The following is a 56,601-nucleotide window of genomic DNA, read 5'->3' on the forward strand; positions in this document are numbered from 1 at the left end:
TTTGCCAATGACACGGATGGTGCCGTGACGGTCGACTGGGTCGTCCTGACCGCAGCCGTCGTCGCCTTGGCCATTCTGGTTTTCGGTGCCGTCAGCCTCGCCGTCAAGGGCCGCGTCGGCGATGTGGCCACGCAGATAGCCCGCACGGAATAAGCAAGGACCGCGGCAGACCCGCCGCGCAATGCAACCGGTCCCGGCCACCTCCGGTGGCGACCGAAACGAAAGGATGAAATCATGCGTGCCGTATTTGGACTCGTGCTGGTTCTGGGCATGGCGCTGGCAGGCGCCGCCGTCTACATGGTCAAAGGCTATGTCGCCGACACGGAATCCGCGCTGATCGCGGAACGCCAACGCGCCGCCCAGTCGGTGGAAACGGTGGACGTCCTGGCTGTCGTCGGTGCCAAGGCCTTTGGCGACACCATCACGGCTGCCGACCTGCAAGTGGTGAAGTATGCCAAGGACTTTCTACCCGAAGGCACATTTGCCACGACTCAGGACTTCTTTCCCGAGGGAGAGGACATCAGCCGGTCCGTCTTGCGGGCGATGGACGTGAACGAGATCGTCACCGCCTCCAAGGTGACCGTACAAGGTGAAATCGCCAGCATCACGCAGGCCCTCCGCCCCCAGATGCGGGCCTTCACCATCAACGTGGACGCCGCGACCGGCGTGTCGGGCTTTCTGCGCCCGGGCAACCGCGTGGACATCTACTGGACCGGGTCGGTCGATCCGTCCAGCAACCAGGCCGAGACTCATCTGATCGGGTCCTCCATCGAACTGGTCGCTGTCGATCAAAGCACCGATCGCAACAGCCTCAAGACCTCGATCCCCAGCACGGACACCGTCCAGGTCAACCCTGCCGACGTTGCGCGGCTGGCGCAGGCGCAGGCCGAGGGCAAGTTGAGCCTGTCGCTGGTTGGGTCGGATTCGGCACAGAACATGGTGCCGGACGGCGAGCAGGCGATTACCTTACCGGAAGCACCCGAGGCACCTGTGGTCGTGGCGGAAGTGCCGGTCGAACAGGCCCCTGCCCCGCAGGCCTGCTATACGACCGTGCGGCGCGGCACCGAGAAGATGCAGATGGAAATCGCCTGCACGAACTGATCCGAACCGTCGCATGGCACGCGGGGCGCAAGTCCCGCGTGCCATTTTACGTCCGAAGGACCACACCTGCACAACTTGAAAATTTCCATCTGTTGCGATTTACCCACAGCAATTCTCCCTCCCAAACCATTGATTCTTGCAATAATCCGGCGGCCCGGTCATGGTGGCCGCAATGACGGAAAATAATTTCCGCTGACGCGTGATCGGAGAGGCAGGTCACAATGAGCTATGACAGATTCATGAGGGCCGCCGTTGCGAGCCTGGCGATTGCTTGCGCCAGTGTGCCGCTGACTGCGTCGGCCGAAACCTTGCGTGTCGTGCGAGGGTCGGCGACCGCCCCACTGGCCGTGCCAATGAACCGGGCCATCGTCGTCGAAAGCGACGAACCCTTCGCGGAAATCTCCATCGCCAACCCCGGCATTGCGGACATCTCGTCCCTGTCGGATCGCACCATCTACTTGCTGGGCAAGGAGCCGGGGCGGACAACAATGACGATTCTCGGGGCCGATGGGCGCCTGATCAGCAACGTTGAGGTGCAGGTCACCCCCGACATCGCGGAATTCAAGGAACGGCTGGAACAGATCCTGCCGGGCGAGCCGATCGAGGTGCGCACCGCGAACAACGGTATCGTCCTGTCAGGAACCGTCAGCAGCACCGCCCGTCTGGACCGCGCGCTGGAGCTGGCTGAACGCTATGCCCCTGAACGCGTCTCCAATCTGATGAGCGTCGGCGGCACCCAGCAGGTCATGCTGAAGGTCCGCTTTGCCGAGATGCAGCGCAGCGTCAGCAAATCGCTTGCCTCATCGATTGGCGCGCAGGGCACGGCGCTGAACGGCAATCTGGGCACCTCGGGCGGGACCGGCGCGCTGGTCACCTCGGGTGCGATCAGCAATACCTTCAACGGGTCCGTTCCGGACACCAACGCCAACAACGGCGCATTCCTGTTCGGCTTCAACGCCGGCGGGCTCGAGGTCGGCATCCTGTTGGAAGCGCTGGAATCCCGCGGCGTCGTGCGCACGCTGGCCGAACCGAACCTGACCGCCCTGTCGGGGCAAGAGGCAAAGTTTCTGGCCGGCGGCGAATATCCCGTGCCGGTCGCCCAGGAGGGCGGCCAGATCTCTGTCGATTTCAAGCCGTTCGGCGTCGAACTGACATTTGTGCCCCGCGTCGTGGACGGCGACATCATCAATCTTGAACTGATGGCGGCCGTGTCGTCCATCGACCCGGCAAACGGGTTCACCGCGAACGGCTTTACGGTCAACGCCTTCCGCCGCCGCGAGACGTCGACCACGGTCGAAATGCGTGACGGTGAAAGCTTTGCGATCGCCGGCCTGCTGTCCGACGACTTTACCGACCTGAAAGGCCAGGTCCCCTGGCTGGGCGACGTGCCGGTGCTGGGTGCCTTGTTCCGCAGCGTCGAATACAGCCGGCGGCAAACAGAGCTTGTCATCATCGTCACACCGCACCTTGTCACACCGACCCGCGGTCAGGCCTTGGCCCTGCCCACCGATCGCGTGCAGCCGCCCACCGAAAAGGACCTGTTCCTGTTCGGCAGGGTCGCCGCATCGGACGCACCCAAGGCCGGTGGAGCGGGCGAAGTTGCCCGGCAGGACTTCAGCGGGTCCTACGGCTACGTGATGGAATGAGGGGGGGTCGCATGATGAAGACGCTTTTGACAGCGACCGCTGCCGCCCTGGCCTTGTCGGGTTGCGCGCAAGAGGCAGGGATATCGCAGTCCGGGGCCGGATCGGCTGCCCTAGCGACCGGTTTCGGCGACGCGACGGCGATCAACACCCAGGCGATGATCGACGCCGACGGCGCGACGGCCATGTTGGGCACCCGGTTTGCGGCCGAGGTCGACAGCACCGTGACCTTTGCCTTCAATTCCAGCCAGTTGGACGCGACGGCAATGGCCGTTCTGACCACGCAGGCCAATTGGATCAGGCAGTTCCCCGAAGTCCGCTTTCGCGTCTACGGCCATACCGATCTGGTCGGCAGTGCGGCTTACAACAAGCGTCTCGGTCTGGCGCGAGCCAATGCGGTCGTGAATTTCCTGTCGACGCAGGGCATCAGCCGGTCTCGGCTCGAGGCGCTGGTGTCCTTCGGCGAAACGCGACCCGTGATCGCGACGCAATCCCCCGAACAGCAGAACCGCCGCACGGTCACCGAAGTCTCTGGCTTCGTGAAAGGCGCGCCGATGTTGCTGAACGGCAAATATGCCGCCGTGATCTTCCGCGAATATGTGATCAGCGCCGTGCCGATCAGCGGTCTGTCAGTGTCCGCAACCGGAACACTTGCCGGTCAGGAGTAGCGCCACCCTGACGCGCATCGTTGGATGCGCGTCAACAGTGGCTCCTCTGGGCCCCGATCGTGCGCCACCATCGCACAATCAAACGGATTTGGTCCCAATCTCGCCAAGATTGAAGGCCATGTAGGGTCCAACGGGCACGTCTTGTCCTGCACGATGCAGAACAGACATCAGCACTGGGTGGATCGTGACGGAACGTTAAACTTCCCGTCCCATACCTGTGTGACGCCCGCTTGAATGAGGACGTCCGACATGAGCAGTAACGCAGTTCTGAAATCCGAAAGCGCCGCCTTGATCGCCTGCACCGTCAGTCGCGACGTGCAGATCTTCGATCTTCTGATCGAGGATATGGAAACCGCCCTTGGCGAAAGCTGGGGGGACCTGGGGTTTGACGACGCCCTGACCTTCCTGCGCCAGCCCGAGGCGGCAGAGCTGCAATTCATTGCCGTCGCGATGGATGCCTCGGACGAGGACAACATCGACCGGATCGCTGCCATCATCGGTGCTGCCAAGAAGCGCGAGATCAAGGTGATCCTGATCACCGAGGATGTCAGCCCGGCCGCCCTGCACCAATTGCTGCGCGAGGGTGGCGATGAATTCGTCCCCTATCCCCTGCCAGAGGGTGAACTGGCAAATGCCATCGAACGCGTGTTGACGCCGGTCGCGGAAATTCCGGTGGCCCCCGAATTGCAGAACAATCTCAAGGCGACAGGGACCCATGACGGCGTGATAGTTGCAGTGCACGGCATGGCCGGCGGCACCGGCGCCACTACTTTGGCGGTCAACCTTGCCTGGGAGCTCGCCTGTCTCGACAAGGACAATCCGCCCCGCGTCTGCCTGCTTGACCTCGATCTGCAATGCGGGTCCGCATCGACATACCTCGACCTGCCTCGCCGCGAGGCGGTGCTGGAGCTTTTGTCGGATACCGAGGCGATGGACAGCACGTCCTTCATGCAAGCCCTGCTGTCCTTCGACCAGAAGCTGCACGTCCTGACCGCGCCCACCGACATGATCCCGATGGACCTGATCAGCAGCGCCGACGTCAACCGCGTTCTGGAACTGGCCCGCACCAATTTCGATTACGTCGTCATCGACATGCCGTCGACGATGGTGGAATGGTCCCAGACCGTGCTGGAGGCAGCGCACGTCTACTTTGCGACACTGGAACTTGACATGCGGTCCGCGCAGAACACCCTGCGACTGAAACGCGCCCTGCAATCCGAGGATCTGCCCTTCGACAAGCTGCGCTTCGTGCTGAATCGCGCGCCCGGCTTCACCGACCTGTCCGGCAAGGCGCGAGTCAAGCGTCTGGGCGAAAGCCTCGGCATCTCGATCGAGGTGCAGTTGCCCGATGGCGGCAAGCAGGTCGCCCAGACCAACGACCACGGAACGCCCCTGGCCGTGAATGCGCCCAAGAATGCCATGCGCAGGGAAATCGCGAAACTCGCGGCCTCGGTGCACGCGGTCAACAAGGCCGACCACGCCGAAGCACGCGGGTAGCGGAAGGGTTTCATCATGTTCTCCAAGTACAAAAAGCCGACACCGGGCGAGCCCGCCGCCGGCCGCGCCGTTCAGCCCCATGCGAAACCCGCGATGTCCGCCGTCGCCGCTGCCGTGGCGAATGAGTCGCCCCGCAAATCCCTGATGAAGGCCATGCCGACCCGTCCGGCCGAAGTCGCCGCCGGCGACCGTGACAAGAAGCGCAAGGAACGCCTGGGCGAGATCAAGCTGGAACTGCACAAGGCGCTTCTGGACAACCTGAACCTGTCCGCACTGGAAAACGCGAGCGAAAGCGATCTGCGCACCGAGATCAACGCGATCACGAACGAGTCGCTGGAAGAAATGGGCATCGTCCTGAACCGGGACGAACGCAGCCAACTGACGCAGGATCTGTTCTTCGAGGTGACGGGCCTTGGCCCGCTGGAAACCCTGCTGAAGGACGATTCCGTCAACGACATTCTGGTCAACGGTCCGCGACAGATCTTCGTCGAACGCGCGGGCAAACTGGAACTGACCGACATCACCTTCAAGGACGAAAAGCATCTGCTGCGCATCATCGACAAGATCGTGTCCGCTGTGGGTCGCCGCGTCGATGAAAGCAATCCCTACGTCGACGCCCGCCTGGCGGACGGATCGCGATTCAACGCGATGGTCGGACCGATTGCGGTCGACGGCAGCCTGGTGTCGATCCGAAAGTTCAAGAAGGACAAGTTGGGCATCGACGATCTGGTGAAATTCGGCGCCTTCTCCGAGGAAATGGCCGCCTATCTGCAAGCCGCCGTGGCGACGCGCCTGAACATCATCGTGTCTGGCGGTACGGGTTCGGGCAAGACCACGACCCTGAACGCGTTGTCATCCTTTATCGCCAACGACGAACGTATCCTGACGATCGAGGATACGGCCGAACTTCAGCTGCAGCAGGTTCACGTCGGCCGCATGGAAAGCCGCCCCGCCAACGTCGAAGGCAAAGGTGCCGTCAGCCAGCGCGACTGCCTCAAGAACGCGCTGCGGATGCGGCCTGACCGGATCATCGTCGGGGAAACCCGCGGTGAAGAGGTCATCGACATGCTACAGGCGATGAATACCGGCCACGACGGATCGATGACGACCATCCACGCCAACTCTGCCCGTGACGGCGTGTCGCGTCTGGAGAACATGATCGCGATGGCCGGGATCGAGATGCCGATCAAGGCGATGCGGTCGCAGATCGCCTCGGCCGTGAACCTGATCGTGCAAGCCTCGCGCCTGCAGGACGGTTCGCGCCGCATGACCTCCATCACCGAGATTACGGGGATGGAAGGCGACGTCATCTCGATGCAGGAAATCTTCAAGTTCCAGCGTGTCGGCCTGACGCCCGAGAACAAGATCATCGGGCATTTCACGGCGACCGGCGTGCGCAGCCATTTTTCGGACCGTTTCAAACTGTGGGGCTACGACCTGCCGCCGCAGATTTTCGAACCACTCGTTGCGGAGTAAGCGAACATGATTTCCTCCCAGCCCCTAATTTACATCGCGATCTTCGCCTCTGTCATCTTCGTGGTGCAGGGAATCTATCTGGTGCTGTTCGGCAAGTCGATCAGCCAGAACGGCAAGGTCAATCGCCGTCTGGAACTGCTGGAAAAGGGCGGCAACCGCGAACAGGTGCTGGAACAACTCCGCAAGGAGATGACCCAGCACATGAAATCCCAGAGCATTCCGCTCTATTCCATACTGGCCGCCAAGGCGCAGCGCGCCAACATCGCATTCACGCCGCCGCAGATCATCATGCTGATGGGCGTCGTCAGCGTCATGGCCTTCGTCGGCCTGACCGTGATGACCGAAGTGGCCCCCATGACCCGCAGCGTCATCGCCGCGGGGATGGGCGTGGGCGGCGTGTTCATGTGGATCAGCGGCAAGGCGAACAAGCGCATGGCCCTGTTCGAGGAACAGCTGCCCGAAGCGGTGGAACTGATGGTCCGGTCTCTGCGCGTCGGTCACCCGTTCAACTCCGCCGTCCAGATCGTCGCCAAGGAGATCGCAGATCCCCTCGGCACCGAAATGGGTGTCATCGCGGACGAAGCTGCCTATGGCCGCGACATGGGCGAGACACTGAAGGCGATGGCAGAACGGCTCGACATGCAGGATCTGCGGTTTCTTGCGGTTGCAGTGACGATCCAGCAGACATCGGGCGGCAACCTGGCCGAAATTCTGGATGGTCTGGCCAAGGTGATCCGGTCGCGGTTCCGCCTGTTCCGCCGCGTCAAGGCCATCACCTCCGAGGCGAAATGGTCCGGCAAGCTGCTGTCCGGCTTTCCGATCGGGGCGCTGATCGTCATCAACATGATCCAGCCCACCTATTTCGACGAGGTCATGGACAAGCCGATCTTCATCCCGGCCTGTCTGGTCGTCGCAGCGTTCCTGATCATGAACCTGATCGTCATGCGCGCCCTCGTGAACATCAAGGTTTAAGGTCAGATCATGAACATCTTGAACGATATCAACGCCGCAATCACCGACATCCTTGGCCCGTTCGGCGGGGTCATGGCACTGGGGCTTGTCGGCGTGGCCATGATCCTGACGACCCTGCCCGTCCTTCTGAAACGCAAGGCCGATCCGCTGGACAAGCTCAAGGCGACCGCACGCGCGCACGATGCGCGTGCCGACGGAAAGGTCGAACGCCTGCGCACGGCGTCGGGCAAGGACAAGCTGGAAAAATACGCCAACTTCCTCGAACCGCAGGATGCCGTCGCCTATACCGCCGCCAAGCTGAAACTGCTGCAAGCGGGCTACAAGTCCAAGAATTCCGTCCGCATCTTTCACTTCGCGCAGTTCGCCCTGGGAATCCTCGGCCTGATCCTCGGCGGTCTCTACGCCCTGCTGAAGACTCAGGCCGGCGAAGTGTCGTCGCAATCCATGATGATGATGGTGCTTGGCCCCGGCGTCGTCGGATACCTCTTGCCGAAATATTGGGTCACGCGCCGGGTCGCATCCCGCAAGGAGGCGATCACCAACGGCTTTCCTGACAGCCTCGACATGATGCTCGTGTGCGTAGAGGCGGGTCAGTCGCTGGATCAGTCGATCCTGCGGGTCGCCCGCGAACTGAAATCGGGCTTTCCCGATCTGGCCTCCGAATTCGAGATCGTCAGCCAGGAGATGAAGGCCGGCAAGGGCAAGGAGGCCGTGCTGCGCGACATGTCCGAACGCTGCGGCGTCCAGGACATCTCGTCGTTCACGACGGTCCTGATCCAGAGCCAGCAGTTCGGCACCTCGATCGCTGAAGCCCTGCGCGTCTACGCCTCTGAAATGCGTGACAAGCGCGTCATGCGGGCCGAGGAGGCGGCGAACAAGTTGCCGACCAAGATGACGTTGGCCACGATGATGTTGACCGTGCCGCCGCTTTTGCTCATCCTGATCGGACCCTCGATCTATGGCATCACGCAAACCATGGCGGCCGGAAACTGACCTTATGATCCGCATCCGCAACGGCACAGCCGTCGCTCTGATCCTTGCTCTGGCCGCCTGTTCATCGGGCGGCCCGCTTGCATCTGGGGACGGCGTCTTTGCGCCGGGCGTGTCGGGCAAGGCAGAGGTCGACAATCTGGTGGTCGGTCACCGGCTGATGGCGGCGGGCGAATACGAACTGGCGCTGGACGCCTATACGCGCGCCGCCGCTGTCGAGGGCCTGAACGTCGACACCCTGTCTGCCTTGGGCTCTGCGAACCTGCGCCTCGGGCGATTGGGACAGGCCGAGGACCTGTTGCGCCGCGCCGCGCAGGACGCACCCGAATTCGCGCCAGCATGGAACAATCTGGGCGTGCTCCTCATGGAAAAGGGCGAATTTGCGGAAGCGGCAGAGGTTTTCCGTCGCGCATATGCCACGGATAACGGGAATTCCGACGCGATCCGCGAGAACCTGCGCTTGGCACTCGCCAAACGCGATGCCGATATCTACGCTCCAGATCAAGAGAACCAGGAATATGAACTGGTCCGGCGCGCCGATGGGGACACCATCGAACCGCTCTGAGGCAGTAGCAGGAAAGGACGCACGCAAGATGCGCCATACCGTCATTCTTTGTCTGGCCGGCACGCTGGTCCTCTCGGCCTGCGGGTCGCGCAACGGCGACGCCGAAGTGCAGCGCGCGATGCAGGACCTCAATTCCATCGAAAGCACGAACCTCAACGACGTGATGCTGACGGTCGGCGACCCCGAGGAATCCGTGAAGTACTTTACTGGTGCGCTGGCCAGTGATCCCGGCCGGATCGACCTGCAACGGGGCCTCGCGAAATCGCTGGTCCGCGCCGGCCGCGCAAACGAAGCCGTGACCGCATGGGAACTGGTCGTCGCGACCGCCGGAGCCAACCTCGACGACCGCGTCGATCTGGCCGATGCCCAGATCAGGGCCAACCAGTGGGACGATGCGGCCGCGACCCTCAACGCCATTCCACCGACCCACGAGACCTTCAACCGCTACAAGCTCGAGGCGATGATCGCCGACAGCAAGCAGCAGTGGTCCAAGGCCGACAGCTTTTACCAGACCGCCGTGGGCCTGACGACGACACCGGCCAACACCATGAACAACTGGGGCTATTCCAAGTTGACGCGCGGCGATTATCCTGGGGCCGAACGCCTTTTCACCGACGCGCTGCGGCAGGACAGCACCCTGTTCACCGCCAAGAACAATCTGATCATGGCCCGTGGTGCGCAACGCAAATACGACCTGCCGGTCGTTCCGATGACCCAGGTGGAGCGCGCGCAACTGCTGTATACGCTGGCGCTGACGGCGATCAAGCAAAGCGACGTCGCAACCGGCAAGGGTCTGCTGCGCGAAGCGATCGACACCCACCCCCAGCATTTCGAGGAAGCGACACGTTCGCTTCGCGCACTGGAAGAGGTGTAATTCATGCCTCTGCCGGCGTCGGCCGCATGGCTCTTTCTGATCGTCGCCGTGCCGGTGGGGCTTTGGGTCGCCTACACAGACCTGTCGCGCATGAAGATCACGAACGCCGCCGTTGTCACCCTCTTCGCGGGCTACGTCGTGCTCGGCTATTTCGCCCTCCCGTGGGCGGGGTATCTCTGGGGCTACGTCCATCTGATCGTGGTGCTGGTGATCGCCATAGCGCTCAATGCGGTCGGTGCGGTCGGGGCAGGCGATGCCAAGTTCGCCGCCGCCGCGGCTCCGATGATCGCGACCGGCGACATCGCGCCCCTGCTCTACCTCTTCTGCCTGTGTCTGCTCGGCGGCTGGGCGATCCATCGCATCGCCCGCATGACGCCCTTGCGCCGCATGGCTCCTGATTGGGCCAGCTGGACCTCTGGCCGCCGCTTTCCGATGGGATTGCCGCTGGCGATGACCCTGATCGCCTACCTTGGACTGGTGGCAAACCGGGGTCTGTGACGCCCCGCCCACAGCGATTCCCCGGCGGCGAAGCCGTTTGTCCATGATTTGGCCATAAAGTCCTTTCACAACGGGACCACGCGGGGGACGGGCCCCCGCCCGTCGCGAGGGCCTTTTTCTTGAACATGCAAAGCACCGGGGTCATGGCCCCGCCCAGCCCCCGCACCCTTGACGGCATGGCCCTTCCGGTGCCGATGATGCGCGACATTCTCGTCAAGACGATGTTCCGCATGAACCTGACGCAGGTGACGGCCCTTGCCCGAAACGTCTGCCTGCCCGTGAACGTGACGCAGGAACTGGTCGATCTGGCCCGCAGCCAACTGCTGCTCGAGGCGACGGGCAGCCTGTCGTCTTCGGGCACGACGGAAATGGGCTACCAGTTGACCGATGCCGGTCGCGCCCGTGCGCATGATGCGCTCAAGCAGTCCGAATATTACGGTGCCACGCCTGTCCCGCTCGAGGTCTACCGCGAGCAGATCAAGCGCCAGTCGATCCGCAACATCCAGATCACCCGCGACCAGTTGACGACGGCGATGGGCCATCTGATCCTGCCGCCGGCCCTGATTTCCAACCTTGGCCCTGCCGTGTCATCCGGCCGGTCGATCCTGATGTATGGTCCGCCGGGCAACGGCAAATCCTCGATCTCCAACGGCATCCGCGACGCGTTGGGCGACAAGATCTACGTGCCGCGCGCCGTCGAATATTCCGGTCAGGTCATCACCGTCTACGATCCCATCGTTCATTCCAGCGCCGAGGATGACGAACAGGACCCCAATTCCCTGCGCCGGACCACCGGGCGGTTCGACACCCGCTATGTCCGCTGCGAACGACCCACGGTCATCACCGGGGGCGAGCTGTCGCTGTCGATGCTCGACCTCGTCTACAATCCTGTCGCCCGCACCTACCAGGCCCCGCTGCAACTGAAATCCACCGGCGGCATCTTCATCGTCGACGACCTTGGCCGTCAGGCGGAACCGCCGCAGGCGCTCGTGAACCGCTGGATCGTCCCGCTGGAGGAATCGAAGGACATCCTCGCGCTCCAATCGGGTGAAAAGTTCGAGGTGCCCTTTGACACGTTGGTCATCTTCTCGACCAACTTTCACCCCAACGCGATCTTCGACCAGGCCGCCCTGCGCCGCATCTTCTACAAGATCAAGATCGACGGCCCCAATCAGGCCGACTACCTCAAGATCTTCGCCCTCGTCGCCCGCAAGAAGAAGATGCCGCTGGACGAGGCGACGCTGGTCTACCTGCTCAACACGCTCTACCCCACGATCGACAATATCTATGCGAACTATCAACCGGTGTTCCTGATCGACCAGATGATCTCCATCTGCGAATTCGAAGGGATTCCCTACCAGATGAATCCGGACATGATGGATCGCGCCTGGGCCAACATGTTCGTCAAGGAAGAGGACATCGTCCGCTGACTTGACCCCGGGCCTGTTCCGCCACACATCGAGGGTATGGATCTGCCCCCCGTCATCGCTGAATGGTTTGCCGCGCGGGGCTGGTCCGTGCATCCCCACCAGCAGGCGATGCTGGATCGCAGCGTCTCCCCCGCCCTTTTGCTGATCGCGCCGACCGGCGGCGGCAAGACGCTGGCCGGGTTCCTGCCAACCCTCGCCGAACTGTCCGGCGGCACGCATCACGGTCTGCACACGCTTTACGTCTCACCGCTCAAGGCGCTGGCCGCCGACATCAAGCGTAATCTGACGACCCCGGTGACCGACATGGGCCTGCCGATCCGGATCGAGGATCGCACCGGCGACACGACCGCCACGCAGAAAAAACGCCAGCGCGCCGACCCGCCGCATATCCTGCTGACCACCCCCGAAAGCCTGGCCCTGCTGACGTCCTATGAAGACGCGCCGCGCATGTTCGCAGGCCTTCAACGCGTCATCGTCGACGAGATTCACGCGCTGGCCGAAAGCAAGCGCGGCGACCAGCTCATGCTGGCCCTCTCGCGTCTGCAATCGATTGCCCCCGACCTGCGTCGCGTCGGTCTCTCGGCCACCGTCGAAAACCCCGCCCGCATTGCATCCGGTCTCGCCTGCCACCCAGACCCCTGCGAGATCCTCTACGCCGACCCCGGCCCCAACCCGGACATCGCCATGCTCGTGACCGATGAACGCCCGCCCTGGGCCGGTGGCGGTGCGAAATACGCGATCCCTGCCGTTCTGGAACAGGTGAAGCAGCACAAGACGACCCTGATCTTTCACAACACGCGCGCACAGGCCGAGATCTTTTTCCACAACCTCTGGCTTGCCAATGACACCGACCTGCCGATCGGCATCCATCACGGCAGCCTCGACCGCGAACAGCGCCAGCGGGTCGAATCCGCGATGGTCGCAGGAAGCCTGCGCGCCATCGTCTGCACCGGCTCGCTCGACCTTGGTATCGACTGGGGCGACGTCGATCTGGTGATCCAGGTCGGCGCGCCGAAGAACGTGAAACGTTTGATCCAGCGCATCGGTCGCGCCAACCACCGCTACAACGCGCCGAGCAAGGCGCTGCTTGTCCCCGCCAACCGGTTCGAGGTCGTCGAATGTGTCGCCGCGCTGCAGGCCGCCCGCGATCACGACCTCGACGGCGACCCGCCCGGCCCCGGCCCGCGCGACGTGCTGTGCCAGCACATCCTGATCCGCGCCTGCGCCGGTCCCTTCACCGCCGACGACCTCTTCGCCGAAGTCCGCACCGTCGGAGCCTACGCCACCCTGACGCGGGCCGCCTTCGATGCCTGCCTCGATTTCTGCGCGACCGGTGGCTACGCCCTTGCCGCCTACGACCGCTGGAAGCGGTTGCAGCTGCGCGACGGCCTCTGGCATCTGCGCGACCCGCGTGCCACCCGCGATCTGCGCATGAACATCGGCACCATTCAGGACACCGACACGCTGAAGGTCCGCCTCAAGGGCGGCTTCAAGCCGCTGGGCGAGATCGAGGAGGCCTTTGCCGCGACCCTCACCCCCGGCGATACCTTCCTGATCGGCGGCCAAATCGTGCGATACGAAACGCTGCGCGAGATGTCGGTCGAGGTGACGCGCCGTGCCGACAAGGCTCCCAAGATCGCAACCTTCATGGGCACGAAGTTCGCCACCTCCACGCAGTTGTCGCAACGCATCCTGCGCATGTTCCAGCAGGACGACTGGCCCGACCTGCCGATGCACACCGCCGAATGGCTGCACCTGCAACGCGAATGGTCCAAGCTGCCGGAAGCCGACCGTATCCTCGTGGAATCCTTCCCCCACGATGGCCGCGCGCATACTTGCTTTTACGGCTTCGCCGGCCGCAACGCCCAGCAGACCCTTGGTCTGCTGCTGACCAAACGGATGGAAAGCCTCAGCCTCAACCCCCTCGGCTTCGTGTCGACCGACTATGCGACGCTAATCTGGGGCCTGACCCCGGTCGAGGACCCTGCACCGCTGTTTGACTCGGGTGCCCTGCACGACGGCTTTGCCGACTGGCTGGCTGGCAATGCCGTGATGAAACGCACTTTCCGCGCCTCGGCCACCATCGCCGGTCTGATCCAGCGCAACCTGCCGCAGGCCCGCAAATCCGGTCGTCAGGCGACCTTCTCGTCGGACATTCTCTATGACACCCTCGCCAAATACGATCCCGACCACCTGATCATGCAGGTCACGCGCGAAGAGGCCCTGCGCGGCCTCGTCGATTTCGGCCGGGTCGAGGAAATGCTGGCCCGCACCGCCGGCCGCGTCGATCATGTCATCCTGCCCCGCGTCAGCCCCCTCGCCGCCCCCCTGCTGCTGGAGGCCGGGCGCGTCCCCATCGCCGGTGCCGGCCGCGAACGTCTGATGGAGGACGCCGCCGCCCGCCTGATGGAGGAGGCCGGCCTCGCCGCACTGTGACCCTTGAATCCTCCTGCAAACCGGTTCAGGAACGGATCATGAACGGCCATGCTTTTACATTCGGTGAACATCGTCTGATCGCTCTGCCCTCCGGGGCGCTCTGGTGGGAAGATCGGCGGCTGCTCTGCGTGGCGGACCTGCATCTGTGCAAGTCCGACCGCGTTGCGCGCCGCTCCGGCCAGATGCTCCCGCCCTATGAAACCCAAGAGACGCTGGCCAAACTTGGTACCGACATCGCCCTGACCGACCCCGCAACGGTGCTGTGTCTTGGTGACAGCTTCGACGACCTCATGGCCGCCGAAACCCTCGCCCCCGCCGATACCGCGACGCTGACCAGCCTGCAGGCCGGTCGCACCTGGCTCTGGCTGGAAGGCAACCATGACCCGGGGCCGCTGAACCTTGGCGGCACGCACCTTGCGCTTCACGCCGACGGTGGCCTGACCTTTCGCCACATCGCCAGCGCGGGGCCGCTGGAAATATCGGGCCACTACCACCCGAAACACGCCATTCCGGGTGCCGGGGCCGCGCGCCCGTGTTTCCTGAGCGACGGCAACCGTCTGATCCTGCCGGCATATGGGGCCTACACCGGCGGCCTGCGCGCGACAGAGCACCCGCTGACCAGCCTCTTTACCGGCCAGATCATCGCGATCCTGACCGGTCACCGGGCGATCTGCGTGCCGCTTACGCGGTCAGCCCGTCAGGCTCTGCCCATCCGTTGGCGCGGCAGCAGGCCGTAACCGTATTCGCCAGCAGGCAGGCGATGGTCATTGGACCCACGCCGCCCGGTACCGGCGTGATCGCCCCCGCGACCTGCGATGCGGACGCGAAGTCGACATCGCCCACAAGTCCCGTGTCCGTGCGGTTGATCCCGACGTCGACGACCGTCGCACCCGGCTTGATCCAGTCGCCCGGCACCATCTGCGGACGCCCCACGGCGGCCACGACGATATCCGCCCGCCGCACCACCTCAGCCAGATTTCGCGTCCGGGAATGGGCGATCGTCACCGTGCAGCTTTCCCCCAGCAAAAGCTGTGCCATCGGCTTGCCGACAATGTTGCTGCGCCCGATCACGACCGCATCCATCCCCGTCAGATCGCCGTGATGATCGCGCAGCATCATCAGGCACCCCAGCGGCGTGCAGGGCACCATGGCTCTCTGCCCCGTCGCCAGCAGCCCGACGTTCGAGATATGGAACCCGTCAACATCCTTCGCGGGGTCGATGGTCGCCAGGACCTTCGCCTCGTCCATCCCCTTCGGCAGCGGCAGTTGCACGAGGATGCCGTGCACCTTCGGATCGGCGTTCAGATCCGCGACAAGGCGCAACACCTCCGCTTCTGCCACATCCGCCGACAGGCGATATTCCAGCGACAGCATGCCGACCGCCTTGGTCATCTTGCCCTTGGACCGGACATAGATGTCAGAGGCCGGGTCATCGCCCACCAGTACGACAGCCAAACCCGGTGTGACGCCATGCTCTTCCTTCAGCCGCGCCACATGGGCCGCCACCTTTTCCCGCATACGGCCCGCAAAGGCCTTTCCGTCGATGATCTTCGCCGTCATTCGTCACTCCTTCCAGGCACGGACCGCCTGCGCGATCGGCCACGGTTCCTTCGGTGCCCCATACACCCCGTCGGTGGGCAAAGGAATACAAGCGCTGCCGCACCTGCCGTCCGCGCGACAGATGCGCTTTGCAGCAACCTCAGGCTTCGCCGGCAGCGGCATTGGATCGGGATAAAGCGGCGTCGCGTCGACGCATGCGGATCAGCCGTGCGCGCACGGGACGGCGGGCGGGGTGCCTTCGGGCGTCGGCCCGAACAGCGCCGGACGGCGTCACCCGCGCCAGCCGCGCTGACCCGGCACATGCAGCACAAGATCGTCACCCAGCCGCAACGTCCCCGGCCGTTCGACCCAGGCCGTCACCCCGCGCAGACCCGCCGCAGCCGCCTTGAAGGCCTTGCCGTGGCCGGGCGCTGCGTCTTCGATGGTCTTGGCGACCAGATTGCAAGGCTGGTTCAGCATGTCCACGGTCAGCGTCATACCGTCAGGCCCCTGCAACCGGCTGGATGGGGGCACATGCGTGAAATCCGGCAGTCCGCCGATCACGACACTCGCCCCCAGCCAAGCCGGATCGACTCGCTCCAGATCCAGCTTCTCCGCGATGATCGCCAGTTCTGCGGCGCTCACGATGCTGATCTGCCGGACGTTCCGGATTTCGGTGCCCTTGGGATGCTGCGTCGTCACCCGACTGCACGACGACCGCGTCAGCCCGGCGTGAAACTCACCCGTGAACCCGTCGAACCCCAGCACCATCTCGTCCAACGGCTCGCCCACGATTTCCTGCGCGTCCCGGTGCGGCACGCGGCCCAACCACGTCACCCGCCCGACATGCTCTGTCCTGATCAGTGCCGGCATCACGTCCTCCACATGCAAAAGGCCCCGTGCCTTGCAGCACGGGGCCTTTGATCAATCAAGCCAAATCAGGCTGTCGGTTCCGGCTCCATCCCGCCATCGACCTGCGGCTTCTTGCGGGTCTTCGGGACCGACGGGATCGCGTTTCCGCCAGAAGGAGGCGTGTCGTCCAGATCCTCGCCCCGGTTCAACGCCTCGCCCGCGATAACGCGCGTGATCTCGTTCCCGGTCAGCGTCTCGTATTCCAGCAGACCCTGCGCCAGCCGTTCCAGATCGTCGCGCTTCTCGGTCAGGATGCGCTTGGCCGTGTCGTAGCCTTCCTGCACCAGCGCCTTGACCTTGTCGTCGATGATCTTCTGCGTGTCTGCCGAATGGTTCGTGCCGCCGCCGTAGTTGCCAAGGTAGGAGTTCTGCTCGTTGGCGTAATCGACAAACCCGAGTTCCTCGGCATAGCCAAACTGCGTCACCATCGCCCGCGCGATCTTGCTGACCTGCTGGATGTCCGACGATGCGCCGGACGTCACCTGATCCTTGCCGAACACCAGTTCCTCGGCCACGCGTCCACCCATCGCCATCGCGATCTTGGAAGTATACTTCGTGTAGCTCACGCTCAACTGGTCCCGCTCCGGAAGGGACAGCACCAGACCCAGCGCACGGCCGCGCGGGATGATCGTCGCCTTGTGGATCGGGTCGTGCTGCGGCACGTTCAGGCCGACGACGGCATGACCCGCCTCATGGTAGGCGGTCAGCTTCTTCTCGTCCTCGGTCATCACCATGCTGCGACGCTCGGCGCCCATCATGACCTTGTCCTTCGCGGACTCGAAGTCGATCATCGTCACGAACCGCCGTCCCACACGAGCCGCCATCAGCGCGCTTTCGTTAACGAGGTTCGCAAGGTCGGCACCCGAAAATCCGGGCGTGCCACGCGCGATGATGCGCAGGTCCACATCGGGGCCCAGCGGCACCTTGCGGGCGTGAACCGACAGGATCTTTTCGCGGCCCTTGATATCGGGGTTCGGCACCGTGACCTGACGGTCGAAACGACCAGGACGCAGCAGCGCGGGGTCCAGCACGTCGGGCCGGTTGGTGGCCGCAATGATGATGATCCCTTCGTTCGCCTCGAAGCCGTCCATCTCGACCAGAAGCTGGTTCAGCGTCTGTTCGCGTTCGTCGTTACCGCCACCGTAGCCTGCGCCACGCGACCGGCCCACGGCGTCGATCTCGTCGATGAAAACGATGCAGGGCGCGTTCTTCTTCGCCTGCTCGAACATGTCGCGCACGCGGCTTGCACCGACACCCACGAACATCTCGACGAAATCGGAGCCGGAGATCGTGAAGAACGGCACGCCCGCCTCGCCCGCGATGGCGCGGGCCAGCAGCGTCTTGCCGGTGCCCGGAGGTCCGACCAGCAGCGCGCCCTTGGGAATCTTGCCCCCCAGCCGAGAGAACTTCTGCGGATTGCGCAGGAATTCCACGATCTCTTCCAGCTCGTCCTTCGCCTCGTCGATGCCCGCAACCTCGTCAAAGGTCACGCGACCATGCTTCTCGGTCAACAGCTTCGCCTTGGACTTGCCAAAGCCCATTGCCCCGCCTTTGCCGCCGCCCTGCATCCGGTTCATGAAGTAGACCCAGACACCGATCAGCAGCACGAAGGGCAGCAGACCGATCAGGAACGACTGCAGGCCGGACTGTTCCTGGCTTTGCGCCGTGACTGGAATGTCCTGCGCGATCAGAAGGTTTGTGACCTCCGCATCGGCGGGCTTGATCGTGACATAGTCGCGACCGTCCGTCCCGCGATAACGCACCTGCTCACCGTCGAGCGTGACGCTTTGCACGGCGTCGCTTTCCACGGCAGTGACGAATTCGGAATAGCTCTTGGCGTTGCTCATCCCCGCGCCAGAGCCGCCACTGAACAGATTGAACAGCGTCAGAACCAACAGGAACAGGACGACCCAGAAGACGATGTTACGCGCGTTGCCCAATGTAAGGCTCCTTTGACATCGGAAAATGACGAGCGGACTCCTATCCGGCTCGCGTTGTCATGCAAAATAGACATTCTGGCGCGATCTTCAATGCGCAAGCAGCCGTTTGGGAAACTCTCCGCCGGGAGGGCAATGCTCCACGACGTGCGAGGGGCCGAAGTTCAGCGGCCCACACGCGACAAGCCGGTCATTGGCCCAGACGGCGGGCAGGCTCGCCAGGACGGCCCGGGGTGCGCGCGGTCGTGGCAGGTCAGCAGTCTGCGCAAGACCGTCCTCGCCCAGGGCGCGCACCTCCAGACCCTTGATTTCAGGACCGTAAATCGTCCAGCGTCGGTCCCACTTGTCCTTTGCGCCGGCGATGGCGGTCTGCTCCGAGACCCTCGCAGCCTCTCGCGCGATCCAGATCGCATCGCCGCGCGGCACGACGATACCACCGTGCAGCGTGGTCGTGCCGCCCCCCAGCGCCCGGTCCAGCGCATCTTCCAAAGCCGCCAGACGAGGGCGATAGGTCGCAGTGGCAACCATCTGCAAGGCCGCCGACAGGATGCGCAACTGCGTCTCGGGTTCGATATCTGCGAAACCATCCCGGTCAAGGATCACGCAGCCGGGGGCCGTCGGATCGTTGCGCAGAATCGCTGCCGCCGCATCGTGGGCGCGCCGCCCCAGCGCCACGCGGGCGCGCGCCATCTGGCGCGCCGTCTGCGACAGCGTGTCCCGGTCCAGCCCCTCCGACCCGATCAGACGGCGCATGCGGACCCGTGCAAAATCGGTGTCCTCATTGCTCGGATCGTCGACATAGGGAATGTGCAAAGTCTTGAGGTAATGTCGCAGATCGGCCCGTCCGACGTCCAGCAAGGGTCTGACGATGAACCAGTGCGGCAGCAGGACCGCGGGCCATGGCGGTCCGTCGGGCTGTTGGATCGGCTGCGTTGCCTCGACCGGCAACTGCGTCACGTCGCGCATCGCGGCCAGCCCGTCCACGCCGGACCCACGGGCCAGCCGCATCAACAGCGTTTCGGCCTGATCGTCCTGCGTATGGGCCATCAGCACATGGCGACACACCCCGCGCCAGCGCGCGATCAGATCACGCCGCGCTGTGCGGGCGGCGTCCTGCAAATTGCCGGAGCCGTCCCAGCCCTCCCACCGCAGCGTGCTGTGTGGCAGGCCAAGCGCCCGTGCCTCGGTCGCGACCATGACGGCCTCCGCGGCGCTTTCGGCCCGCAATCCGTGATCGACCGTGACGACCCAAAGGCGGACGCCATAGACCCGCGCCCAGTCTGCCGCGAGATGCAGCATCGCCATGCTGTCACCCCCGCCCGACACGGCAAGGGCGATATCCGTGGGAAAATCAGGCCCCAGAAGCTGCCCCATCCGGTCCGCGAACCGCTGGGGCAGACCTGTCCCTAGGGACATGCGAGCGTCAGCCGCGCGTTCGCCGCATCGGCGACATAGGGCGAGTCGGGAAACCGGACGCCAACCTCGTTCAACGTGACGCAGGCGTCCTGCGACTGCCCCACGCCGCCCAGCGCCGTGCCCAGACGGAACAGCGCTTCGGCCGCCATCGGGCCTTCGGGGTTGCCGGAAAACGCCTCCAGATAGGCACGCGCGGCATCCGCCGTTTCGCCCAGCCCGTCCAGCGCGCGGCCCCGCATCAGGGCCGCTTCCTCGATCAGGGACGATCCCGGGTAGGTCGTGCCGAAGGTCGCAAGGATATCCGCGGCGCTGCGAAAGTCACCGGATGCGAGCGCCTCCTGCGCCCGCTGGTAGTCCTGCTGTTCGCCAACGGCGAGTTGGGGGGCATCCGGCGTGGCCGGGGCCGGTGTCGGCACGTTCGCGGCGGAATCGACCCCGCCCAGTGACGGCGTGTCGCCCAGCGCACCGATGTCGCAGCCTTCCTCGATCTCGCACAGACGGAATTCCAGATCGCCGATCCGGTTGGTGCCGTCCGTCGTGATCCGGTTGATGCGGAATTCCAGCTCTTCGGTCTTGCCGGTCAGGCGGGTCAGCTCGCTCTCGATCGCGTTCAGGCGGTCCAGCGGCGTATTGCCTACCGCACCCGTCGTCAGCGCGCCGGTCGTCGACAATTCCGACCGCAGGCCCTGCACGTCGTTGTAAAGCGTGCCAAGCTGCTGACGGATATCCGCCAGCGTGCCCGCGTCCTGTGCTTGGGCCATTGTCGCACCGATCATCAATGCGCCAAGGCCCGCGATGTGTCGTGCGACGCCCCGCATCAGCTTAGCGACCCGACCGAGATGACCGTGACCGCGCGGCGATTCTTGGCGTAGCATTCCTCGTTCGAGCAGACCTCGATCGGGCGTTCCTTGCCGTAGCTGATCGTGCGCAGACGGCTGGACGCGATCCCCTGCGACGTCAGGTATTCCCGCACCGCATTCGCGCGTCGCGCGCCCAGCGCGAGGTTGTATTCGCGCGTGCCCTGCTCGTCCGCGTGGCCTTCGATGATGGCGAGGTAGTCGTTGTTGGTCTGCAACCAGTTGGCCTGACCGTCCAGCGTCGCCTGCCCCTGCGGCGTCAGGCTGCTGCTGTCCACGACGAAAAGCACACGGTCGCCCACGGTCTGCTGGAAATATTCCGCACTGCGCGGATCGGATGCCCCACCCTGGGCCATACCAGCACCCAGAGGCGCGCCACCCGCACCTGCACCGGCTGCATCGGCACCGCCGAAACGGTCGGGCCGGGTGCAGGCCGCGGTGGACAGCGCCAGCAGGACCAGCATCGCCTTCGTCGTCATATTCATGTCAAATCGTCCCTATGAACTGCTCTTGTCGGTATCCTAGCACGCCGCGACGTCCAGGGGAATCATGGCTGCAATGGTCCCCACGAGGGGTCGGATGCACCGCCCTGCAGGGGAACCGCCTTCAGGTTCCGGCCGGAAATGTCGACCGAATACAGCGCCGATGTGCCGCCGGCACCCTGCGTCTCGCGCGTGAACATCAGCACGCGGCCATTGGGCGACCAGGTCGGCCCCTCGTCAAGAAACGAAGTCGTCAGCAGACGTTCTTCGCTTCCATCCGTGCGCATCACGCCGATGTGGAACTGTCCGCCGTTCTGGTTCGTGAAGGCGATCAGGTCGCCGCGCGGCGACCAGACCGGCGTGCCATAGCGCCCCTCGCCGAAAGAGACCCGGCGCGGCTCGCCGCCGCTTGCAGGCATGATGTAAATCTGGCTGCCGCCGGACCGGTCGGACTCAAAGACAATCTGGCTGCCGTCCGGGGAAAAGCTGGGGGCCGTCTCGATGCTGGGCGCATTGGTCAGCCGGGTCGAACCGCCGCTGTTCAGGTCGGACATGTAAAGGTCAGTGTTGCCGCCGTTGGCGATGGAATAGACCACGCGCTGCCCGTCCTGAGAGAACCGCGGGCTGAACGCCATCTCGCCTTCGGCCGTCTCGACCTGCCGGTTGGTGACAGAACCGACGTCCAGCAGGTTGATGCGCGGGAAGCCCGATTCATAGGACGTGTAAAGCACCCGGTCGCCCGAGGGGGAAAAGCGCGGCGCCAGCACGATGGTGCTGCTGTCGGTCAGGAACTGCACGTTCGCGCCGTCGAAATCCATGATCGCCAGACGCTTCTGTCGGTTATCCTTCGGCCCCTCTTCGGCGACATAGACGACGCGGCTGTCGAAATAGCCGCCTTCACCGGTGATTCGGGAATAGGCGGCGTCGGCCACCTTGTGCGCCATCCGGCGCCAGCCGCCGACCGTGCCCGCGAATTGCAGCCCCTCACCCAGCTCTGCGCCGGTAAAGACGTCGTACAGGCGGAACTTCACCGTCAACTGGTCGCCATTAACCGCCACGGCCCCGCCGATCAGTGCCTGCGCGTTGATCGCGCGCCAGTCGGGATAGGCCACGGGCGCACCAAAGGCCCCCATCTGACTGATGTAGGCGCTTTGCGGAATTTCGCGGAACAGCCCGGTGCCGCTCAGGTCCTGCGCGACAAGCTGGCTGATGTCGCTCGCCACCTGCTCTGCACCCGCGGTTTCGGCCTGAAACGTCGGCACGGCAAAAGGCAGCGGCTCGATCACGCCGTCGGTGATCGTCAGGCGCAGTGGCCCGCCCTGTGCCAGCACGGGCGCTGCGGTGCCCAGCGCCAGAAGGGCCGCAATGGCTACGATCATAAACCGGTTCTTCATCACTCTCGTCCTCACTCGCGGGGCTTTGCGCCCCTTTGCCTGTTGATGCCACACTATCAAGTGTGGATGTCGCTTGCTACGGCCGACAGGCGATCTTTCGCCGTCACCGCAACCGCATCCCCGAGGGATCGAACGTGATCTCCACGTTCTGCCATTCACTGTATTTCTCGGCCGGCAGGTCATAGCCGTCGGTGCCCTGACACCGCAGGATCGCACGCCGAGCCGCATCATAGGCGATCTTGACCGACGCATCGTCGCCGCCGCTGGCCGCGACCTGCCGCACGTCGCTGTTCACCTTGCCGTCCTGACCGAGCGAAAACGCAACGGTCATCGTCACCCGCGCGGCCTGACTGCCGGGGTCGACGTTCCAGCACGCGTTCACCGCAACGCGGAATCCCTCGCGCTCCGACCCGGTCATCGGCGGGCCCTGCGGCACGTTCGCCGCATGCGCGGGTTCCGCCGTCGCAGCAGCCGCCGCCTCGAGAGCCGCTTCGACCGCCGATTGATCGACCTCCGGGACCGGGGCCTCAGCCGTTTCCGTCTCGACCTCCTGGGCCGGCGCAGGCGTCGGAATGTTCGGACGGGTCCGGGGTCGCGGAATTTCGGTCAGCCTGCCCTGCGGCGACTCTGCCTCGGTCACGATCTCGGTTGCTGCCTCCTCGGGTGCCGTCCGCTCCTGCGCCTCTTCCACGACGGGCGCATCGGGGGCCGCATCGGGGCTGGCCTGATCCTGCGCCACATCGGCCGGGGCCGCATCCTCTGGCGGAGGTGCAACCGGATCGGGTGTAATCCGCTGCGACGGGCGTGGCACGGGGCGCAGGCTGTCCTCCAGATCAGGGGCGGCCACGACCTCATCGGCCGGCGCGCCGGGAGCCGCGGGGGCATCGCTGATGACCGGGACGGGTTCGGGCGGCTCGGGGGCCGGTGGCGGCGGCAACTCCTGTGCGGGCGGCGGCGTCACGTCCGGCGGCGGCGGCGTCGCCGTCGCTTCGTCCTGCACCGGCACATCGGGGGCCGCTTCGGTTGCGGGCGTCTCGGGCGCTTCGGGCGGTGCATCGGTCGGATCGGGCGTCGTCGCCGCCACGATGGCGGCGTACTCGTCCGAACTCACGACCGACACTTCGCTGACCTCGAAGGGCAGCGGCTCTGCATTGAACCCCCAGCCGGCAATCAGCCAGACCAGCAGCGCCAGATGCCCTGCGGCCGAGACATATGTGCCCGTCGTCCGCTCCATCGTCTAGTTGCCAGCCTCCGGCACGGCACCAAGGCCCGTGCCCCCGATGTCGGTGACAAGGCCGATGTTGCCGAACCCTGCTGCATTCAGCGCCCCCATGACCTCGGCCACACGGTTCCACTGATTCACTCCGTCAGCGCGCAGAAAGATGCGGTCGCTGGTCCGTTCGGCGGCGATCGCCTGCAGCCGCGTCACGAGGTCCGCGTCCGGCGTATCCGTGTTCTGTATCGCAAGGCCGCCATCGCCCTTGATCGTGACCGTCAGCGGTTCTTCCTCGTCACTGGGCAGCGCATTCGCCGCCGTCTTGGGCAATTCCACCGGCACGCCGACGGTCATCAGCGGGGCCGCGACCATGAAGATGATCAGCAGCACCAGCATGACGTCCACGAAGGGCGTGATGTTGATTTCGGCCATCGGCTGCGCCCGCCCGCGCCGCCGCCCCCGCCGGTTGCCTGCCTCGGCCCCCACGGCTCAGGAATCCAGCTGGCGCGACAGGATGGTACTGAACTCGTCGGCAAAGGCTTCCCAGCCCGCGACGATCCGGTCCGCATCCGCGCTCAGCTTGTTGTAGAAGATGACCGCCGGAATCGCCGCCATCAGGCCAAGACCCGTTGCCAGCAGCGCCTCGGCGATGCCGGGGGCCACGACGGCCAGGTTCGTGTTCTGTGCCTGCGCGATCTCGATGAAGGCATTCATGATCCCGAAGACCGTGCCGAACAGACCGACGTAGGGGGCCACCGACCCGGTCGTCGCCAGCACCGACAGACCCTTCTGCAAGGTACCCGCCTCCTTCGCGATGGCGACATCCATGCTGCGGTCGATGCGCGCCTGCGCCCCCGCGATCAGGTCGCCGTCCTGCCGGTGCGACCTGCGCCATTCGGTCATGCCGGCGACAAAGATCACCTCGGCCGACCCATGCGGCGTCCCCGCGATCTGGTCAAACAGCTGGTCCAGCGGCTCCCCGCTCCAGAAAGCGTGGTCGAACTGCGTCGCGGCGGCGCGTGCGCGGCGATACTGAATCGTCTTGTCGATGATGATCGCCCAGCACCAGATGCTTGCGCCGATCAGCGCGAACATGACAAGTTTCACAAGGATGGTCGCGTGGGCGAACATCGACCACATCGTGATGTCGGGGACTGTTTCCATGGTGCCTGCTCTGCCGTTTGGCCGCTTGCGCGGTCTGATTGCCCGTGATTCTAGTCGAATCGCGGCCAAACGCCAATGTCATTCGGCACACGATTGCGCCAGACCGCGCAAAGGGCCTAATGCGCGGTCGGGCGCAGGGCTTTCGGCAGGCGGGTGGGTCGTCCGTCCAGCGTCATGCAGACCGCCGTGACCTCGGCCCGAAACAGCACCTCTGCCCCGCGCCGCACCTCCTGATCGAACACCCACCGCACGGCACTTTGGGCCCGGTGCATCGTATGGACGACAAGCCTGTCGTCCAGCCGGGCGGACCCCAGATAATCCGCAACGACCCGCGTGACGACAAAGACGATGCCGTCCCTGTCGCGCATCTCGCGCTGGTTCATGCCCAGCACCTCGACCAGTTCCGACCGGCCGCGCTCGATGAACTTCAGATAGTTGGCGTAATAGACGATCCCGCCCATGTCGGTGTCTTCGTAATAGACCCTGACCTGCGTCTCATGGCTCATTGCATCTTCCCCACCCGCGCCGCGACCCGCAAGGCATGGCTCGCATCCCGCGCCACCGGCGGCATCACCGGATCATAGACCGCGCGCACGATTCCCGCGACCTCCGGCCGGATCACCGCCGCCCCGCCCAGCAGGGCCAGCGGCGAGGCATTCGTGAACGCAAGGTCCGACCACAAAAGGATCGTCTGCACCGCCTGGCTCAGCGCCAGCGTATCCGCACGCACCGCTTCAAGATGCGCGTCCATGCGCAGGAACACGAAACACGCCTTGATGGCACCCGCCTCGTCGAAGCGGAAGATCCGATACTGGTTGGCCTCCGCCGCCTGCAACCGTGCGACCAGCGGACCCAGGTCGGGCACCAGCCGGTCCAGATGCGGCACCTCGGTCAATTCCGCCCAGTCGCGGCAGAAGAACACCATCAGGTTCGCACCCAGCTCCCAGTCCGTCTCGGCCATCCGGTGACCGGCCAAGGCCACGACTGCCTCGATCGCGCCCTTGAAGACCGCCAGCGTCGCGTCGTCCACGCCAAAGATGACCGGCACGATGGGCCGCCCCCAGCGCGCGCACAGATAGGTGCCATCCGCCCGCGAGAATTTCGCCGCTACCTCATCCGCTCCTACCACCGCCCACATCCTCGCAATGTCCCTCGTCCGGCGCCGCACGCCACGATCCGCATTCATCTGGCCTGTCAAACTCCCCCGCGGGAGGCGTCCGACCTCAGTCAAACAGATCGCCCTCGCGCCGGGGCGCGTCCAGCCCCAGATGCCGCCAGGCGTCGCGCGCCAGCATCCGGCCGCGCGGAGTCCGCTGGATCAAGCCCTTCTGCAACAGATAGGGCTCGATCACGTCCTCCAGCGAATCCCGACTTTCGCTCAGGGCGGCGCTCAAGGTCTCGACCCCCACGGGACCGCCCCCGTAACTCTCGGCGATCAGCCGCAGGTACCGCCGGTCCGCGTTGTCCAGTCCCAGATCATCGACCCCCATCCGGGTCAACGCCCGGTCCGCGATGGCACGGTCCACGGTCCCGTCGCCTTCGACCAGTGCGAAATCCACGACACGCCGCAGCAGCCGCCCGGCGATCCGGGGTGTCCCCCGTGCCCGCCGCGCAATCTCGGCCGCGCCGTCGACGGTGGCGGGCGCACCCATCAGGCGGGCGCCGCGCGTGACGATTTCGTGCAATTCGGCCTCCGAGTAAAACTCCAGCCGCACGGGAATGCCGAAGCGGTCGCGCAATGGCGTCGTCAGCAAGCCCATCCGCGTCGTGGCCCCGACCAGCGTGAAGGGCTGCAATTCGATCCGCACCGTTCGCGCCGCCGGCCCCTCTCCGATGACAAGGTCCAGCGCGAAATCCTCCAGCGCCGGATACAGCACCTCCTCGACTGCCGGGTTCAGGCGGTGAATCTCGTCGATGAACAAGACGTCGTTGGGTTCGAGGTTCGTCAGGATCGCCGCCAGATCGCCCGCCCGCGCCAGCACCGGGCCAGAGGTCATGCGGAACCCGACACCCAGTTCGCGTGCCATGATCTGCGCCAGCGTCGTCTTGCCCAGTCCAGGCGGGCCGTGAAACAGCACGTGATCCATCGCATCCTTGCGCATCTTGGCGCTTTCGATGAACACCCGCAGGTTCGCCCGTGCATCGGCCTGCCCGATGAACGCCTCCAGCGTCTGCGGCCGCAACGCGCGGTCCGCATCCTCCGGCAAGGGCTCTGGCCGCAGGGTGGGGTCGGAATCAGACATCATCATTCACCAGCGAGGAGGGACGGCAGGACCGACGAGCGCACACCTACCCTTTCGGGGCCAGCAATTTCAACGCGGCTCGGATGACCTCGCCGGTTGTGGCACCCGGCGTCATCGCCTCGGCCACCGCACCCGCCGCGTCCGAAGGGGCATAGCCAAGGTTCACCAGCGCCGACAGCGCCTCCCCCTGCGCCGGGTTGGCTTTCTCGGCAGCCTTGCGCGGCGCGCGCGCGGGTGCAAGCGCGGGCGCGTCATCCTCGAGCACAACGTCGTCGTCGGCCACGCTACCGCCCGGCATCGCCATGACGGCGGGGGCCTTGTTCTTCAATTCGATCGCGGCGCGTTGCGCGATCTTCGGGCCGACGCCCTTGGCCTTGGCCAGCGCATGCCAGTCGCCCAATGCTATGGCCTTCGACACCCCCTCCGGTCCCAGCGCACCCAGGATTGCCAGCGACGCCTTCGCCCCGATCCCTTGGACGCCCATCAGCAGGCGGTGCCATTCCTTTTCCACCAACGAGGTGAAGCCGAACAGTTGCAGCACGTCCTCTCGGACCAGAAGGTCGGTATACAGCGCCACCGCTTCCCCGTTCGCCGGCAGACCCGCCATCGTGCGGTCGCTGATGTAGACGAGGTAGCCGACGCCGCGCACGTCGATCAGCACATGATCGGTGGCGCGGTAGTCCAGCCGCCCGGCGATGCGCCCGATCACGACGCGACCCGTGCGGCGGCCTTGGCCAGCGCCTTGTTCAGATGCCCCGCCGATTGCAGGTGATGCGCGTGGCAGATCGCGATCGCCAGCGCGTCCGCCGCGTCCGGCCCCGCCAGCACGACGCCCGGCAATTGCAGACGGACCATGTGGTCGATCTGCGCCTTGGCCGCATGGCCGACACCGACCACCGCCTTCTTGACGGCGTTGGGCGCGTATTCGCCAACCTCGATCCCCGCTTGTGCGACGACCAGGAGTGCAATTCCCCGCGCCTGCCCCAGCTTCAGCGTGCCGACGGCGTCCTTGTTCACAAAGGTCTGCTCCACCGCCGCGCGGTCCGGCGCATGGGCGATCATCACGGCGCTCAGCCCCTGATACAGCGTCAACAGCCGTTCCGCGAGGTTGTCGCCAAGCCCATGCACGATGCCGTTTGCGACATGCGCGATTCGGCTGCCTTGCACATCGACGACGCCCCAGCCCATGTTCCGCAATCCCGGATCGATCCCCAACACCCGCACGGCACCCTCATTCTTTTCTTATGGTTGATCCGGCGTTAGCACAAAACGCGAACACAAACCAAGCATCCTTCGCACGCGGCAACGCAAAGGCCGTAATCGACACCCATTTGCGACACTCCGGCCCGCGACCGCGACGCTTACGGATCGCGCCAGTTGCCTCTTAGGCAGGCATTCTGAAAACACATGGGAGCCCTGCATAAATCGGGGGTGGTGGCAACCGGTGCGGATGGCTAGGTGCCGGTCATCAATTCAATCGCTGCCATTGCAGCAAACCCTCAGGAGCCACTCCCATGGCATCGATCAACGCCCCCCGCACCAACCCTGCCCTGACCGGCGGCTACGGGTCCAGCCTCTTCACGACACTCGTCTCCGGCATGGCCGCATGGAACGACGCGCGCATCACGCGCCGGTCGCTGTCCCAGCTGTCCGCCCGTGAGCTCGACGATATCGGCCTGTGCTATGGCGACATCGACGACGTCGCCGCCGGCGGCCTGCGCCGCTGACACCCGCCTCTAAACGATAAACGCCGCGCCCGGATTGCACTCCGGCGCGGCGTTCTGCTGTCAGGCTTTCGCCCGGTCCTGCGTCGCAGCACCGGGCGCTGTGGTCAAAGAATGGTAATCCCAGCCTTCTTCACGTCCGCCATGAAACCATCGAGGCCCTTGTCGGTCAGCACATGGCTAGCCATCGCATGGATGACGGCAGGCGGTGCGGTGGCGACATCGGCCCCCATCAGGGCGGCGTCCTTCATGTGGTTCGCGTTACGGATCGACGCCGCCAGGATCTGCGTCTTGAAATCGTAGTTGTCATAGATCGTGCGGATGTCGCCGATCAGTTCCATCCCGTCGATGTTCAGATCGTCCAAGCGCCCGATGAAGGGCGAGATGAACGTGGCCCCGGCCTTGGCCGCCAGCAGCGCCTGATTGGCCGAGAAGCAAAGCGTCACGTTGACCATCGTACCTTCGTCGGTCAGCGTCTTGCAGGTCTTCAGACCGGCCCATGTCAGCGGCACCTTGACGGCGATGTTGTCGGCGATCTTGGCCAGCTTGCGCCCTTCGGCCAGCATGTCGTCAGCCTCCAGTGCCACGACCTCGGCCGAGACGGGACCGCTGACCAGTTCACAGATTTCCTTCGTCACCTCGAGGATGTTGCGTCCGGACTTGGCGATAAGCGACGGGTTCGTGGTGACCCCGTCGACCATGCCCAGCGCGTGCAGTTCCTTGATGGCGTCGAGATCCGCGGTGTCCACGAAAAACTTCATCGGCTCGTTCCCCCTTTGGGTTGGCGTTCGGTTGCCCAGCGTTTACCTGAAGGGGGAAACCCTGAAAAGGCCGTTATGGTTCAGTCACATTTCAACGAAGGAGAGTTGGTCGGCGTGCTGACCACGCAACCCCTTGGCCGCGTGCTGGACTACAAGGCACCGGAAGGCGGCGCTTTCGTCGGGGCCTACGTCGAGGTGCCTTTGGGTCCCCGTCGTATTGCGGGAGTCGTCTGGGGACCAGGGGCCGGCGACTACCACTACGCCAAGGTGCGGTCCGTTTTGCGGGTGCTGGACGTGGCCCCGATGCGGGATGAGATGCGGACCTTCCTGTCCCGCGCCGCCGATTACACGCTGACGCCGCGCGACGCGATGCTGCGGCTGGCGACGCGGGTGTCGGGTCTGGGCGATCCGCCGGGCGTACGCCGGGTCTATCGCCTTGGCACGTCGGAACCGGACCGCATGACCGACGCCCGCCGCGCCGTGCTCGAGGTGCTGCGCGACTACGGCGGTCTGTCCTTCACGCTGAAGGAACTAGCCGACATGGCCGGGGTCGGCACGTCCGTCGTCAAGGGCATGGTGAAACTGGGTGCCGTGTCCGAGGAGGACGCGCCGCGCGACACCGCCTATCCTCGGCTTGACCCCGATCATGGCGGCAAGGACCTGACGCCGGATCAGGCGGCAGGGGCGCAGGTGCTGGCGCAGGCCGTGGCCTCTGGCCAATACGGTGCAACGCTGCTGAAAGGCGTCACCGGGTCCGGCAAGACCGAGGTCTATCTAGAAGCCGTCGCCGCCTGCCTGCGGGCCGGGCGGCAGGCGCTCGTTCTGCTGCCAGAGATCGCGCTGACCGGCGAATTCCTCGACCGGGTCGAGGCGCGGTTCGGCCAGCGTCCGGCGGAATGGCATTCCGGCGTGACCCAGACCGAACGTCGCCGGTGCTGGCGGATGGTCGGGCAAGGCGACGCGGACCTTGTGGTCGGCGCACGGTCGGCGCTGTTCCTTCCTTACCGCGACCTTGGCCTGATCGTCGTGGATGAGGAGCACGACACCTCTTACAAGCAGGAGGATGGCGTGCTGTATAACGCACGCGACATGGCGGTGCTGCGGGCGGCGGGCAACGGGGCGCAGGTCGTGCTGGCCAGTGCGACGCCAAGCCTGGAGAGCTGGGCGAATGTGGAGTCGGGCAAGTATCGGCGGCTGGAACTGACCAGCCGCTTCGGTGTCGCCGTCATGCCCAAAATGTCGGCCATCGACATGCGGTCAGAGGACCTGCCGGGCGGTCGCTGGGTGTCGCCCACCCTGCGCCGCGCGATGCAGGACCGGCTGGAGAAGGGCGAGCAATCGCTCGTGTTCCTCAACCGCCGCGGCTATGCGCCGATCACGCTGTGCCGGGCCTGCGGCCACCAGATCGGCTGCGACGACTGCGATGCGCGGATGGTCGAACACCGGTTCCTGAAGCGGCTGATGTGCCACCAGTGCGGGGCCACGAAACCGATGCCGACGGTCTGCCCGCATTGCGCGGCAGAGGACCGGCTGAGTGCTGTCGGTCCCGGCGTGGAACGCATGGGCGAAGAGGTGCAGGCCTTGTTTCCCGATGCGCGGGTCGCGGTGCTGTCGAGCGATCTTTACGGGTCCGCCCGCGCGATGAAGGCACATATCGCCGACATCGCGGCGGGCGGCACGGACATCATCATCGGCACGCAGTTGGTGGCGAAGGGGCACAACTTTCCCAAGTTGACGCTGGTCGGCGTGATCGACGCGGACCTTGGTCTGCAAGGCAGCGATCTGCGCGCTGCGGAACGGACGTTCCAGTTGATGCGGCAAGTCGCGGGGCGGGCGGGGCGCGCCGACATTCCGGGCGAGGCGCTGTTGCAGACCTATCAGCCGGACCATGCGGTCATCCGGTCCATCGTCGCCGGCGACGAAGAGGCGTTCTGGGCCGCCGAGGCGGCAGAACGAAAGGCGGCCGGCGTGCCGCCCTATGGGCGCATGGCGGGCATCGTGCTGTCATCGACCAACGTGCAGGAAGTCTTCGACCTTGGCACCGCGATGGCGCGGCAGGATGGGCCGCTGCGGCGGATCGGGGCGCAGGTCTTTGGCCCGGCCCCGGCGCCGATCGCGCGCATCCGGGGGCGGCACCGGGTCAGGCTGCTGGTGAAGGCCGAAAAGTCGGCCCCCTTGCAACAGGCCCTTGCGGAATGGGCGGGACAATTCAAACTGAGCAAGGATCTGCGGATGGCAATCGACATCGATCCACAGAGTTTTTACTAGGCCCGCATTACATATCAAATAGCGAATGTTTCGCATGCGATACATATTATGTAATCTTTGACAGTTGCTTAAGGGGACCGCGCGGATGAAAGCCATCGTGATCGGAGCCGGTCCCGCCGGACTTGCGGTCGCCGCCTGTCTGGCAGAGGCAGGTGTCACGGTCGAGATGCTGGAGAGATCGGCCCGGGTCGGCAGCCGCTGGCGGCTGCATTACGACCGGCTGCGGTTGCATACGGTGCGGGGCCGGTCTGGCCTGCCGATGCTGCCGATGCCGCGCGGCACCGGGCGCTATCCCCGGCGCGACGAAGTCGTGCGCTATCTGGAAGACTACGCTGCGCATTTCGACCTGCACCCCCGGTTTGGCTGCGCCGTGACGAAGGTGACCCGAGATGGCAACCGATGGCGTGTCCTGCACGATCAGGGCGAGACCACAGCGGATTCCGTCATCTTTGCGACCGGCATGGCCGACTTGCCGAACCTGCCGCACTGGACGCAGGATTTCACGGGCGAGGTGCTGCATTCCAGCGCCTATCGCAACCCCGATCGGTTTCGCGGCCGCAGGGTGCTGGTCGTAGGCTTTGGCAACTCCGGTGGGGATATCGCCCTCGATCTGGCGGAACTGCGGGTGGATGTCGCGATGTCGGTGCGGGGGCCGGTGAACATCCTGCCACGCGAATTGCTGGGCATGCCGATCACGTCCTTCGGCCTGCTGTCCCGCCTGCTGGGGCCGGGGCTGGCGGACCGCCTGACCGCGCCGATCCTGCGCCTTGCGGTGGGTCGGCCTGCCGATTACGCTCTTGTCGCCGCAGCCAAGGGACCGGCGCGGCAGGTGTCAGAGGACGGGCGCATCCCGCTGATCGACATGGGAACATTGGGGGCGATCCGCGCCGGACTGATCGCCGTCCGTCCCGGTGTGAGCGGCGTCACCGGACAGCACATCACCTTCACCGACGGGACCGAGGCGGATTTTGACGCGGTCGTTGCGGCGACCGGCTACCGGACGGACCTGCGTGCGATGCTGGGCGATCATCCGGCGCTGGACGCAGAGGGACATCCCCGCATGAGTGGTGCCGGTCCGGACGGTCTGCACTTCATTTCCTATCACGCCGCCGCCGACGGGCAGTTGCGGCGCATCGGGATCGAGGCGCGCGAGATCGCGAAGGCCATCGCCGGGTGACTTCAGGTTTCCATCGTCTCGTCGATGCGAGGCAGGAACCAGGCGGCGAGGCCCGCAAGCGGCAGCAGGGCGCAAAAGCGATAGACCGCCTCGACCCCGTAGCTGTCGGCCATGACACCCAGCAGCGCCGCGGCGATTCCGCCAAGGCCGAAGTTCAATCCATAGAACAGGCCGCCGATCAGGCCAATCCGGTCCGGCAGCAGGTCCATCGCGTAGATCAGGATGGACGCAAAGGCGCTGGCCATGACGATCTGGATCAGCACCGTCAGCACGCCGGTCCAGAACAGGTCCGCGAAAGGCAGCAGCAACGTCAACGGCAGCGGTCCGAGGATCGATATCCAGATGATCCGGTAGCGCCCGATCCGGTCGCCCAACATGCCCCCGACCAGCACCCCGACGGCGGCCGAGGCGAGAAAGACGAAAAGCATGAGCTGCGAGGCAGGGATCGAGAGGCCGAACTTCTCGATCAGGTAGAAGGTGTAGAAGGACCGGAAACTTTCACCGTAGGTGTTCTTGGTGAACATCAGGAACGTCAGGACGAAAAGGCCGACCGCGATGGTCCGGGGCGCATGGGCGGGCGTGGCGTGCGTCATCTTGCGTCTGGCCCGGCGTGCGGCGAATTCGGCGCTGATCGTCCGCTGCTTGCTGCCGATCCAGGTCAGCAACATCATCGCCATCAGGGCGGCGACGGCGAACCACGCAAGGCTGGGCTGGCCCCAGGGCACGATGATCAGGGCGGCGAACACCGGACCCAGCGACCCGCCCGCCTGCCCGCCGACCTGAAAGATGCCCTGCGCCAGACCCTGGCGGGTGCCCGCGGCATAGCGGGCCATGCGCGTCGCCTCGGGGTGGAAGATGCTGGACCCGATGCCGATCAGTGCGACAGAGGCGAGGATCATCGCGTAAGAGCCGGAAAAGGCGAGGCAGACGAGGCCGGACAATGTGAACATCATGCCTGCGAGGGGCGAATAGGGGGCTGGACGCTTGTCTGTGATCAGGCCGACGACCGGTTGCAGCAGGGCACCCGCGATCTGGAACGTCAGGGTAATCAACCCAATCTGCACGAAATCAAGGTCGTAGGCGTCCTTGAGGATCGGATAAGAGGCCGGGATCAGCGACTGCATCAGGTCGTTCAGCAGGTGGCTGATCCCGAGGACCACGAGGACGGACAGATGCGTGCCGGTGCGGGAATGGGTGGTCAGCGGAATGTCGGTCATGAGGGTGCCTTTGGTTGCGGCCAATAGCGCACAGGGTCGTGACGCCCGCAAGGGGCGCAGGGTGTGGAAATGCCGTGGGGTCAAGCCTATATATCGCCGGCACCCCCTTTCAGGAGTTTCCCCGCATGTTCTTCATGTCCCGCGCCAAATCCGAGATGGTCAGCCCCGACTCCGCCCTGCCCGGCCGCGACCAGCCGATCCCGACCGACAAGATGCACTTCGTCCTCGACACGCCGATCCAGGACGTGCCGCAAGGGCAAGAAGTGGCGATCTTCGGCATGGGGTGCTTTTGGGGCGTGGAACGGATGTTCTGGAAGCTGGACGGCGTGACCACGACCGCCGTTGGCTATGCCGGTGGCTACACGCCGAACCCCACGTATGAAGAGGTCTGCTCTGGCAAGACCGGTCACAACGAGGTTGTGCGCGTCGTCTATGATCCGGCAAAGACCAGTTTCGACGACCTGTTGCAGGTGTTCTGGGAAGGCCATGACCCGACGCAGGGCATGCGGCAGGGGAACGACGCGGGAACGCAGTATAGGTCAGGCATCTATGTGACGTCGGACGACCAGCGGGCCGCGGCGGAGCGCAGTCGCGAGATGTTCCAGCCGCGCCTGACCTCCGCAGGCTACGGCGCGATCACGACGGAAATCGTGGATGCGCCAGAGTTCTACTTTGCCGAAGGCTATCACCAGCAATACCTCGCGAAGAATCCGCGCGGCTATTGCGGGATCGGCGGCACCGGCGTGACCTGCCCGATCGGCACCGCCGCCTGAGTTTGGAAGGCCCCGGTGCAACCCGCCGGGGCCTTTGCGCGTTTGACCGTCCTTCGGATTGCGCCTAATGGCGCAGCAAGGGGGACCACGCCATGACGACATTCACCGCATTGACCACCACGATGGGCCGCAGCGTGGCCGAAGGGCTCGCCCTGGCGCTGGAAGACCTGACGCCGGAGCCCACCGGCATCGGCGTGTTCGAGGTCGAGGACGGATCGGGCCTGTTCGAGGTCGCGGCCTATTTCACCGACCCCCCTGACCGCGCGGGCCTTGCCGTTCTGGCTTTCTTGCACGGCGTGAAGGATTTCAACGTCTCCGACGTGCCGGACGAGGATTGGGTGGCCAAGGTGCGTCGCGACCTGCCGCCCGTCGTGGCCGGGCGCTTTTTCGTCTACGGCGCGCACGACGCCGACAAGGTGCCGTCAGGCACGGTGCCGCTGCTGATTGAGGCGGCGATGGCCTTTGGCACCGGTCACCACGGCACCACGCTGGGCTGCCTCAAAGCCTTCGACCGGATGGTCGAGGGCGGATTCGTGCCCCAGAATTGCCTTGATGTCGGGTGTGGCACTGCCGTGCTGGCGATGGCGGCCGCGCATGTGTCGCCAAACGTCGTGCTGGCATCCGACATCGACCCCACGGCTGTCGAGGTGGCCGAGGCGAACGTCGTCGCCAACGGGCTGACGGGTCGCGTGCGCTGTATCAAGGCCGCCGGTTTCGATGCGGCAGAACTGGCGTCAACCGCGCCCTTCGACCTTGTCTTCGCCAATATCCTGAAAGGTCCGCTGATCGCGATGGCGGGTGACATGGCGCAGGCCACGGCACCCGGCGGCACCGCGATTCTGTCGGGCATCCTGAATGAGCAGGCCGATTCGGTGGTGGAGGTCTATGCACGGGCCGGGTTCAATGAAGTGCACCGCGACAGCATTGTTGACTGGACGACGCTGACATTAACCAGGCAAGGCTGAATGCGGCGTCGAAATATGGCCTGCCTTGGAATTGCCACAATTCGGCAAGAAGAACACGGTGCAAGAGGTGGGGGCCTCTGGAGACCACCATGACCCGTGTACAGGATCCGTTACACCAGCGCATCCGTCAGATCCAGCGCAAGCACAGCAAGTTGTCGCAGGGTTATGTCCTGAAGGTCGACAGGAACAACCTGATCGTGCCGCATCCACATCACAAGACGCTGGCCTTTCCGTGGAAGGCGCTGTGCGTCGCCGCCTTCGTGGCGCTGGGGTTCAAGGCCTACCTTATGATGTCGCTCGACCCGCAAAGCTATGCCAGTAAACTGTCGGCGTTGCAGAATGGCCGGGTGTTCGAACAGGCCGGAGCGTGGATCATGCAGCCGGACCCCGCGTCAGAGGCGATGGCGCAGATGATGCGGAAGCTGCGCGGCTGACGGGCTGCATACCAGCTGCCTGCAGGCACCCTTGCGCGACTTAATCGCCGCACATCGCAGGTCCTGCGTCGAATAAGGGCTGACGCGCCGGACCCACCTGCTATGATCGCCAAAACAAGAGCAAAAGCAGGCGACATGACCACCAAACTCCTCATGGACACCCTTGTACGCGACAGGATCATCGCGGACCCCGACCTTCTGCTGGAGGATCAGGACATCATGCGCGCCCTTGTTGCGGCAAACGAAAAGTCGATGGGCGGCAACATCGTCGACCTGCGCGGCATCGCGATGGAACGGCTCGAGTCGCGGCTGGACCGCCTGGAAGACACCCACCGTTCGGTCATCGCTGCGGCCTACGAAAACCTCGCCGGGACCAACCAGGTGCATCGCGCGGTGTTGCGCCTGATGGACGCCACCCGGTTCGAGACGTTCCTGCGCGATCTGGCGGGCGATGTCGCCGACACCCTGCGCGTCGACGTCATGCGGCTTGTGCTGGAAAGCGAAAGCGACGGCAGCGACCCCGCGATCCGCCAGCTGGGAGAGGTCCTGTCCGTGGGCAAGCCCGGCTTCTGCGACAGCTACATCAGCCGTGACCGCGACATCCCCGTGCGCGCCGTGACCCTGCGGCAGGTGCAGACCCATGGCGAGGAGGTTTACGGGGACAAGGCCGACTATGTCCGCTCCGAAGCCTGCCTGAAGCTTGATCTCGGGACTGGCCGCCTGCCCGGCATGCTCGTGATGGGGTCCGAGGACCCGCATTTGTTTACCCCGCAGCAAGGCACCGACCTGCTGACCTTCTTTGCCGGCGTGTTCGAGCGGTCGATGCGCCGGTGGCTGTCGGCCGGCACGTGATCGCGCCGCAGCTGTCCCATTCGCTGACGGGCTGGCTGGATCACTGCGCGGCGTTGAATGACGCCGCCGACCACACGATTGCCGCCTACCGCGCCGATGTGCAGGGCTTTCTGGCCTTCATGCAGCAGCATCACGGTGACGCGGTGGGGCTTGGCCCGATTGCGCGCATCAGCACCGGCGACATGCGCGCCTGGATGGCGCATGAACGCGGGCGCGGTGTCGGCGCGCGGTCGCTGGCCCGCAGCCTGTCGGCGGTCAAGTCCTTCTACCGCTGGCTGTCCGATCGCGAAGGGTTCGAGCCGACGGCCGTGCTGACGATCCGCAGTCCGAAGTTCACGAAGAAGCTGCCCCGTCCGCTGGAGGAAACCGCCGCCCGCGCGATGATCGACCGGGTGGAAATTCAGGCGACCGAGCCTTGGGTCGCCGCCCGCGATACTGCCGTCGTGACGGTGCTTTATGGCTGCGGGTTGCGCATATCAGAGGCATTGGGTCTGACGACCCGGCACTTCCCCCTGCCCGATATCCTGCGGATCACCGGCAAGGGCGGCAAGATGCGCCTCGTTCCCGTCCTGCCTGCCGCGCGCGACGCGGCCGCCGCCTATGTCGCCTCATGTCCGCACGACCTGACCGACGGTGGCCCACTGTTTCGCGGCGTGCGCGGTGCCGCACTTAATCCGCGCGCGATCCAGCGCGTGATGGAAGTGTCGCGCCTGCAGCTGGGCTTGCCTGCCACGGCTACGCCCCATGCCATGCGCCACAGCTTTGCCACGCATCTGCTGACCGCCGGCGGCGATCTGCGCTGCATTCAGGAATTGCTGGGTCACGCCAGCCTGTCTACGACGCAGGCCTATACCTCTGTCGATGCCGCCCGCCTGATGGAGGTCTACGACGCCGCCCACCCAAGGGCGTAGGAGGCCCGTCCCGCAAGGCCTTCATTCATCTGGCCAGAAAAACTCCCGCCGGAGGCTGCGACGTCCCTCCCCGCGCCATGCTCGGCAGCCCTTAAAACTGCGCCCGGCGCGGGCTCCGCCCTTCACATTTCGTGCAACCTTCCGCTAACCTGCACCGAACATCAGCCGAAAGCACCTCGATGACCATTGCCCAGAAAGCCCTCGCCGTTCACCTGCTGACCGCCACGGGGGCCGTCTTTGCGATGCTGGCCATGCTGGCGGCGGTCGATCATGACTGGGCGCTGATGTTCCTGTGGCTTATCGTGGCCTTCTTCGTGGACGGCCTCGACGGACCGTTGGCCCGCCGCTACGATGTGGAAACCAATGCCGCGAATTTCGACGGCGTGCTGCTCGACCTCATCATCGACTATCTCACCTATGTCTTCATCCCGGCCTACGCGCTGTACGGTTCGGGCCTGATGGACGGCTGGTCGGGGTGGGTCGCGATCATCATCATCACCTACGCCTCTGCCATGTATTTCGCGGACGCGCGGATGAAGACGACGGACTATTCCTTCTCGGGCTTTCCCGGTTGCTGGAACATGCTGGTGCTTGTGCTGTTCGCGCTCAAGCCCGACTGGTGGATCTGTCTCGCCCTCGTCACGGCGCTGGCGATCACGATGTTCGTGCCGGTGAAGTTCGTCCACCCGGTCCGCACGAAACGGTGGCAATTCATCACCTTGCCGATGGCGCTGGCCTGGGTGGTCTTTGCGGGCTGGGCCGCCTGGGTGGACTTCGATCCCGGGTCGTGGGCGCACTACGGGTTGATCGTGTCATCGGTTTACCTGACGCTGGCGGGGGCGGCGCAGCAGATCGTCTACGGGCGCGACGGCTAGATCCGGGTCAACACGACGCCCGCGACGATCAGCATGGCGGCAATGATCTTCTGACGGCCCATGATTTCATCGAAGAACCGCCAACCGATCAGCACGGCAAACAGGATCGAGGTTTCGCGCAGCGCCGCGACCAGCGCGATTGGAGCCTGCGTCATGGCCCAGACGACGATGACATAGGCGATGAATGAACAGGCTCCGGCTACCAGCCCGACACCCCAGACGCGGGCGGTGCGCGGCACGACCCGGCGCCCCCGCAGCGCAAGGATCACCGGCACGTAGAACACCGCCGCCGCGATCAGCAGCCAGCCGGTGTAGCCCACGGGATCGCCGCCGATCCGCGCCCCGATGCCGTCGGTCAAGGTATAGGCCGCCGTGGCGCAGGCCGATCCGGCGGCGAAGGGCAGCATCCGACGGCTTTCCCCGCTGGTGAACACGCCCCGCGCCATGACCGCCAGACCCGCCCCCAGCAGCAGAACCCCCGCGACCTCGGTCCCCGTGACAGGGTCGAGCGCGAAGGCGAGGCTGACGGCCAGCACGATCATCGGTGCTCCGCCCCGCGCCAGCGGATAGACGCGGGACAGATCGCCTTGTTCGTAGGCATAGGCCAGGAACAGCTGGTAAGCCGTGTGGATCATGCCGGAGGCGACGATCCAGACCCAGACCTCTGACGCGGGCCAAGGGCGCGTGACGACGACACATAGACCGGTCAGCGCGTTGCCGAGTGTCAGGACCAGCATCGCGGTCTGCTTGTCCGTGCCGCGCCGGATCAGCGCGTTCCAGACCGCGTGCAGCACCGCCGCTGCCAGCACGGCGCAAAAGACGGTCAGCGTCAAATCAGCACCCCTGCGGCGCGTTCCAGCCGCAACAGGGCGACCTTATCCTCGACCCCGTGGGGGCCGGAAAACCCGCCAAGCGAGGCGGCCCCCAACACGCGGTGACAGGGGATCAGGATCGGAATGGGATTGGCCCCGCAGGCCTGCCCGATAGCCTGCGCGCTGACCTGCAGACGGGTGGCAAGGTCGCCATAGGTGCGGGTCTCGCCGTGAGGGATATCGGTCAAGGCGGCAAGAAAGGCACGCTGGAACGCTGTGCCGCTTATCGCCAGCGGCACGGTGAACGCTGTCAGATCACCAGCGAAATAAGCGAGGAGTTCCTGTCGCAGATGGTCGGCGAGCGGGCCGTCCGTCAATGTCCCAGCCCCCCACCGCAGCCGTGCGATCCGCCCATCTGCGGCGTCCGCCCCCAGCGGGCCAAGCGGGCTGTCGCACAGCACCGTCACGGCGTGCCTGCGTCCGGCGTGCGCAAGGCCGGGTTGCGGACGGACATCATCGTCGCGGTCAGTGTGGCGATCAGTGTCTCGCGATCTGCGTCCAAGGCAAAGGCCTTTGCCTCCACGAAGGTCAGGGTGCGACCGGACTTGATGACCTCGCCCACCATGCGGAACGACTGACCGCGCGCGGGGGCAAGAAAGCTGGCCTTGAATTCGGCGGTCAGCACCTCGGCCTCTGCGTCCATCAGGGTGAAGGCGGCGAAACCTGCGGCCGAATCCATCACCGTCGTGATGACGCCCGCATGCAGAAAACCGTGATGCTGGGTCAGGTCGGCGCGGAACGGCAGGGTCAGTGTCACGTGACCGGGGGCGATGTCGGCCACGGTCACACCAAGGGTCGCCATGACGCCCTGCCGGTCGAAATCCGCCTGCATCCGGGTCAGGGCATCGGGATTACGCAGGTCTGCCATCGGGTCCACTCACCTTGATAAGTTGCACGCGCCGGCGCCTAGACCGACCGAAACGGGGCACAGCCGCCAGCAGGATCGGTCGCCGCTGCGACCGCATGCCGATCAGACTGGTGTCCCTTCCTCCTCGGGCGGGAAAAGCGGGCGCGTCGGCATCGGGAATCCGGCCTCTCGCGCGAGGTTGTCGGACTCCCCTTCGATCGCGACTTCCAGCCGGTGCAGGAACGGCCGCAAAGGCTCGTGCGGCGGGATCGGATCGAGGAAGGCAAAAACTGCCGTGCCCGGCTTGCGATAGACACCGCGCTTGGGCCAGAAGACGCCGACATTCGTGGCAACCGGCACGACCGGCTGGCCCAGATCCGCATAGAGTGCTGCGGTCCCCTTCTTGTAGGGCATCAGCGCGCCGGGTGCGACGCGGGTGCCTTGCGGATAGATGCAGAGCTGACCGGCCTCGGCGTCACCGGCCTTGACGCGGGCCAGCATGTCCTTGATCGCACGCCCCTTCTTGCCGCGATCCACCGGGATGCAGCCGGCACGCCACGCGAACCAGCCCAGCACCGGCGCGTAAAGCAGCAGACGCTTCATGATGAAGCGCGGACGCGGTAGAAGCTGGTAGATGAACATCACGTCCATGAAGGACTGGTGCTTGGCCGCGATCATGCAGGGGTAGGTCGGCGGCGTGCCGCGCACCTCGAACCGCAGACCGATCATCCAGCGGGCCAGCCAGATGACCGCGCGGGCATACATCTTGCAGGTGTTCATCGCGCCGTCCCGCACGACCAGCGCGTAGGGCAGAAAGACGATGCCGACGATCGCCATCAGGACGTAGATCGTCAGGCTGAACAGCAGCGACCGGGTCCATTGCACAGCGTAGGTCATGCCTGTTCCCTCAACGTGCGCAGGGCCGCAGCCCGGGTGGCCAGAAAGGCGGTGACGCCCGCCAGCGGCGGGATCAGCAGGGGCAGAAGCCAGCCGAGACCCTGAAACCCGAGGCCGGTCAGAAACCCGCCGGCGTCGCCGCCGTCCGGCAGCGCGGTCACGGCCAGAACGCCCAGCGCCGTGCCGATCAGCGCGCCCAGTGCCGCGCGCAGGGTGAAACGGCGCACGAAGGCCCGCGCGATGTAGGTATCGCGGGCCCCGACAAGGCGCATGACCCGGATGACCTGCGCGTTGGCCGCCAGTGCGGACTGCGCCGCCAGCGTGATCATCGCGGCCGTGGTGCCGCCGATCAGGATCAGGGCGACCCACCCAAGCGAGCGCAGCCGGTTGGCCGCCGTCACCAGCGGGTCCCGCCAGCGGGTGTGGTCGTCCAGCACGGCACCCGGCACCTCGGCCTGAAGGCGGGCGCGCAGACCGGTGGCGTCGTAGCCATCGGCGGTCTCGACGATCTCGATCAGTTGCGGGATCGGTAGGGTATCCAGCGGCAGGTCGGGACCAAACCACGGCTCCAGCAGGGCGCGTTCCTCGTCGTCGGTCAACTGGCGGGCCGAGGCGACTCCCGGGGTCTGTTCCAGCACGGTCAACGCGGCGCGGACCTGCGCCGCGGCCTGATCCACGGGGGCAGAGATGCGCAGGGTCGCGGTGCGGGCCAGTTCCGCGGACCAGCGGTCGGCCAGACGCCCGGTCGCCAGCGACAGGGCTATCGCGAAGACGGCAAGGAACGCCATTGCTGCGGCGGCAAAGACGGTCAGCCGCGCGGTAAAGCCTGTCGGCGGCACGGCCCTGTCGGCCTGCGGATCGCCCACCAGCAGCGCCAAAATGCGGTTCAGCCCTTCGGTCACGCGCGCGATCACAGTGCCACCCCGGTCAGCAGTCGCCCGCCCTTCAGGCGCAGCACATTGGCGCTGACCTGACTTTTCGCCGCGCGGATCAGGTTCAGGTCGTGGCTTGCGATCAGGACGGTCTTGCCCATGCGGTTCAGTTCGACCAGCAGGGTCAGCAGACGCTGCGACATCTCCCAGTCGACATTGCCCGTCGGCTCGTCCGCGATGATGACATCGGGAGAGGTGATGACGGCCCGCGCCAGTGCCGCGCGCTGCCGTTCGCCGCCCGACAATTCCGGCGGCCGTTGCTCCGCCTGTTGGGCCAGCCCCACCCAGGCCAGAAGTTCGTCAAGGTTGCCCTCGGCCTCTTCCGCCCGGTTCGCGACCTGAAGCGGCAGGGCGATGTTTTCGGCGACCGACAGATGATCGAGGAATTGGCAGTCCTGATGGACGACGCCGATCCGCCGCCGCGCAAAGGCGATATCGTCGCGGCCCATCGTTGCCGCGTCGGGACCGAACAGCGACACGCTTCCCGACGTCGCGCGCAGGTCGCCGTAGCAAAGCTTCAGCAGCGTGGTCTTGCCGGCCCCGGACGGCCCGGTCAGAAACTGGAACGACCCCGGTGCAAGGACCAGCGACAGCCCGGAAAAGAGCTCTGCTCCTCCATAGCTGTAGGCGACGTCGCGCAGCTCGATCAAGACGGTCTCCTTACCTGTTCGCAACGTTTTGCCCAAATCTGCAACAGGTTACAATGCAATCACGCCAGTGACTGTCGCAAAACCTTGGCGCGGCGGAGACCGGTTGCTAGGAATGTGTGAATGCACTGGGCCAGAATGGCCCTCTTCGGCGTCTAAAAGGACTGTGGCGATGCGGCTGATCTGCCCGAATTGCGGCGCTCAATACGAGGTCGGCGCGGATGTGATCCCGGACGTCGGGCGCGATGTGCAATGTTCCAACTGCGGTCACACCTGGTTCGAGCATCCGGATGCCCCCTCTGCCGCCGCCGAAGAGCTTGGATTTGTCGACAAGCCGCCTGCCCTGTCGCGGGCGACAAGGACGCCGCCTGCCATGACGCCGCCTGCCGCGATGCCCGACACCGAAGCCCGCGAACCCGAGGGTGCGATCACTGATGCCGGTGGGTCCCAAGCCGGGACGCCGTCCAATCCCGTGCCGCCCGCAAGCCAGCCCGCGCCCGTGCGCACGCAACTCGACCCCTCCATTGCCGACATCCTGCGCGAAGAAGCCGCGCGCGAAGAAGCGGCCCGCAAGCGGGATGCGACCGGCGGTCTGGAACAGCAGGGCGATCTGGGCCTGACAGAGCCTCCGCCTCCGCCTGCCAGCAAGGTCGATCCGGTCCGCGAAGGGCGCAGCCGCGTGGACCGCTTGCAGGGCCGCGCCGGGGCCGCGACGGCAACAGCGGCGACGACCGGCAGCCGCAAGGAACTGTTCCCGAATATCGATGAAATCAATTCGACACTGCGGTCGAGTGCCGAACGCGACAACCTGCCTTTGCTGCCCGCCGAACAAGCCGAGCAGTCACGGCGCAGCGGCTGGCGCGGGTTCCTTGTGACGCTTGCGCTGATCGTCTTGCTGGCGGTCGTCTACGGGAACGCGGATGCCATCGCCGAGGCCGCGCCAGCCCTGGCTGATCCGCTGGCAAGCTACGTTGCGGCGGTGGACTCAGGGCGCCTCTGGCTGGATGCGAAGGTGCAGTCGATGCTGGGCGAACAGTCGTCCGGCTAAACGCGACGATCCCTGACGGCACGGTCCGCGCAACGGTCCGAATATGCTGCGCAGATCCCCGTCAGAAGCGGTCAAGAAGCCGGTCGAGGTAGTCGCGTTCGACCTGCGGCCTGTCCTGTTCGGCCGACCGGCGACGCAATTCGCCCAGAAGTTCCTCGGCCCGGCGATAGACGTCCTCGCCCTGCAACATGTTCTCGTCCGTGCCGTATTGCCCGGTGCTGCCCAACTGGCGACCCAGCGGATCGCGCCGGCTGGGCTGGACCTGTCCGGTCTGCTCGCCTTCCGCATTGCCCTGACCGGGTTCCTGCTGTTCGTTCTGCGCCAAGGCTTCGCCGATGGCGCGCATGCCGTTGCGCAGGGCGTCCATCGCTTCGGCCTGCCGGTCGATCGCCTGCGCCATGTCGCCTTCGCGCAGCGCCTGTTCGGCCCCGTCCATCGCACCTTCGGCGCGATCCAGCGACTGGCGCGCCTGATCGCCCGCATCACCCGGCAGACCCGGCAGCGCCCCGCGCTGGCGGCTCAATTCGTCGCGCAGCGACTGCTGGCGCTGGGCCAGCGACTGCCCGTCGCCCGCGCCGTCACCCTGCGCCTGCCCCTGACCGCCCTGCCCGTCTTGTCCGGGCTGTTGGCCTTGGCCGGGTTGCTGACCGGGCTGTTGGCCTTGGCCCGGTTGCTGACCCTGGCCTTGCCCCTGTTGCTGACCCTGACCCTGCTGGCCCTGACCTTGGCCCTGCTGCTGACCTTGTCCCTGCTGCCCTTGTTGGCCTTGCTGACCCTGCTGGCCCTGCTGGCCTTGTTGGCCGTGCTGCCCTTGCTGGCCCTCCTGCATGTCTCGGAAGGCATCGTCGGCCAGGTCCTGCTGTTCGCGCAGGGTTTCGGCCAGGTCCTGCATCGACTGCTGTCCGGGTGTCTGCGGACCGCTGCCGCTGCCGTCGCCCTGGGTAATACGCATGTTTTCCAGTAGGGCGTTCAGCTGTTCCATCAGCTGCTGCGCCTCGGCCATGCGGCCTTCCTGCATCAGTTCCTCGATGCGGTCCATCAGGGCCTGCAACTCGTCCTGGCTCATCTCCATCGTGTTCTCGGCGGTCTGCGGCTGATCCGTGCCGTCGCCGGGTTCCATCTGGTCGGCCAGCATCTGCATGTAATCCTGCGTCGCATCGCGCAGTTCCTGCATCAGTTCCGCGATTTCCGCGTCGGAGGCCCCGTTGCGCATCGCCTCGGCCAGCCTCTCCTGCGCCCGCTCCAGCCGCGCGCGCGCGTCGGCCAGCGTGCCGTCCTCCAGCTGCACCGCAAGGTCCCAGAGGGCCTGCACGACCTCCGCCTCGTTCTCGTCGCTCATGCCGAAGCGGTCGAACTGGTCGAGACGACGAATGATCGTGCGCAGCCGCAGATAGGTAGTCTGGTTGGTGAACAGCGTGTCCGGTTCATAGGACACCGCCCGCAGGACCTGCACGATGCGGCGCGCGTTGTCGCGGCTCCACATCAGGTCCCGGCGCTGTTCGATGACCGCCTTGGCCACGGGCTGAAAGAAGCGGCGACCGGGCAGCACCAACGGTTCCGTCAGGCTGGTCGTGGTCTGACCGGCGGCGTCGGTGACGCTGAGCGTGATCGTGACCGGCAGGTTCGCAAGTTCATGCTGCGACAGGTTGTCGATCAGCACCTCGTCGAAATCCGCGCGATCCCCGCCAAAGGGCATCGGCAGGTCCAGCACGATCGGCTCTTTCGGATCGGGATCGCGCGACAAGCCATAGGTGCGATCCACGGCCCCCAGATCCAGCGCGATGGTCGCGGTTCCGCTTTCGACGCCGTAGTCGTCGGAGGCGGCAAAAGGTTGCTGCATCTCGCCCATGGCGTCCGAGTCGATGGGCGCGGTCAGACTGACCTGCGGCGGGGCATCGGGCAGGATCGACACCTCCCATGCGGCACCGTTCGGCCCGTCGATGGCGATGCGGCCGGGCTGCGTGATGGCAAAGGCCTGCTGCGGTTCCGACGCGGGGGGAATGTCCGATGTGCGGCCGGATACGGTTTCCGCCAGCGTGAGCGCGCCGACCTCGCCATAGAGACGCAGGGTCACTTCGGACCCCAGCGGCACCTGCAACGGCCCCGGGGGGACGTCGTTGAGGTAAAGCGTCGGCTTGCCGGTATAGGCCGGCGGTGCCACCCAGCCTTCCCAGACCGGACCCGTCGCAAGCGTCGCGCCGCTACCGTTCTGCGCGATCTCGGTCACCGAGCCCACGCGCAACAGGGACCCGAACAGCAGCGCCGTGACGAACATCAGCAGCGCGATGAACCGCAAACCGAAGGGGTCGCGGTCGGACACGCGCAGGTCAGGCTGCACGGCCTTCGCGCTCTGCGTCGCCTGCCGCATCCGGTTCAGGTGCGCCGTCCAGACGGCGGCAGAGGCCGGATCGGACGCGCCGATGGCCTGGCGGTCGCGGACTGCGGCGATCGGTCGCCCAGGCAGGGAGGCGTCGACACGGGCCACCGCCTCGTCCTGCGACGGCCAGCGGAACGCCATGACGCCGCGCGTCAGGGTCACGCCCAGTGCCAGCACGGCCAGCAAAGACAGGCCCCAGAACACTTCGAGGCTCATGCGATCCTGAAAGCCGAACATCAGGGGGGTCAGGACGACGAAAAGCACGCTCCACAAGGGCCAGAAGGCCCGCGTGATCCGTTCGGCCACAAGACCGGCGCGGGTCAGGGCGACAGGGCGTGACAGGTGCGGCAGGTCGTCGGGGCGATCGGTCAGCGGGTCTCTCCCGTGGGCGCGGCCTCGACCGGGACGGTCACAGCCATGCGGGGATGATATCGCGCGCGATCATTTCGTCAAAGGTCGGACGCGCCCTGATGACTGCAAATTGATCGTTCTGCACCAGAACCTCGGGGATCAGCGGACGAGAGTTGTATTCAGAGCTCATGACCGCGCCGTAGGCGCCGGCAGAGCGAAACGCGACAAGGTCGCCCGGGGCCACCTGTGCCATCGTCCGACCCTTGGCAAAGGTGTCGCCGCTTTCGCAGACCGGGCCGACGATGTCGTAGGTCGCCCGCTCTGCTCCCGGTGCGGGTTCCACCACCGGCACGATGTCGTGGTGCGCGTCATACATCGCGGGCCTGATCAGGTCGTTCATCGCCCCGTCAAGGATCAGGAACTGCCGGTCCGCCCCGTCCTTCACATAGATTGCGCGAACCACCATGATGCCGGCATTGCCGGAAATCAGCCGCCCCGGCTCGATCTCGATCTCGCAGCCCAGATGCCCGACGGTCCGCTTGATCAGGTTGCCATAGTCCTCCGGGGTGGGCGGGGCTTCGTTGGTCTGCGCATACGGAATCCCCAAGCCGCCGCCCAGATCGAGCCTGCGGATGGTATGGCCGTCGGCGCGCAACTGTTCGGTCAGCTCGGCAACTTTCAGATAGGCCGCCTCGAACGGGGCGAGGTCGGTCAACTGGCTGCCGATGTGCACGTCAATGCCGATGACCTCCAGTCCCGGCAGGCTGGCCGCCAGCGCATAGACCGCGCGGGCGCGGGCGATGGGGATGCCGAACTTGTTCTCGGACTTGCCGGTCGCGATCTTGGCGTGGGTCTTGGCGTCCACGTCCGGGTTCACGCGGATCGTGATGGGGGCAAACTTGCCAAGCTCCACCGCGATGGCGCTCAGCGCTTCCATCTCGGGTTCGCTTTCGACGTTGAACTGGCGGACGCCGCCGGTCAGGGCCTGCCGCATCTCTGCCTTCGTCTTGCCGACGCCGGAAAAGACGATGCGATCCGGCGGGACGCCGGCAGCCACGGCGCGGGCATACTCGCCGCCCGACACCACATCCATGCCGGCCCCCGCCTCGGCCAGCAGCCGCAAGACGGCCTGATTGGACAGCGACTTCATGGCAAAGCAGACCAGGTGGTCCATGCCCGCCAGCGCGTCGTCGAACAGGCGGAAATGCCGCAGGAGCGTGGCGCTGGAATACAGGTAGAACGGCGTGCCGATCTGTGCCGCGATCTCGGCGACCGAGACATCCTCGGCCCAGAGCGTGCCGTCACGATAGAGAAAATGATCCATGCCGCACCCCGTGATGTTCCGCGCGGTCATAACAGATCGACGCGCCAACCCAAGGACGAATGCAGCAGGGGACGGCGGGCGGGGCGTCTTTGCCGCGAATCGCGGCAAACAGCGTCGGACGGCGTCACCACCTGCGATCAGCGCACAGGCTTCGCCCGCAGGAACAGATACAGCGGCAGGCCGCAGCTGACGCCGATGCAGAAGGTCGCGGGGATCGCCAGCAAGGCGACCCAGTTGCGCCGCACCGCGACCTCGGCCAGCACCCAGACCGTCAGCGTGATGGCGGCAATGGTCAGGTCCCAGGTCAGCCCAGTCGTCGCCGCGTTGACATACCAGGCGTCGATCATCCGGGACAACGACCAGCCTTCGGCGCGGAACCAGGTGACGAACCACCACATCGGATGGATCGCGCCCCAGACGGCCAGCGCGGCCCAAACCCAGCGCAGGGGCGACATGTCCTTCATAGCCCAAGGCCTAGCGGGATGCCCGCCGCACCCAGCCGCACACCGCCCGGGCCCAGCGAGACCCGCCCGATGCCGTCGGCCAGCGTCACGCCCGGACTGACGCCGTTCGGCCCTATGCCAACTCCCAGATTGGCGGTCGGTCGGGTGCCGTCATCGGCCGTGCCGCCGGGTGCCACCGGTGCGCCCTGCGCGCCGCAGCCCGCCAGCGTCAGGGCCAGCAGGCCGGCCGCCATCGCCTTGATCATCCCAGCACCTTCCGCCAATGGGCGACCGCCTCCCGCACGCGGGCAGGGGACGTGCCGCCAAAGCTTGTCCGCGACGCGACCGAGTTTTCGACCCCCAGCACGTCGAAGACGTCCTGTCGGATACCATCATGCACCGACTGCATCTGGGCAAGGGTCAAATCGGGCAGGTCGCAACCCTGTGCCTCGGCCATCGCGACAAGGGAGCCTGTGACGTGATGCGCATCGCGGAACGGCAGGCCCAACTCGCGCACCAGCCAGTCGGCCAGATCGGTCGCGGTGGAAAACCCGGTGCCTGCCGCAGCCTTCAGCGCATCGCGGTTAGCGGTCATGTCGCCCACCATGCCGGCCATCGCGGCGAGGGCCAGCATCAGGTTGTCGGCGGCGTCGAAGACCTGTTCCTTGTCTTCCTGCATGTCCTTGGAATAGGCCAGTGGCAGCCCCTTCATCACCATCGTCAGCGCGACGTTAGCGCCGAAGATGCGTCCGATCTTGGCGCGGATCAGCTCTGCCGCATCGGGGTTGCGCTTTTGCGGCATGATGCTGCTGCCGGTGGACCAGCGGTCCGACATCCTGACGAAGCGGAATTGGGCCGACGACCAGATCACCAGCTCTTCGGCCAGACGCGACAGGTGGACGGCGCAGATCGTCGCGGCCCCCAGGAATTCCAGCGCGAAATCCCGGTCGCTGACCGCGTCGAGACTGTTGCCCATCGGCCCGTCAAAGCCCAGCGCCTGCGCCGTCATGTGCCGGTCGATGGGGAACGACGTGCCCGCCAGCGCCGCAGCCCCCAGCGGTGACAGGTTCATCCGCTTGCGCGCGTCGGCAAAGCGGGACCGGTCGCGGGCGAACATCTCGACATAGGCCATCATGTGATGCCCCCATGTGACGGGCTGCGCGACCTGCAGGTGCGTGAAGCCAGGCATCACCCAATCGGCCCCCGCCTCTGCCTGCCCCAGCAAGGCCATCTGCACCGCCTGCAAGGCGCTGTCCGCCGCATCGCATTGGTCCCGCACCCATAGGCGAAAATCGACGGCGACCTGATCGTTGCGCGACCGGGCGGTGTGCAGCCGGCCGGCCGCCTCGCCCACGACCTCCTTCAAACGCGCCTCCACGTTCATGTGAATGTCTTCCAGTGCCGTCGAGAACGCGAAGTCACCACCTTCGATCTCTGACAGAACCGTGAGCAGCCCTTCCCGGATCGCCGCTGCGTCGCTATCACTGATGATGCCTGTCGCGGCCAGCATGGCGGCGTGGGCGCGAGAGCCCGCGATGTCCTGCGCCGCCAACCGCCTGTCGAATCCGATCGAGGCATTGATCGCCTCCATGATCGCGTCCGGCCCTGCGGCGAAACGGCCGCCCCACATCGTGTTTGCAGTTTTGGTCATGAGAAGGACGCGCCCCTTGAAAGCCCTGAAATCCGCCCTGCTTTATACGGGCCTTGCGATCCTTGCAAACGCGGCCCACGCGGACGCCCACCTTGAATCGTTGAAAGACGGCGACATGCGCAAGCTGGTCATCGCGTTTGAACCGGTCGCCGCCCCGGACGTGACCTTTTTCGCTGAGGACGGGTCGGAGGCGACGCTGGCCGACTACGCAGGCACGCCCGTCGTGCTGAACTTCTGGGCGACCTGGTGCGCGCCCTGCCGCAAGGAGATGCCGCATCTGGCGGCCCTTCAGGATGCGATAGGCGACCGCGTGGCGGTGCTGACCGTCGCCACAGGCCGCAACCCGCCCGAGGCCATCGACCGCTTCTTTGCAGAGATCGGCGTGACGGGTCTGCCCAAGGCCACCGATCCGAAACAGGAGATGGCACGCGCCTTCGGCGTGCTGGGTCTGCCGATCACGGTGATCCTTGACGCAGAAGGACGCGAGGTCGCCCGCCTGCAAGGCGATGCCGACTGGTCGTCGGAATCCGCGCAGGCGATCCTGACGGCCATCGCGGACGCGGACTAGCGCCCCGGCACGGGATCGTCTGGGGGCAGGGCCACGCCGTTCACGCGCACGATTTCGTCCACGTCGTCGCCTTCCGCGGCCATCCTTGCGCGCAGATTGCCAAAACTTGGCCCCTGTTCGGCGAACAGGCGATCCTGAAGGGCGTTCAGCTTCTTGGTCTTTTCCAGATAGCGTGCATCCATCGGGTTGCCGCCGGTGTCGCGGAACACCGGGGCCATGACGATCAGCTTGGCCGAATCGTCCGCGACAAAGCCTTCGACCATGTCCATCGCCGTTGCATGGTCCATCCCCATCGCCTCGAGCGCCGAGCGGCCCATGCGGACGGAACTGTCGAAGGTTTCGCGGATGATGTCGCGGCAGCCGGCCGCGAACAGCTCGTACACATGATGCCGGTCGCGGGCGCGAGCGATGATGTGGACATGGCGGTAATGTTCCTTGACGTAGGCCACCAGCTCCGTGGCGCGGTCGCGGTCGTCGATGGCGACGATCAGCATGCGCGCGGTGCGGATGCCCGCCGCCTCCAGCATGTCGGGGCGGGTGGCGTCGCCGAAATAGGCGCGCAGGCCGAACATCCGCAGCGTGTCGATCTGCGCGGCAGAGTAATCGATCACCGTCGGCGCGTGGCCGCCGCCTTCGAGGATGCGCTTCACGATGCCGCCGACCCGACCGTGGCCTGCGATGATGATCTCGGCCGGGGCGTCGATGGTGTCGGCCGCGCGCGCGACGCCCTTTGCCGCGCGGGGCAGGATGACCCTGTCGTGAAAGATGAAGAGCGCGGGCGTCAGCAGCATCGACAGGGCCACGACCAGCAGCAGCTGGTCGGCCAATGCGGGCGGCATGATGTTGCCCGCCACCACGAAGGACAGCAGGACGAAGCCGAACTCGCCCGCCTGGGCAAGACCCAGGCCGAAGAGCCAGCGGTCGGTGGGTTCCAGCCGGAACAGATACGCCAGCGCCAGCAGCACCATCGCCTTCAGCGCCATCAGACCCAGCGTCAGGCCAAGGATCAGGGCGAACTGGTCGAACAGCAGCGCGAAATTGATGCCCGCCCCCACGGACATGAAGAACAGGCCCAGCAGCAGACCCCGGAACGGGTCGATGTCGGACTCCAGCTCATGCCGGTAGTCGCTGCCGGCCAGCACGACGCCCGCGATGAAGGTGCCGAGTGCCGGCGACAGGCCGACCAGCGACATCAGCAGGGCGATGCCCACGACCATCATCAAGGCGGCGGCGACGAACAGTTCGCGCAGGTCGGCTTTGGCGATGAAGCGAAAGACCGGCCCGGTCAGTGTGCGACCGACGATGACGACGGTGGCGATGGCCGCGACCGTCGCCAGTGCGGTCTGCCAGCCATTCAGTCCGGCCACAAGGCTCGGACCCGCGCCATGTGTCTCTGCCGCGTGGCCGCCGGACATGGCCAGCAGGGGCAGCAGGGCCAGCATCGGGATCACGGCGATGTCCTGCGTCAGCAGCACGGCGAAACTCGCCTGTCCGCCGTCGGATTTCAGCAGGCCCTTTTCCGTCAGGGTTTGCAGGACGATGGCGGTGGACGAAAGCGCCAGCACCGCACCCGCCGCCAGCGCCACGGTCCAGGGCAGCCCGAACGCGACCCCCGCCCCCATGACGGCCAGCATGGTCAGCGCGACCTGCCCGCCGCCCAGCCCCAGCAGGCGGCCGCGCATGGCCCAGAGCTTTTGCGGCTCAAGCTCCAGCCCGACGAGGAACAGCATCATCACGACGCCGAATTCGGCAAAGTGCTGAATCTGCACGACGTCCACCTGCAGGACGCCCAGGGCCGGGCTGATCGCGATGCCCGCGATCAAGTAGCCAAGCACGGACCCCAGACCCGCCCGCGTCGCGAGCGGCACGGCGATGACGCCTGCGACAAGAAACAGAAAGGTCAGAAGCAGGATGCTGGTCATGGATGGCGGACTCTCGGCGGCAATCCCGGCGACCTTAATGCGGATCAGGTCCCGCGAACAGGCGTCAGGCGCGCCCCCCGGTCAGCGACAGGGCCTGCGGCGTCACACCCAGCAACGCCAGCGCCGCCGTCCACTTTCCGGCATGATCGTCACCGAACAGGACATGGGCCTCGGACGGGCCGATCAACCAGCCGTTCGCGGCCAACTCCGACTCGAGCTGCCCCGGACCCCATCCGGTGTAGCCCAGCGCCAGCAGGGAATCAGCGGGGCCGCCGCCCTGCGCCAGCGCCTCCAGCACGTCCTGCGTCGCCGTCATGCCGATGTTGTCCGCGACCTCCAGCGTGCTGTTCGCCGAGGTATAGTCGAGAGAATGCAGCACGAAGCCCCGCGCCCGTTCGACCGGACCGCCCACATGCACGCGGATGTCGCGACAGGCGGGGCTGCGAGGAATGTTCATCTGCGTCAGCAGCTTGTCAAAGGCGATCTCTGGCCGGGGACGGTTCAGGATCAGGCCCATGCTACCCTCGTCCGAATGGGCGCAGATATAGATGACCGCCCCGGCAAAGCGCGGGTCGCCCATGTCGGGCATCGCGATCAGCAACTTGCCGTTGAGGTTATCCATCCGGTGCATGCGCCGATGATGCGCCTGTGGCGATTGCGGCGCAAGAGGATCACGCACACGCATGATCGCCCATTCGTGACTTCCCATGTCAGCCTCTTTTGCGCAGGAACACCGGCATGAAATACATCATCGCTCTGCTGACTTGCCTTGCCACCCCTGCCCTTTCTGCGGGCGAAGACGTCGTGAAAGTCACCGTGCTGCCGGGATGGGTCACGCCGCAGGGCACACATATGGCCGCACTGAGGCTGACGCTGACCCCGGGATGGAAGACCTACTGGCGTGCGCCCGGCGACGCGGGCATCCCCCCATTGATCTCATTCACCGGTGGCGGTGTGGACCAGGTGGTATTTCACTGGCCGACGCCGCAGGTGCTGGACCAGAACGGCTTGCGGTCGATCGGCTATCACGACGCCCTGACCCTGCCGGTCGAGGTGACGGGCAAGGGTCCGATGCGCCTGACCGGCACGCTGGACATCGGAGTCTGCCAGGACATCTGCATTCCCGCCAGCCTGACCTTCGATGCGCCGCTGACCGATGGTCCGCGCGACCCGCTGATCGTCGCGGCGCTGCTGGATCAGCCGCAGGCCGGTGGACGCGCCACCTGCCGCGTCTCGCCCACGCCGGACGGTCTGCAATTGCACGCGACGCTGACGGTGCCCGGGACCGGCGGGCAAGAGGCGCTGGTAATCGAGGCCGGCGATCCGCACATCTGGGTGTCGGAGCCGGAAATCGCCCGCAGGGGCGACACCCTGACCGCCCGTGCCCGGATGGTGCGCGGCGCGGGCGAGGCGTTCGCCTTCGACCGGTCCGCCGTGCGATTCACCGTGCTGGGGTCCGACCGCGCGATGGAAGTGCGGGGCTGCACGGCCGGCTAGGCCGTGCGCCGCAACCCGAAGGTCAGCGCCGCCACGGCGTAGATCGCAAGCAGGATCACGGCCAAGCCGCCGGCAAAGACACCCAGCGCCGCCACTGCGGTCGCAGGCAGGACGCCCGCCGCCGCAGGCCAGGCAGACCCGGTCAGCAGCACCGGAAGCACCACACCGCCGAACAGGGCCAGCGCCGCGACGACACCCAGACCCACTGGCAGCCACATCGCCCGCCTGCGCGACCGCAGGGCGCGCCGTGCCGTGGTGATCTGGCGCGCGATATCCGCCTGCATCGCGACCAAGGATGGCACAACCAGCAGCACCAGCACCATCCCGAAGGCCAGACCGTAGACCAGCGTGATGACGGTCGGTTTCAGGAATTCGGCCTGCGTCGAACCTTCGAACAACAGCGGAGCAAGGCCCAGAACCGTCGTCAGGGTCGTCAGCAGGACGGGGCGTAGCCGGTTCGCCACGCCGTCGATGATCGCGGGAAACAGGCCACGATCCTTTGCGTATTCGTCGATCGTCGTCACCAGAACGATGGAATCGTTGATGATGATGCCGACCATCCCGATCAGGCCGACGACCGTGAACAGGCTCATCGGGATGCCCCAGGCGTTGTGGCCATAGATCGTGCCGACCAGCCCGAAGGGAATGATCGCCATGACCACGACGGGCCGCGTCCAACTGCTGAAGATCCACGCAAGGCTGAGGTAGATGCCCCCCAGCACGAGGATCAGCGCGTTGCGGGCGTCGGTCAGGAACTGGTTTTCCTGCTCTGACAGCCCCGACAGGCGCGTTTCCACGGCAAAGCGTTCGGCGATGCCCGGCAAGATCTGTTCGTTGATGATCTGGTTGACCTCTGCGGCGCGGTCGGGGTCGTCGTCCGACAGTGCGCCGGTGACGGAAATCAACGGCACGCCGTTCTCGCGCCGCACGGTGGAGAAGCCGGTCCGGCTTTGCACCGTGACCACGTCGCCCAACGGGACATAGATGCCCTCGCCGGTCCTGATCTGCGTGCGTTCCAGAAAATCCTGCGTCAACTCGGACTCCGGCAGTTCCACGCGGATCGTGGCGGACCGGATGCCGTCGGGATAGCTCGCCGCCTCGATCCCGCTGAGCCGGTCGCGCAGGATGCCGCTCAGCGCGTCGATGGACAGGCCCAGCGCCTCGCCCTGCGGGGTGAGCTCAAGCAGCAGTTCTTCCTTGTCGTAGGCCAGGCTGTCTTCAAGGCCGCTGATCTCGGGAAATTGCGTCAGTTCGGACTTCAGCGCCTCTGCCGCGGATTTCAGCGTCGCCGCGTCCGCCCCGAACAGTTGCACGTCAAGGCTGTCGCCCCCCGGCCCGCCGCCCCAACTGCGAAAGCTGACGGTCTCGGCCATCGGATGCTGGACGACCTCTTCCTGCAGGGCGGCCACGAAATCGGAGCTTGTCATCACGCGGCTGTCCGCATCGACAAGGCTGATGCTGATGGCGCCCAACTGGTCGGGGTCCTTCTGGTCGGACCCGCTGATCCCGCGGCCCGCATTGCCACCGACTTCGGCGACGACATAGGTGACGGGGTTCGTGCCTTCGTTGACTTCGATCCGGGCCGCCAGCGCATCGGTAGCGCGCTGCATCTCGGCCATCATCTCGAGCGTGTCGGCGCGGGTGGCCCCCGCCAGCATGGCGAAATTGCCCGTCACTTCGCCCTGTTCGGGCGAAGAGAAGAACTGCCAGCGCACGTCGCCCCGGATGAAGGACGCGACCTGGGTGGCCAGGATCAGCAGGACGCCCGCCAGCACCGGGTACCGCGCCCGGATGACAAGCGCCATGAACGGGCGGAACACCCGCAGACTGAAGGCGTCGAACCCCCGGTTCACCCAGCGCGACGGTGCGTCGTACCAGGCATTTCCGGCGTTCGGGCCGATGGAGTGGCTCAGGTGGTTGGGCAGGATCAGGAAGCATTCGACCAGCGACGCGGCCAG

General features: G+C 65.6%; 56 protein-coding genes (1 of these 56 only partly in view). 25 read left to right on the plus strand and 31 right to left on the minus strand.

Annotated features, from left to right (window positions below; translation table 11 throughout):
- Positions 1–234 precede the first annotated feature (234 nt).
- The 13 genes from cpaB (at position 235) to pdeM (ending at position 14,887) form a co-directional block, all read left to right on the plus strand.
- Positions 235–1,101: a Flp pilus assembly protein CpaB gene (cpaB, locus tag ACOI1H_RS04080; protein ID WP_422435451.1), complete on the plus strand. Its 867-nt coding sequence runs from the start codon at positions 235–237 to the stop codon at positions 1,099–1,101.
- Between the two features lie 221 nt (positions 1,102–1,322).
- The gene (locus ACOI1H_RS04085; RefSeq protein WP_422435452.1) at positions 1,323–2,747 is read left to right on the plus strand and encodes a type II and III secretion system protein family protein; all 1,425 of its coding nucleotides are present in this window, start codon (positions 1,323–1,325) and stop codon (positions 2,745–2,747) included.
- A 14-nt stretch (positions 2,748–2,761) separates the two neighbouring features.
- A complete protein-coding gene (locus ACOI1H_RS04090) occupies positions 2,762–3,412 on the plus strand; it encodes an OmpA family protein (RefSeq protein WP_422435522.1) in 651 nt (216 codons plus the stop codon).
- Between the two features lie 249 nt (positions 3,413–3,661).
- Positions 3,662–4,909 (plus strand): AAA family ATPase, encoded by a 1,248-nt coding sequence (locus tag ACOI1H_RS04095; protein WP_422435453.1) that lies wholly within the window; start codon positions 3,662–3,664, stop codon positions 4,907–4,909.
- A 15-nt stretch (positions 4,910–4,924) separates the two neighbouring features.
- Complete coding sequence (locus ACOI1H_RS04100) at positions 4,925–6,385, plus strand: CpaF family protein (RefSeq protein ID WP_422435454.1); 1,461 nt, start codon at positions 4,925–4,927, stop codon at positions 6,383–6,385.
- 6 nt (positions 6,386–6,391) lie between these two features.
- A complete protein-coding gene (locus ACOI1H_RS04105) occupies positions 6,392–7,357 on the plus strand; it encodes a type II secretion system F family protein (RefSeq protein WP_422435455.1) in 966 nt (321 codons plus the stop codon).
- Between the two features lie 9 nt (positions 7,358–7,366).
- A complete protein-coding gene (locus tag ACOI1H_RS04110; protein WP_422435456.1) occupies positions 7,367–8,350 on the plus strand; it encodes a type II secretion system F family protein in 984 nt (327 codons plus the stop codon).
- 4 nt (positions 8,351–8,354) lie between these two features.
- A complete protein-coding gene (locus ACOI1H_RS04115; RefSeq protein WP_422435457.1) occupies positions 8,355–8,912 on the plus strand; it encodes a tetratricopeptide repeat protein in 558 nt (185 codons plus the stop codon).
- 28 nt (positions 8,913–8,940) lie between these two features.
- Positions 8,941–9,786, plus strand: a complete 846-nt coding sequence (locus ACOI1H_RS04120) for a tetratricopeptide repeat protein (protein WP_422435458.1) — start codon at positions 8,941–8,943, stop codon at positions 9,784–9,786.
- A 3-nt stretch (positions 9,787–9,789) separates the two neighbouring features.
- Positions 9,790–10,284, plus strand: a complete 495-nt coding sequence (locus ACOI1H_RS04125) for a hypothetical protein (protein WP_422435459.1) — start codon at positions 9,790–9,792, stop codon at positions 10,282–10,284.
- A 119-nt stretch (positions 10,285–10,403) separates the two neighbouring features.
- A complete protein-coding gene (locus ACOI1H_RS04130; protein ID WP_422435460.1) occupies positions 10,404–11,714 on the plus strand; it encodes an ATPase in 1,311 nt (436 codons plus the stop codon).
- Between the two features lie 36 nt (positions 11,715–11,750).
- Positions 11,751–14,150: a ligase-associated DNA damage response DEXH box helicase gene (locus ACOI1H_RS04135; RefSeq protein WP_422435461.1), complete on the plus strand. Its 2,400-nt coding sequence runs from the start codon at positions 11,751–11,753 to the stop codon at positions 14,148–14,150.
- Positions 14,151–14,188: 38 nt separating this feature from the next.
- Positions 14,189–14,887: a ligase-associated DNA damage response endonuclease PdeM gene (gene pdeM, locus ACOI1H_RS04140; RefSeq protein ID WP_422435462.1), complete on the plus strand. Its 699-nt coding sequence runs from the start codon at positions 14,189–14,191 to the stop codon at positions 14,885–14,887.
- Here the strand turns inward: pdeM and folD are convergent.
- From folD to ruvC, 15 genes are all read right to left on the minus strand, one after another.
- Positions 14,832–15,710 carry a bifunctional methylenetetrahydrofolate dehydrogenase/methenyltetrahydrofolate cyclohydrolase FolD gene (folD, locus tag ACOI1H_RS04145; RefSeq protein ID WP_422435463.1) on the minus strand — a complete coding sequence of 293 codons (879 nt, stop codon included), beginning with the start codon at positions 15,708–15,710 and terminating at the stop codon, positions 14,832–14,834. The two genes, pdeM and folD, sit on opposite strands and share 56 nt — an antisense overlap.
- A gap of 270 nt (positions 15,711–15,980) precedes the next feature.
- Positions 15,981–16,562 carry an MOSC domain-containing protein gene (locus ACOI1H_RS04150; protein ID WP_422435464.1) on the minus strand — a complete coding sequence of 194 codons (582 nt, stop codon included), beginning with the start codon at positions 16,560–16,562 and terminating at the stop codon, positions 15,981–15,983.
- A 65-nt stretch (positions 16,563–16,627) separates the two neighbouring features.
- Entirely contained in the window at positions 16,628–18,541 is a 1,914-nt protein-coding gene (gene ftsH, locus ACOI1H_RS04155) for an ATP-dependent zinc metalloprotease FtsH (protein WP_422435465.1), read from the minus strand.
- Positions 18,542–18,628: 87 nt separating this feature from the next.
- Positions 18,629–19,954 (minus strand): tRNA lysidine(34) synthetase TilS, encoded by a 1,326-nt coding sequence (gene tilS / locus ACOI1H_RS04160; RefSeq protein WP_422435466.1) that lies wholly within the window; start codon positions 19,952–19,954, stop codon positions 18,629–18,631.
- On the minus strand, positions 19,945–20,772 hold the full coding sequence (locus tag ACOI1H_RS04165) for a tetratricopeptide repeat protein (RefSeq protein ID WP_422435467.1): 828 nt from the start codon (positions 20,770–20,772) through the stop codon (positions 19,945–19,947). The genes tilS and ACOI1H_RS04165 overlap by 10 nt, the downstream gene beginning before the upstream one ends.
- Positions 20,772–21,296, minus strand: coding sequence for a peptidoglycan-associated lipoprotein Pal (gene pal / locus ACOI1H_RS04170; RefSeq protein ID WP_422435468.1), 525 nt, complete (start codon positions 21,294–21,296; stop codon positions 20,772–20,774). Before pal ends, ACOI1H_RS04165 begins: the two co-directional genes overlap by 1 nt.
- Positions 21,297–21,358: 62 nt before the next feature.
- A complete protein-coding gene (gene tolB / locus ACOI1H_RS04175) occupies positions 21,359–22,687 on the minus strand; it encodes a Tol-Pal system beta propeller repeat protein TolB (RefSeq protein WP_422435469.1) in 1,329 nt (442 codons plus the stop codon).
- Between the two features lie 103 nt (positions 22,688–22,790).
- A complete protein-coding gene (locus ACOI1H_RS04180) occupies positions 22,791–23,921 on the minus strand; it encodes an energy transducer TonB (protein WP_422435470.1) in 1,131 nt (376 codons plus the stop codon).
- Between the two features lie 3 nt (positions 23,922–23,924).
- Positions 23,925–24,335: an ExbD/TolR family protein gene (locus ACOI1H_RS04185; protein ID WP_422435523.1), complete on the minus strand. Its 411-nt coding sequence runs from the start codon at positions 24,333–24,335 to the stop codon at positions 23,925–23,927.
- Positions 24,336–24,392: 57 nt separating this feature from the next.
- A complete protein-coding gene (tolQ, locus tag ACOI1H_RS04190) occupies positions 24,393–25,067 on the minus strand; it encodes a protein TolQ (protein WP_422435471.1) in 675 nt (224 codons plus the stop codon).
- A 116-nt stretch (positions 25,068–25,183) separates the two neighbouring features.
- On the minus strand, positions 25,184–25,573 hold the full coding sequence (ybgC, locus tag ACOI1H_RS04195; RefSeq protein ID WP_422435472.1) for a tol-pal system-associated acyl-CoA thioesterase: 390 nt from the start codon (positions 25,571–25,573) through the stop codon (positions 25,184–25,186).
- Positions 25,570–26,196 (minus strand): hypothetical protein, encoded by a 627-nt coding sequence (locus tag ACOI1H_RS04200; RefSeq protein WP_422435473.1) that lies wholly within the window; start codon positions 26,194–26,196, stop codon positions 25,570–25,572. Before ACOI1H_RS04200 ends, ybgC begins: the two co-directional genes overlap by 4 nt.
- Before the next feature lie 94 nt (positions 26,197–26,290).
- A complete protein-coding gene (gene ruvB / locus ACOI1H_RS04205) occupies positions 26,291–27,310 on the minus strand; it encodes a Holliday junction branch migration DNA helicase RuvB (protein ID WP_422435474.1) in 1,020 nt (339 codons plus the stop codon).
- A gap of 46 nt (positions 27,311–27,356) precedes the next feature.
- Positions 27,357–28,019: a Holliday junction branch migration protein RuvA gene (gene ruvA / locus ACOI1H_RS04210; protein ID WP_422435475.1), complete on the minus strand. Its 663-nt coding sequence runs from the start codon at positions 28,017–28,019 to the stop codon at positions 27,357–27,359.
- Positions 28,016–28,534, minus strand: coding sequence for a crossover junction endodeoxyribonuclease RuvC (ruvC, locus tag ACOI1H_RS04215; RefSeq protein WP_422435476.1), 519 nt, complete (start codon positions 28,532–28,534; stop codon positions 28,016–28,018). The genes ruvA and ruvC overlap by 4 nt, the downstream gene beginning before the upstream one ends.
- Before the next feature lie 290 nt (positions 28,535–28,824).
- On the opposite strand from ruvC, the gene ACOI1H_RS04220 reads away from it, so the two are divergent.
- Complete coding sequence (locus ACOI1H_RS04220; protein ID WP_422435477.1) at positions 28,825–29,037, plus strand: DUF1127 domain-containing protein; 213 nt, start codon at positions 28,825–28,827, stop codon at positions 29,035–29,037.
- Between the two features lie 104 nt (positions 29,038–29,141).
- Here ACOI1H_RS04220 and fsa read toward each other — a convergent pair whose 3' ends face one another.
- Positions 29,142–29,795 (minus strand): fructose-6-phosphate aldolase, encoded by a 654-nt coding sequence (fsa, locus tag ACOI1H_RS04225; protein WP_422435478.1) that lies wholly within the window; start codon positions 29,793–29,795, stop codon positions 29,142–29,144.
- 75 nt (positions 29,796–29,870) lie between these two features.
- On the opposite strand from fsa, the gene ACOI1H_RS04230 reads away from it, so the two are divergent.
- A complete protein-coding gene (locus tag ACOI1H_RS04230) occupies positions 29,871–32,063 on the plus strand; it encodes a primosomal protein N' (RefSeq protein WP_422435479.1) in 2,193 nt (730 codons plus the stop codon).
- An 85-nt stretch (positions 32,064–32,148) separates the two neighbouring features.
- Entirely contained in the window at positions 32,149–33,240 is a 1,092-nt protein-coding gene (locus ACOI1H_RS04235) for a flavin-containing monooxygenase (protein ID WP_422435480.1), read from the plus strand.
- 2 nt (positions 33,241–33,242) lie between these two features.
- Here the strand turns inward: ACOI1H_RS04235 and ACOI1H_RS04240 are convergent, their stop codons facing one another.
- Complete coding sequence (locus tag ACOI1H_RS04240) at positions 33,243–34,457, minus strand: MFS transporter (RefSeq protein ID WP_422435481.1); 1,215 nt, start codon at positions 34,455–34,457, stop codon at positions 33,243–33,245.
- A 125-nt stretch (positions 34,458–34,582) separates the two neighbouring features.
- On the opposite strand from ACOI1H_RS04240, the gene msrA reads away from it, so the two are divergent.
- From msrA to ACOI1H_RS04270, 6 genes are all read left to right on the plus strand, one after another.
- The gene (gene msrA / locus ACOI1H_RS04245) at positions 34,583–35,230 is read left to right on the plus strand and encodes a peptide-methionine (S)-S-oxide reductase MsrA (RefSeq protein ID WP_422435482.1); all 648 of its coding nucleotides are present in this window, start codon (positions 34,583–34,585) and stop codon (positions 35,228–35,230) included.
- Positions 35,231–35,322: 92 nt separating this feature from the next.
- Entirely contained in the window at positions 35,323–36,195 is an 873-nt protein-coding gene (locus tag ACOI1H_RS04250; protein ID WP_422435483.1) for a 50S ribosomal protein L11 methyltransferase, read from the plus strand.
- An 89-nt stretch (positions 36,196–36,284) separates the two neighbouring features.
- Positions 36,285–36,629 (plus strand): hypothetical protein, encoded by a 345-nt coding sequence (locus ACOI1H_RS04255; protein WP_422435484.1) that lies wholly within the window; start codon positions 36,285–36,287, stop codon positions 36,627–36,629.
- A gap of 135 nt (positions 36,630–36,764) precedes the next feature.
- Entirely contained in the window at positions 36,765–37,481 is a 717-nt protein-coding gene (locus ACOI1H_RS04260; protein WP_422435485.1) for a DUF484 family protein, read from the plus strand.
- Entirely contained in the window at positions 37,478–38,392 is a 915-nt protein-coding gene (locus ACOI1H_RS04265) for a tyrosine recombinase XerC (RefSeq protein ID WP_422435486.1), read from the plus strand. The genes ACOI1H_RS04260 and ACOI1H_RS04265 overlap by 4 nt, the downstream gene beginning before the upstream one ends.
- Before the next feature lie 179 nt (positions 38,393–38,571).
- A complete protein-coding gene (locus ACOI1H_RS04270; RefSeq protein ID WP_422435487.1) occupies positions 38,572–39,267 on the plus strand; it encodes a CDP-alcohol phosphatidyltransferase family protein in 696 nt (231 codons plus the stop codon).
- Here ACOI1H_RS04270 and ACOI1H_RS04275 read toward each other — a convergent pair.
- From ACOI1H_RS04275 to ACOI1H_RS04300, 6 genes are all read right to left on the minus strand, one after another.
- Entirely contained in the window at positions 39,264–40,100 is an 837-nt protein-coding gene (locus tag ACOI1H_RS04275; protein ID WP_422435488.1) for an EamA family transporter, read from the minus strand. The two genes, ACOI1H_RS04270 and ACOI1H_RS04275, sit on opposite strands and share 4 nt — an antisense overlap.
- Positions 40,097–40,546 carry a methylated-DNA--[protein]-cysteine S-methyltransferase gene (locus tag ACOI1H_RS04280; RefSeq protein WP_422435489.1) on the minus strand — a complete coding sequence of 150 codons (450 nt, stop codon included), beginning with the start codon at positions 40,544–40,546 and terminating at the stop codon, positions 40,097–40,099. Before ACOI1H_RS04280 ends, ACOI1H_RS04275 begins: the two co-directional genes overlap by 4 nt.
- A complete protein-coding gene (locus ACOI1H_RS04285) occupies positions 40,543–41,007 on the minus strand; it encodes a PaaI family thioesterase (RefSeq protein ID WP_422435490.1) in 465 nt (154 codons plus the stop codon). Before ACOI1H_RS04285 ends, ACOI1H_RS04280 begins: the two co-directional genes overlap by 4 nt.
- Before the next feature lie 102 nt (positions 41,008–41,109).
- Entirely contained in the window at positions 41,110–41,883 is a 774-nt protein-coding gene (locus ACOI1H_RS04290; RefSeq protein WP_422435491.1) for a lysophospholipid acyltransferase family protein, read from the minus strand.
- On the minus strand, positions 41,880–42,785 hold the full coding sequence (locus ACOI1H_RS04295) for a cell division protein FtsX (protein ID WP_422435524.1): 906 nt from the start codon (positions 42,783–42,785) through the stop codon (positions 41,880–41,882). Before ACOI1H_RS04295 ends, ACOI1H_RS04290 begins: the two co-directional genes overlap by 4 nt.
- Before the next feature lie 8 nt (positions 42,786–42,793).
- Positions 42,794–43,465: a cell division ATP-binding protein FtsE gene (locus ACOI1H_RS04300; protein ID WP_422435492.1), complete on the minus strand. Its 672-nt coding sequence runs from the start codon at positions 43,463–43,465 to the stop codon at positions 42,794–42,796.
- 169 nt (positions 43,466–43,634) lie between these two features.
- On the opposite strand from ACOI1H_RS04300, the gene ACOI1H_RS04305 reads away from it, so the two are divergent.
- Positions 43,635–44,510 (plus strand): zinc-ribbon domain-containing protein, encoded by an 876-nt coding sequence (locus ACOI1H_RS04305; RefSeq protein WP_422435493.1) that lies wholly within the window; start codon positions 43,635–43,637, stop codon positions 44,508–44,510.
- Between the two features lie 61 nt (positions 44,511–44,571).
- Here ACOI1H_RS04305 and ACOI1H_RS04310 read toward each other — a convergent pair whose 3' ends face one another.
- From ACOI1H_RS04310 to argH, 5 genes are all read right to left on the minus strand, one after another.
- On the minus strand, positions 44,572–47,238 hold the full coding sequence (locus tag ACOI1H_RS04310) for a DUF4175 domain-containing protein (protein WP_422435525.1): 2,667 nt from the start codon (positions 47,236–47,238) through the stop codon (positions 44,572–44,574).
- Positions 47,239–47,296: 58 nt separating this feature from the next.
- Positions 47,297–48,562 (minus strand): diaminopimelate decarboxylase, encoded by a 1,266-nt coding sequence (gene lysA / locus ACOI1H_RS04315; RefSeq protein ID WP_422435494.1) that lies wholly within the window; start codon positions 48,560–48,562, stop codon positions 47,297–47,299.
- A gap of 137 nt (positions 48,563–48,699) precedes the next feature.
- On the minus strand, positions 48,700–49,017 hold the full coding sequence (locus ACOI1H_RS04320) for a DUF2834 domain-containing protein (protein ID WP_422435495.1): 318 nt from the start codon (positions 49,015–49,017) through the stop codon (positions 48,700–48,702).
- 5 nt (positions 49,018–49,022) lie between these two features.
- Complete coding sequence (locus ACOI1H_RS04325; RefSeq protein WP_422435496.1) at positions 49,023–49,271, minus strand: hypothetical protein; 249 nt, start codon at positions 49,269–49,271, stop codon at positions 49,023–49,025.
- Positions 49,268–50,656 (minus strand): argininosuccinate lyase, encoded by a 1,389-nt coding sequence (gene argH, locus ACOI1H_RS04330; protein ID WP_422435497.1) that lies wholly within the window; start codon positions 50,654–50,656, stop codon positions 49,268–49,270. The genes ACOI1H_RS04325 and argH overlap by 4 nt, the downstream gene beginning before the upstream one ends.
- A 16-nt stretch (positions 50,657–50,672) precedes the next feature.
- Between argH and ACOI1H_RS04335 the strand changes: the two genes are divergently transcribed.
- Positions 50,673–51,224 carry a TlpA family protein disulfide reductase gene (locus ACOI1H_RS04335; RefSeq protein WP_422435498.1) on the plus strand — a complete coding sequence of 184 codons (552 nt, stop codon included), beginning with the start codon at positions 50,673–50,675 and terminating at the stop codon, positions 51,222–51,224.
- On the opposite strand, the gene ACOI1H_RS04340 is transcribed toward ACOI1H_RS04335, so the two are convergent.
- Together ACOI1H_RS04340 and ACOI1H_RS04345 are read right to left on the minus strand one after the other, a co-directional pair.
- Entirely contained in the window at positions 51,221–53,146 is a 1,926-nt protein-coding gene (locus tag ACOI1H_RS04340; RefSeq protein ID WP_422435499.1) for a cation:proton antiporter, read from the minus strand. The two genes, ACOI1H_RS04335 and ACOI1H_RS04340, sit on opposite strands and share 4 nt — an antisense overlap.
- Positions 53,147–53,210: 64 nt before the next feature.
- Positions 53,211–53,777 (minus strand): YqgE/AlgH family protein, encoded by a 567-nt coding sequence (locus ACOI1H_RS04345; protein WP_422435526.1) that lies wholly within the window; start codon positions 53,775–53,777, stop codon positions 53,211–53,213.
- A 107-nt stretch (positions 53,778–53,884) separates the two neighbouring features.
- Between ACOI1H_RS04345 and ACOI1H_RS04350 the strand changes: the two genes are divergently transcribed.
- Positions 53,885–54,643: a protein-disulfide reductase DsbD domain-containing protein gene (locus ACOI1H_RS04350; RefSeq protein WP_422435500.1), complete on the plus strand. Its 759-nt coding sequence runs from the start codon at positions 53,885–53,887 to the stop codon at positions 54,641–54,643.
- Here ACOI1H_RS04350 and ACOI1H_RS04355 read toward each other — a convergent pair.
- Positions 54,640–56,601, minus strand: the 3' portion of a protein-coding gene (locus tag ACOI1H_RS04355) for an efflux RND transporter permease subunit (protein WP_422435501.1). It continues 1,434 nt past the right edge of the window; the window shows 1,962 of its 3,396 coding nt (coding positions 1,435–3,396); its start codon lies off the right edge, out of view; its stop codon occupies positions 54,640–54,642. The genes ACOI1H_RS04350 and ACOI1H_RS04355 overlap by 4 nt on opposite strands.

It is taken from the genome of Loktanella sp. DJP18 (assembly GCF_049310965.1).
Lineage (GTDB): Bacteria > Pseudomonadota > Alphaproteobacteria > Rhodobacterales > Rhodobacteraceae > Loktanella.

Bases quoted from the DNA above. Each gene is read 5' to 3' on its own strand.
- tilS (WP_422435466.1), bottom strand. From the start codon at position 19,954: ATGTCCCTAGGGACAGGTCTGCCCCAGCGGTTCGCGGACCGGATGGGG.
- ACOI1H_RS04085 (WP_422435452.1), top strand. From the start codon at position 1,323: ATGAGCTATGACAGATTCATGAGGGCCGCCGTTGCGAGCCTGGCGATT.
- msrA (WP_422435482.1), top strand. From the start codon at position 34,583: ATGTTCTTCATGTCCCGCGCCAAATCCGAGATGGTCAGCCCCGACTCC.
- ACOI1H_RS04220 (WP_422435477.1), top strand. From the start codon at position 28,825: ATGGCATCGATCAACGCCCCCCGCACCAACCCTGCCCTGACCGGCGGC.
- ACOI1H_RS04285 (WP_422435490.1), bottom strand. From the start codon at position 41,007: ATGGCAGACCTGCGTAATCCCGATGCCCTGACCCGGATGCAGGCGGAT.
- ACOI1H_RS04165 (WP_422435467.1), bottom strand. From the start codon at position 20,772: ATGCGGGGCGTCGCACGACACATCGCGGGCCTTGGCGCATTGATGATC.
- ACOI1H_RS04320 (WP_422435495.1), bottom strand. From the start codon at position 49,017: ATGTCGCCCCTGCGCTGGGTTTGGGCCGCGCTGGCCGTCTGGGGCGCG.
- cpaB (WP_422435451.1), top strand. From the start codon at position 235: ATGCGTGCCGTATTTGGACTCGTGCTGGTTCTGGGCATGGCGCTGGCA.
- ACOI1H_RS04100 (WP_422435454.1), top strand. From the start codon at position 4,925: ATGTTCTCCAAGTACAAAAAGCCGACACCGGGCGAGCCCGCCGCCGGC.
- ACOI1H_RS04090 (WP_422435522.1), top strand. From the start codon at position 2,762: ATGAAGACGCTTTTGACAGCGACCGCTGCCGCCCTGGCCTTGTCGGGT.
- tolB (WP_422435469.1), bottom strand. From the start codon at position 22,687: ATGAAGAACCGGTTTATGATCGTAGCCATTGCGGCCCTTCTGGCGCTG.
- ACOI1H_RS04105 (WP_422435455.1), top strand. From the start codon at position 6,392: ATGATTTCCTCCCAGCCCCTAATTTACATCGCGATCTTCGCCTCTGTC.
- ACOI1H_RS04345 (WP_422435526.1), bottom strand. From the start codon at position 53,777: ATGCACCGGATGGATAACCTCAACGGCAAGTTGCTGATCGCGATGCCC.
- ACOI1H_RS04095 (WP_422435453.1), top strand. From the start codon at position 3,662: ATGAGCAGTAACGCAGTTCTGAAATCCGAAAGCGCCGCCTTGATCGCC.
- ACOI1H_RS04250 (WP_422435483.1), top strand. From the start codon at position 35,323: ATGACGACATTCACCGCATTGACCACCACGATGGGCCGCAGCGTGGCC.
- fsa (WP_422435478.1), bottom strand. From the start codon at position 29,795: ATGAAGTTTTTCGTGGACACCGCGGATCTCGACGCCATCAAGGAACTG.
- tolQ (WP_422435471.1), bottom strand. From the start codon at position 25,067: ATGGAAACAGTCCCCGACATCACGATGTGGTCGATGTTCGCCCACGCG.
- ACOI1H_RS04125 (WP_422435459.1), top strand. From the start codon at position 9,790: ATGCCTCTGCCGGCGTCGGCCGCATGGCTCTTTCTGATCGTCGCCGTG.
- ACOI1H_RS04255 (WP_422435484.1), top strand. From the start codon at position 36,285: ATGACCCGTGTACAGGATCCGTTACACCAGCGCATCCGTCAGATCCAG.
- ACOI1H_RS04135 (WP_422435461.1), top strand. From the start codon at position 11,751: ATGGATCTGCCCCCCGTCATCGCTGAATGGTTTGCCGCGCGGGGCTGG.
- ACOI1H_RS04350 (WP_422435500.1), top strand. From the start codon at position 53,885: ATGAAATACATCATCGCTCTGCTGACTTGCCTTGCCACCCCTGCCCTT.
- ACOI1H_RS04305 (WP_422435493.1), top strand. From the start codon at position 43,635: ATGCGGCTGATCTGCCCGAATTGCGGCGCTCAATACGAGGTCGGCGCG.
- ACOI1H_RS04260 (WP_422435485.1), top strand. From the start codon at position 36,765: ATGACCACCAAACTCCTCATGGACACCCTTGTACGCGACAGGATCATC.
- ACOI1H_RS04185 (WP_422435523.1), bottom strand. From the start codon at position 24,335: ATGGCCGAAATCAACATCACGCCCTTCGTGGACGTCATGCTGGTGCTG.
- ACOI1H_RS04180 (WP_422435470.1), bottom strand. From the start codon at position 23,921: ATGGAGCGGACGACGGGCACATATGTCTCGGCCGCAGGGCATCTGGCG.
- lysA (WP_422435494.1), bottom strand. From the start codon at position 48,562: ATGGATCATTTTCTCTATCGTGACGGCACGCTCTGGGCCGAGGATGTC.
- ybgC (WP_422435472.1), bottom strand. From the start codon at position 25,573: ATGAGCCATGAGACGCAGGTCAGGGTCTATTACGAAGACACCGACATG.
- ACOI1H_RS04110 (WP_422435456.1), top strand. From the start codon at position 7,367: ATGAACATCTTGAACGATATCAACGCCGCAATCACCGACATCCTTGGC.
- ruvB (WP_422435474.1), bottom strand. From the start codon at position 27,310: ATGTCTGATTCCGACCCCACCCTGCGGCCAGAGCCCTTGCCGGAGGAT.
- ACOI1H_RS04120 (WP_422435458.1), top strand. From the start codon at position 8,941: ATGCGCCATACCGTCATTCTTTGTCTGGCCGGCACGCTGGTCCTCTCG.
- folD (WP_422435463.1), bottom strand. From the start codon at position 15,710: ATGACGGCGAAGATCATCGACGGAAAGGCCTTTGCGGGCCGTATGCGG.
- ACOI1H_RS04270 (WP_422435487.1), top strand. From the start codon at position 38,572: ATGACCATTGCCCAGAAAGCCCTCGCCGTTCACCTGCTGACCGCCACG.
- ACOI1H_RS04240 (WP_422435481.1), bottom strand. From the start codon at position 34,457: ATGACCGACATTCCGCTGACCACCCATTCCCGCACCGGCACGCATCTG.
- ACOI1H_RS04290 (WP_422435491.1), bottom strand. From the start codon at position 41,883: ATGACCTACGCTGTGCAATGGACCCGGTCGCTGCTGTTCAGCCTGACG.
- ACOI1H_RS04340 (WP_422435499.1), bottom strand. From the start codon at position 53,146: ATGACCAGCATCCTGCTTCTGACCTTTCTGTTTCTTGTCGCAGGCGTC.
- pdeM (WP_422435462.1), top strand. From the start codon at position 14,189: ATGAACGGCCATGCTTTTACATTCGGTGAACATCGTCTGATCGCTCTG.
- argH (WP_422435497.1), bottom strand. From the start codon at position 50,656: ATGACCAAAACTGCAAACACGATGTGGGGCGGCCGTTTCGCCGCAGGG.
- ACOI1H_RS04230 (WP_422435479.1), top strand. From the start codon at position 29,871: ATGGTTCAGTCACATTTCAACGAAGGAGAGTTGGTCGGCGTGCTGACC.
- ACOI1H_RS04235 (WP_422435480.1), top strand. From the start codon at position 32,149: ATGAAAGCCATCGTGATCGGAGCCGGTCCCGCCGGACTTGCGGTCGCC.
- ACOI1H_RS04150 (WP_422435464.1), bottom strand. From the start codon at position 16,562: ATGCCGGCACTGATCAGGACAGAGCATGTCGGGCGGGTGACGTGGTTG.
- ACOI1H_RS04115 (WP_422435457.1), top strand. From the start codon at position 8,355: ATGATCCGCATCCGCAACGGCACAGCCGTCGCTCTGATCCTTGCTCTG.
- pal (WP_422435468.1), bottom strand. From the start codon at position 21,296: ATGAATATGACGACGAAGGCGATGCTGGTCCTGCTGGCGCTGTCCACC.
- ACOI1H_RS04325 (WP_422435496.1), bottom strand. From the start codon at position 49,271: ATGATCAAGGCGATGGCGGCCGGCCTGCTGGCCCTGACGCTGGCGGGC.